The organism is Cupriavidus sp. 2TAF22, assembly GCF_052115045.1.
GTDB lineage: Bacteria > Pseudomonadota > Gammaproteobacteria > Burkholderiales > Burkholderiaceae > Cupriavidus.
The window spans coordinates 55,282-112,952 of sequence record NZ_JBFRFX010000011.1; the positions used below are offsets into that span (position 1 = coordinate 55,282).

Consider the following 57,671-nt stretch of genomic DNA (forward strand, 5'->3'; position numbering starts at 1 on the left):
CATCGAGTTCACCATCGGCTCGATCACGGTGTTCATCGCGCTGATGAACCACCCGGACGCTACCCGCGCGCACTTCGCCACCCTGACCAGGATCTACTCGGGCGGCGCGCCGATCCCGCCGAGCGTGGTGGAGCAGTTCCGCGCCAGGTTCGGCCACTATATCCACAACGGCTACGGCCTGACCGAGACCAATTCGCCCACGCACGTGGTGCCACTCGGGCGCGAGGCGCCGGTCGACCCGGCTTCGGGCACCCTGGCGATCGGCGTGCCGGCCTTCAATGTCGACGCCTTTATCGGCGACGATGCGGGCCAGCCGGTGCCGGTGGGCGAGGTCGGCGAGATCATTTCGCGCGGGCCGATGATCGTGCCGGGCTACTGGAACAAGCCGGAGGAGACGGCACGCGCGATGGCGGGCGGCTATTTCCATACCGGCGACGTCGGCTTCATGGACGCGCAGGGCTGGTTCTACCTGGTCGACCGCAAGAAGGACATGATCGTTGCCGCTGGCTACAAGGTCTGGCCGCGCGAAGTGGAGGACGTCCTCTATACGCATCCGGCGGTGCGCGAGGCGGCGGTGGTCGGCGTGCCGGATGCCTACCGCGGCGAAACCGTCAAGGCCGTGGTCAGCCTGAAGCCGGGGGCCAGCGCTACGCCGGAGGCCTTGCTGGCCTGGTGCAAGGAACGCATGGCGGCGTACAAATACCCGCGCGTGGTGGAGATCATCGACGAGTTGCCGAAGACCGTGACCGGCAAGATCCTGCGGCGCGAGCTGCGCGGATAGGGCCGGTGCGCGCGCCGGGAAGCCTCGCCATTCCCGGCGCGCGCGCGGATTTTTCCGCCGATGGCGCAGCGAATGCGCGTGCGTGCGCGGTCTTCCCGCTCGCCGATTTCGTGTTTTTCCCTTGTTTTCAGGGGTCAATTCGATGCGTGGTGGTGCTTGCGCGCGACACAAGCGCTGGACGCCGGAGCAAAAACCCCCAAAAAACCCGGGGAAAACCCCGCTTTTTGCATCGGCATGTACGAAAACCCCTTGACGTGCGCTTGTTTCCGCTATGATTCAGTCGTTGCCGCGCGCCGATGACGCCCGACCAAGAGCCGGGCGAAATCGGATGCCACATCCCGCGCGGCACGATTTTGTTCAACTCATCTCTATCGATATGGCGACCAAAGCGAACCCGACCGCGAAGACTGCAACCAAGACCGCTGCCAAGAAGGCACCGGCAACCAAGGCACCCGTGAAGGCTGCCGCCAAGAAGGCCGCGCCGGCCAAGAAGGCTACCGCTGCTGCTGCGCCGACCGCGCGCCCGCTGAAGGACACCTTCAACAAGTCGAGCCTGGTCGCTCACCTGGTAGCACAGACCGAGCTGGATGCCAAAGCCGTGAAGACGGTCCTGGCCCATCTGGAAAACACCATCGTCAGCGCGCTGCACAAGAAGGGCGCCGGCGAGTTCACGCTGCCCGGCCTGATGAAGGTCACGGCGCAGCAAGTGCCGGCCAAGAAGAAGCGCTTCGGCAAGGACCCGTTCTCCGGTGAAGAGCGTTGGTTCCCGGCCAAGCCGGCGAGCGTCAAGGTCAAGGTACGCCCGCTGAAGAAGCTGAAGGACGCAGCCGCCGCCTGACCGGTGACTGTTTCGAGCTTGCACAGAGCTTGAATCCAGCTTGAAGAAGGAGCCGCCCGCCGGCTCCTTTTTTGTATCCGCCGCAGTCGTTCCCCAGTATCTTGCCGTCCCCGGCCAGCCGCCAGGCAGGCCGGCACCGCCTTTCCGGGAGATCGTCATGCCCAGCATCCAGTGCCGCCTGTGGCGGCTCGCACTGCGCCTGGTCCGGCGCAAGCACCGTTTTTCCAGCGCGCAGGCGCTGCACGAGGAAATTCGCAGACGCCGCAAGGCCGGTCGCGCCGAGCCTTCTGCCAGGCTGCTGGCCCGCCATGAAGTCAGCTCGGAAGCGATTGCGGGCGTGGATTTCGAGGTCTACACCGTGCGGCCGCGCGGCGCCGGCAGCGGTCGCCGCATCCTCTACCTGCACGGCGGCGGCTACGTGTTCGACATCGTCAGCCAGCACTGGGAGTTCGTCGGCAAGCTGGTCGACGAACTCGGCGCCACCGTGATCGTGCCGATCTACCCCCTGGCGCCGGAGCATACGCACCGTGAGGTCTTTGCGGGCCTGATGCCGCTCTACGAGCGACTCGTGCACGGCCACGATCCCGCCGGCCTTACCGTGATGGGCGACTCCGCCGGCGGCGGCATGGCGCTCGCGCTGGCGCAGCTGGCGCGCGACGCCGGCCTGGCGCTGCCGGGCCGGCTGGTGCTGCTGTCACCGTTTCTCGACGCCGGCGGCAGCAATCCCGGCATCGACGCGATCGAGCCGCTGGACCTGATGCTGTCGCGGCCAGGCGGCATCGAATGCGGCCGCGTCTACGCCGGAGACGATCCCGTCACGCTGGCGCAGGTCAGTCCCATCAACGGCAGCCTGCAGGGTTTGCCGCCGACCACGCTGTTCATCGGCACCCACGACATCCTGTTGCCGGACTGCCGCCTCTTTCGCGAGCTGGCACGGCAGCAGGGTCTGCCGCTGCGCTATTTCGAATACGAGGGCATGTTCCACGTATGGATGCTGCTGCCGATGCCAGAGGCCGACGCGGCCTTCGCGCAGATCCTGGCCGCGGTCGAAGCGGGCGATCCCCGGCATGCGCGCGACACCGTGCGATCGCAGGAGATGGTGTAAGGGCGCGTACGGGGGCCAGGTCGCGGCCGGCCCCCGTACCTTGCCGGTGCAACCGGCGCCAAGCCGATTCGGCGAAGAACGGCGATAATCGCGGGTTGCCGGCCTGGCCGGCCCCAAGGAGCATCCATGTTTTCTCGTCGTTACGGCGCGGTCTGGCTATCCGCGCTGGTCTTGCTCGCGCTTGCCACCTTCGCTGCCGTGCACCGCATCTCGCCTGCCTGGGTTGCCGCACCGGTTGCACTGCTGTTGATCGGGTTGCACGATATCGGCCAGTCGCGCCACTCCATCCTGCGCAACTACCCGATCTGGGGCCACCTGCGTTTCTTCTTCGAATTCATCCGCCCGGAAATCCGCCAGTACTTCATCGAGGACGACACGCACGAAATGCCGTTCTCGCGCCAGCAGCGCAGCCTGGTCTACCAGCGCGCCAAGAACGAGGTGGATAGCCGCCCCTTCGGCACCGAGATCGATGTGCGCGTGGCCGGGCATGAATGGATCAGCCACTCGCTCGCGCCCACCCGCATCCCTTCCGCGGACTTCCGCATCACCGTGGGCGAAGGCCGGGCTCAGCCGTATTCGTTGTCGGTGTTCAACGTTTCGGCCATGAGCTTCGGCGCGCTGTCTGGCAACGCCATCCGCTCGCTCAACCGCGGCGCGAAGATCGGCGGCTTCATCCACGACACCGGCGAAGGTTCGATCTCGCCCTATCACCGCGCCGAGGGCGGCGACCTGATCTGGGAGGTGGCGTCCGGCTACTTCGGCTGCCGCCGCGCCGACGGGGGCTTCGATCCCGACAAGTTCGCCGAGCAGGCCCGCTCGCCGCAGGTCAGGATGATCGAGGTCAAGCTCTCGCAGGGCGCCAAGCCCGGCCATGGCGGCGTGCTGCCGGCGGCCAAGGTGACGCCGGAGATCGCCGCCACGCGCGGCATCGCCATGGGCGAGGACTGCATCTCGCCGGCCACGCACAGCGAATTCTCCACGCCGCTGGGCCTGTTGCAGTTCGTCGACCGCCTGCGCAACCTGTCCGGCGGCAAGCCGACCGGCTTCAAGCTCTGCATCGGCCACCCATGGGAATTCTTCGGCATCGTCAAGGCCATGCTGGAATCCGGCATCCTGCCGGACTTCATCGTGGTGGACGGAGCCGAAGGCGGCACCGGCGCGGCGCCGCTGGAGTTCGTCGATCACATCGGCGTGCCGCTGCAGGAGGGTTTGCTGCTGGTCCACAACACGCTGGTCGGCGTGAACCTGCGCGACAAGATCCGCGTCGGTGCCAGCGGCAAGATCATCACCGCGTTCGACGTGGCCCGCACGCTCGCCACCGGTGCCGACTGGTGCAATTCCGCGCGTGGATTCATGTTCGCGCTGGGCTGCGTGCAGGCCCAGAAATGCCATACCGACCGCTGCCCGGTCGGCGTGGCCACGCAAGACCCGGTGCGTCAGCGCGCCATCGTGGTGCCGGACAAGGCCCAGCGCGTGGCCAATTTCCACCGTCAGACGCTGCACGCGCTGCAGGAACTGCTGCAGGCGGCGGGCCTGCAGCATCCGGGCGACCTCAAGCCGCACCATATCGTGCGCCGTATCTCGCCCAACGAAGTGCGGCTGATGTCCGAGCTGCTGAAGTTCCTCACGCCGGGCGATCTGCTCAACGGCAACTTCCGCTACCAGCTCTACGAGAAGTACTGGCCGCTGGCGCGTTCGGACAGTTTCTCGCTCTGATCCGGCGCCAGGCCACGCCGCTGGCGGCTAGCTGCCGCTCGCCTGCGGCGCCGGCAGCCGCGCGCGGCCGTGCTGCCGGAATGCCGTCGGCGTCTGCCCGACCTGCCGGGCGAAGAAGCGCGCGAAATACGCCGCATCGGAAAAACCCAGCGTGGAGGCGATCTGCTTGATGTCGAGATCGCTGTAGAGCAGGTCACGCTGTGCTTCCACCACCAGGCGCGAGTGAATCAATTGCAGTGCGCTGCGCCCGGCCAGTTGCTGGCAGATGYGGTTGAGCTGGGTAGGCGAGATGCCAAGCGTGGCGGCGTAGCCGGCGAGGTCCTGGTGCTGGCGGAAACGCGCTTCCACCAGTTGCTGGAATTGCTGGAAGTGGCGCGCGGTGCGGCCTGCAGGCTGCGCGCTGGCCTCGCCCGCTACGGAGATCCGGCGGGCGATACCGACCAGCAGCAGCGACAGCAGTGCCGACAGCGCGGCACCGCGCCACAGCGAGACCGTATTCATCTCCGCGCGAAACAGGCCAAGCGCCCCGGCCAGCACGGTGGCGTCGCTCGCATTCTCGCCGGGGCGTGCTTCGGCGGCTTCGAAGCTGGCGTGATAGGGCCGCTCGAACAGCGGCAGCGTGTCCGGCACGCCGGCCAGCAGGGTGTGGAGGTAATGGTCCGTCATGGTGATGACGATACCGTCCACGTCCGGGGTGAAGCGAAAGCCGTGCACGCAGCGCGGCGGCACGGTTACCACGGTGCGGTTCGCGAGCGGATATTCGCGGTCGTCGAGCAGTGCCCGGCCGCCGCCCTGGTGCACGTACAGCACCTGGAAAAAACGCTCGTGGCGGTGCGGCTTGATTTCCCAGTCATTGACGCCGCTGCGCTCGGGGATCGACTCGAAATGCAGCTGTTCCAGGAGCGGCTCGTTCGAGTTGACGCCGTAGAGAGAGTAGGTCGGGACGGTTTTCATGAGGCGGGGGCGGGCACCGGAGCTGCAATTGTCCCGCCCCGGGCAGGGGGCTGTCCATCCGCGCCGCGGATCAGGATCCCCGCCGGGCCTTACTGGTCTGCCCGGGCCCCCGACTTGCGCACGATCTCCGCCCACTTGTTGCCTTCGGCCACCGTATAGCGGGCAAATTCCGCGGGCGACGATCCCACCGGCTCGGCGCCCATGTCGGCGTACTGCCGTTGCACATCCGGCTGGCGCAAGGCCTGCGCCGCGTTCGCCGCCAGTTTTTCCACCACCGGGGCGGGCGTGCCGCGCGGCGCCCACAGGCCATACCACGTGCTGATATTGAAGCCCGGCAGGCCCGATTCGGCCACCGTGGGCACATCCGGCAGCGCGCGTGCGCGCTTGAGCGTGGTGACCGCCACCGCGCGCAGCTTGCCGGCCTTGATAAAGGGCATGGCGGACGGCATCGAATCGAACATCAACTGGATCTGTCCGCCCATCAGGTCGGTCAGCGCGGGCGAGCTGCCCTTGTACGGTACGTGCTGCATGGAGACATGGGCGGCGATCTTGAACGATTCGCCGGCCAGTTGCTGGGCCGAGGCATTGCCGGCTGAGCCGAAGTTGAGGCTGCCGTTGCGTGCCTTGGCATAGGCGATCAGGTCGCGCACGGTCTTGACCGGCGAGTCGTTGTTGACCACCAGCACCAGCGGTACGTCCGCCAGCTGCGTGACGGGCACGAAATCGCGGAAGGCGTCGTAGCGCATCTTGGCGTAGATGCTCGGGTTGATCACGTGCAGGGAGGCGTTGGCAAGCAGCGTATAGCCGTCCGGCGTGGCCTTGGCCACGCCCTCGGCGCCGATCATGCCGCTCGCGCCGGGCTTGTTGTCGACCACCACGGTCTGGCCCAGCGTGTCGCCCATCCTGACGGCGACCACGCGGGCCAGCAGGTCGGTGGGGCCGCCCGGGGGATAGGGCAGGACCATGCGGATCGGACGCTGTGGGTAGTCGTCGGCGGCGCGCGCGGGGGCCGCGCCGAGGGCGGCGACGGCCGTGGCGGCGCCCGCCAGCAGCGCTAGCCGGATCACGGCCCGGCGGGGCGCGTGGGGTTGGGAAGGCTGGGATGGCTCGATGCGGCTCTGCATGTTTCTGTCTCCTTGATTCTTATAGCGACTTTGCCAACGACCTGGCGGGCTTCGAGCGCGTGCAGCGCCTCGGCCAGCCCGGTCATCGGGAATACCTTCGATACGGTCGGGCGTATCTTTCCTGCACCGGCCCAGGCGTACAGCGTCTGCATCACCGCCTGCAAGGCGGGCGCGTGCTGCGCGCGTTCGTTGGCCGGCGTCCAGCCGATATAGCGGCCGACGAAAAAGCCGTGCAGGGTCAGGTTCTTGACCAGCATGAGGTTCAGCGGTGCCTGCGGGATGCGCCCGCTGGCGAAGCCGATGCTGAGCAGCCGCGCATTGGGCGCGGCCGCTCGCAGCGCCTGATCGAACAGATCGCCGCCCACCGGGTCGACCACCACGTCGGCGCCGCGTCCGCCCGTCACGCGCTTGACGGCCGCCGCCAGGTCTTCGGGGGCAAGCGCGTGCGCCGCACCGCGCCGCAGCGCTTCCTCGCGCTTGGCCTCGGTGCTGGCGCAGGCAATCACCTGCGCGCCGAGCTCGCGGGCGATCTCCACCGCCGCCAGGCCGACGCCGGCACCGGCGCCCAGTACCAGCACGGTTTCGCCGGGCTGCAGCGCGCAGCGCCATACCAGGCCGCAGTAGGCGGTGCCGTAGGACAGCGGGACCGGCAGCGCCTGCAGCGCGTCGACTTCATCTGGTATGGGGTAGACCGTGTATTCGGGCAGGCACACCTGTTCGGCAAAACAGCCCCAGTCGGCAATCGCCACCACGCGGTCGCCGGGGCGCAAGCGTGTCACGGCCGTGCCGCAGGCGACCACGCGGCCCACCGCCTCGGTGCCCGGCACGAAGGGCAGCGGCGGCCTGGTCTGGTAGCGCCCGGCCACCATCAGGCCGGTGGCGTGGCTGACGCTGGCATAGTCCACGGCCATCACCACCGCATGCGGGTCGATGGCCTCGGGTGCGGGAATGTCCGCCACGCGCACGTCTTCCGGCGCGCCGAACTGGTCGCAGAGCAGGGCGCGCATCATGCTTCGGTGCCCGTTGCCGGCGCCGCCTGCCGCACCACGCCGGCAGCCAGGTAGCGGTCGAGATGATCCTGGGTCACGCCCCATTCCCGCAGCACGGCCTCGGTGTGCTCGCCGATGCGAGGCGCGGCGCCGGCCAGCCGGCGCAGGCTCCTGGCGGGAATGCCGGCGAACGGCAGCATGCCGAGGCCCGGCTGGTCGATCTGCTGGAAGGTGCCCTGCTGCACTGCCTGCGGATGGTCCAGCACCTGCCGGTGGTCGCGCACCGGCGCGTGGAGGACATCGTGCGCCTGGAACACGCCGAGCCAGTGCGCCGTGCTTTCGCGGGCCAGGCAAGCCGCCACCGCGTCGCGCAGCCAGCCGGCATGGGCCATGCGACTGGCATTGTCGGCAAAGCGCGGGTCCGCCGCCCAGCCGGGCTGGCCGAGCGCCTGGCAGAGCCGGCCGAACTGCGCATTATTGAGGGCGAGCAGGGTGAGGTTGCCGTCGCGGGTGGAGAACACGCCGTTGGGCGCACTGACCGGACCGGCCGCCGCCGTGCCCTGGATGGCGTATTCGAGGATATTGTTGGCCTGCAAGGCACAGCAGGCGTCGAACAGGCTCAGTTCCACATGGGCGCCGGTGCCCGCCGTGCGGAAGCGCCGGCACAGGGCGGCGGCGCAGGCCTGCGCCGCGTAGAGGCCGGTAGCGGCATCGGCCAGCAGCATGCCGATGCGGCGCGGCGTACCGTCGGCAAGGCGGTTGGTGAACATCAGGCCGCTGTCGGCCTGCATGACCGAGTCCGAGGCGGGGTGCTCCGCATAGGGGCCATCGGCGCCGTAGCCGCTGATGGAGACGTAGACCAGCGCAGGATGGCGCGCGGCCAGCGCGGCATAGCCCACGCCCAGGCGCTCGGCCACCCGCGGCCGGAAGTTCTGCACCACCACGTCCGCCTGCAGGGCGAGGTCGAACAGCAAGGCCTTGCCGGCGTCGGTCGCGGCATCGATGCAGACGCCGCGCTTGCCGCCGTTGTAGGCCACCGACAGCGCGCTGTGGTCGCCGCGCACCACGCCGACATGCCGGCCCCAGTCGCCCGCGGGCGGATCGACCTTGATGACCTCGGCGCCCTGTTGCCACAGGATATGCGCGCAGTACGGCCCGGCAATGCCCTGGCTGATGTCGAGCACGCGCAGGCCGGCAAACGGCAGGTCGGCAAGCGCGGCCGAAGGCGGTGCGGAGGAGGGAGCGGTTTGCGTGAGTTGTGTCTGGGCCATCGTTATCGCGCCGGGAATCGTCAGGTGGCTGGGGATGGCTTATGCTAAGGCGTAGCTCCCGCCGTAACAATCCGCCAAACTGTGCCATCCGTGTTGATTCATGATTGACAATACTCTCGGGCAACTCGACCTGAACCTGATCCGGCTGTTTGTCACGCTGGTCGAATCGAAGACCCTCACGGCCGCCGCCGCGCGTGGCGGCATGACCCGCTCCAACGTTTCGCGGCGCCTCAAGGCGCTGGAGCAGCATATGGGCGCGCAACTGATGCGCCGCACTACCCGGCATGTCGAACTGACCGAGGCTGGCCGCCTGCTCTATGGCCACGGCGTGCGCATGCTGGACGAACTGCAGGCCGCGGGCGCCTCCATCGACAGCCTGGGCCAGAGCGTGCGGGGCGACGTGCGCATCCGCCTGCCAACGGGCCTGGGCCATCTCTATCTGGCGCAGGTGCTGCTGGACTTCGCGCGGCAGTTCCCGGCGATCTCGCTGCGGGTGCTGATCAATGACTACATCGGTGACCTGGTTTCCGCGGAAGTGGACGTGGCGCTCAAGATCACCTCGCAGCCCCCGGACGACCATGTGGCCCGCAGGATCTGCGCGGTGGGCTGGTGCCTGTGCGCGTCATCGGAGTTCCTCGCGCGGCACGGTCCGGCAGGCAGCGCCGAAGACCTGGCCCGCTGCGACCTGATCGCGCCCGCCTCCCTGGGCCGGCGCTTCGACCTCAAGCTGAAGATGGCCGGCACGCAGCTGATGCTGCGCGTCGCGCCGCGTATCCAGTCGGGCGACTATCCCTTCCTGGTCGAGACGGTAACGGGCGGGCTCGGCATCGCCTTGCTGCCGCGCTACGCCGTGTGGCGCCAGATCGCGCGCGGCGAGCTGGTCGAAGTGCTGCCGCAGTACGAACCCGAAGGCGTGGGCGACAGCATCTATATGCTGACCGCGCCCAATCGCTTTCCGACGCTGGCCACGCGCACGCTGATGGATTTCATCCGGGCACGGCTGGAGAGCCAGGCCGGCAACTGGGCTGGCGGGAAGGGGGAGACGGAAGAGGGGAGGGAAACGGGAGGAATTGCAATTGCCGGAACCCGGACAGGTTCCGACGAAGAGAGCCGGCGGACCGTGGACGGCCCGCCGGATGGTCCCTTTACTGCGGACCCAGCTTCTTGATCAGCGCGTCGAGCAGCGCGAGTTCCTGCTCGTCCAGGTCCGTCAGCGGCGCGCGCACCGGACCCGCATCATGCCCGACCAGCTTGGCGCCGGCCTTGACGATGCTCACGGCGTAGCCGGCGCGGCGGTTGCGGATATCCAGGTACGGCAGGAAGAACTCGTCGATCAGGCGGTTGGTGGTGGCGTGGTCGTCGGCTGCGACGGCGCGGTAGAAGTCCATCGCCGTCTTGGGGATGAAGTTGAACACCGCCGAGGAGTACACCGGCACGCCCAGCGCCTTGTAGGCGGCAGCATAGACTTCCGCGGTCGGCAGGCCACCCAGGTAGGACAGGCGGTCGCCCAGCTTGCGGCGGATGCGCACCATGTGCTCGATCTCGCCCACGCCGTCCTTGAAGCCGATCAGGTTGGGGCAGCGGTCGGCCAGGCGTTCCAGCATCTCCGCATTGATGCGCGAGTTGCCGCGGTTGTAGACGATCACGCCGATGCTGACCGACTTGCAGACTTCCTCGATATGGTTGGCAATGCCGTCCTGGCAGGCTTCGGTCAGGTAATGCGGCAGCAGCAGGATGCCCTTGGCACCCAGGCGCTGTGCTTCCTTGGCATAGGCGATAGCCATGCGGGTCGGGCCGCCCGCGCCCGCCAGGATGGGTACCTTGCCGGCGCAGGTCTCCACCGCGGTGCGGATCACATTGGAATAGTCGTCCGGGGTCAGCGAGAAGAATTCGCCGGTACCGCCCGCGGCGAACAACGCCGTGGCGCCGTAGGGAGCCAGCCATTCGAGGCGCTCGACATAGGTGTCGGGACGGAAGTTGCCTTGCGCGTCGAAGTCGGTCACGGGGAAGGAAAGCAGGCCTTCCGAGACGATCTGCTTGAGTTCTTGTGGTGTGGTCATGATGGCTGGTCCTGAGCGCCGCAAGGGCAAGGGTTAGGTCAGTTGGCTCCGAGTGCTTCCCGGCGGGTCGCACATCCTTGAGATATGTCATCGTACAACTGAGATTGGATTTGTGCAAGTGGATTTGTCACCTGGGACGTTCATTTGCAAAGATGAGGGCACGGGGACGGCGGCGGTCGCTAGTAGCTTGCGGCTGGGGGCGGGCAGTCGCACGGCAGGCCGGCAGTCCTGTGCAGGGCGGTGAAAGCTGGCTGAAAGCCTTGTGCGGTAAGGCTTCCCGGAAGCGTTCGAGTTCCGGGCCGCGCGCCTCGGCGCGGGCCAGGCCTTCGATCAGGCCTCCGATCCGCTAATCCAGCTTTCCTCGGGTAAACACTGAGCAGCATGGCTGAACCCCGTGCTTATAATTCCGGTCATACGATGACATATCACGAGGCCGGCAGCAGGCCCGAGATGGCCCGCACCGGATGGTTGGGCTTTTCTTCGCGCTGCCGGCCCTGCCGGAGACCCCATGAATCTCAGCAATACCTTAAGCGTGGCCGGAGCGGCCACCCGCCGCAGCAATGTCCGTTACTGGATCCTGCTGATGATCTTCGTGGTGACCACGGTGAACTACGCCGACCGCGCCACGCTTTCCATCACGGGCCCGGCCATGCGCCAGGAGTTCGGCTTCGACGCCATGCAGATGGGCTTTATCTTTTCTGCCTTCAGCTGGGCTTATGTGATGGCGCAGATCCCGGGCGGCTGGCTGCTTGACCGTTTCGGCGCGCGTCGCATCTATGCCTGCAGCATCTTCCTGTGGTCGCTGTTTACCTTGCTGCAGGGCTTCCTCGGCGTCTTCGCCACGGTCGGCGCGGCCGTCACCACGCTGTTCGTGCTGCGTTTTGCCGTGGGCCTGGCTGAGTCGCCCGCCTTCCCGGCCAATGCCAAGGTCGTGGCGAGCTGGTTCCCCACGGCCGAGCGCGGCACGGCGTCGGCCATCTTCAATTCCGCCCAGTACTTTGCCGCGGTGCTGTTCACGCCGCTGATGGCATGGCTCACGCATGCGCTCGGCTGGCACCATGTCTATATGTGGATGGGCGTGCTCGGCATGGTGCTGGCGGGCCTGTGGCTCAAGGTCGTGCGCAGCCCGGCCACGCATCCGTCGGTGAACCGCGCCGAGCTCGACTATATCGCGCAAGGCGGCGGGCTGATCGAGATGAGCGGCGATGCCGGCAAGGCAAAGGCAAAAGAGCCGGCCGGCGCGCGCTGGTTCTATGTGAAGCAGCTGTTGTCCAACCGCATGCTGCTGGGTGTGTACCTGGGCCAGTACTGCATCAACGTGCTGACGTACTTCTTCCTGACCTGGTTCCCGGTCTACCTGGTGCAGGCACGCGGCATGTCGATCCTCAAGGCTGGCTTCGTGGCGTCGCTGCCGGCCATTTGCGGCTTCCTCGGCGGCGTGCTGGGCGGTGTGATCTCGGATATGTTCCTGCGCCGCGGCTACTCGCTGACGGTGGCGCGCAAGGTGCCGATCGTCGCCGGCATGCTGCTCTCGGTCAGCATGGTGGCCTGCAATTATGTGGACAGCGAGTGGCTGGTGGTGGGCTTCATGGCGCTGGCCTTCTTCGGCAAGGGCATCGGCGCGCTGGGCTGGGCGGTGGTGGCGGATACGGCGCCGAAGGAAGTGATCGGCCTGGCCGGCAGCATTTTCAATATGTTCGGCAATATTGCCGGCATCGTCACGCCGATCGTGATCGGCTATATCCTTGGCACCACGGGTTCGTTCAACGGCGCGCTGGTCTTCGTCGGCGCCAATGCGCTGGTGACCGTGATCAGCTACCTGGTGATCGTCAAGGAAATCAAGCGCGTTGAACTCAAGCACCCCTGAGCGGGGCGCGGCAAGTATCTGGCAAGGAAGAAAGTCATGTCGGTCATCGATATCAAAGTAGAACAGCAAGGCGCCGCGCAGGCGAGCGCGCAGGTGCAGGGCACCCCGCTGTACATCCGCATCCACGAGCAGGACAACGTGGCCATTGTCGCCAATGACGGCGGCCTGCCCGAAGGCACGGTGTTCCCGTGCGGGCTGACCCTGCGCGAGCGCGTGCCGCAGGGCCACAAGGTGGCGCTGTCGGACCTCAAGGCCGGCGACGCCGTGGTGCGCTACAACGTGGTGATCGGCTATGCGCTGCGCGACCTGCCCAGGGGCAGCTGGATCAACGAACGCGTGACCGAGATGCCGGTGGCTCCCGAGTTGCACGACCTGCCTATCGGCACCCGCGCCGCGGCGCCGCTGCCGCCGCTCGAAGGCTATACGTTCGAAGGCTTCCGCAATCCGGACGGCTCGGTGGGCACGCGCAATATCCTGGCCATCACCACCACCGTGCAGTGCGTGGCGGGCGTGGTGGAGCATGCCGTGCGCCGCATCAAGGCAGAGCTGCTGCCGAAGTATCCCAACGTGGACGATGTGATCGGCCTGGAGCACACCTATGGCTGCGGCGTCGCCATCGACGCGCCGGACGCCATCGTGCCGATCCGCACGCTGCGCAATATCGCGCTCAACCCCAACTTCGGCGGTACCGCGATGATGGTGAGCCTGGGCTGCGAGAAGCTGCAGCCCGAGCGACTGATGCCGGCCGGCACCATGCCCGTGCAGACCGGCGCCGGCAGCGTGGAGGTTGGCGTGGTATGCCTGCAGGACGATGCGCACGTCGGCTTCGAGAGCATGATCGACTCCATCATGGCCATGGCGCATACCCATCTCGCCAGGCTGGACCAGCGCCGCCGCGAGACCTGCCCGGCGTCCGAGCTGGTGGTGGGCGTGCAATGCGGCGGCAGCGATGCCTTCTCCGGCGTTACCGCCAACCCGGCGGTAGGGTTTGCCACCGACCTGCTGGTGCGGGCCGGCGCGACGGTGATGTTCTCCGAAGTGACCGAGGTGCGCGACGGCATCGACCAGCTCACCGCRCGCGCCGCCACGCCCGAAGTGGCGCAAGCCATGATCCGCGAGATGGACTGGTACGACCGCTACCTGGAAAAAGGCCGTGTCGACCGCAGCGCCAACACCACGCCCGGCAACAAGAAAGGCGGCCTTTCCAATATCGTGGAAAAGGCGATGGGCTCGATCGTCAAGTCAGGCAGCACCGCCATCACCGGTGTGCTGTCGCCCGGCGAGAAGCTCAAGCAAAAGGGTTTGATCTACGCGGCCACGCCCGCCAGCGACTTCATCTGCGGCACGCTGCAGCTGGCCGCGGGCATGAACCTGCACGTATTCACCACGGGCCGCGGCACGCCCTACGGCCTGGCCGAGGTGCCGGTCATCAAGGTCGCCACGCGCAGCGATCTCGCGCGCCGCTGGCACGACCTGATGGACGTCAACGCGGGGCGCATCGCCACCGGCGAGGCCACCATCGAAGACGTGGGCTGGGAACTGTTCCGCCTGATGCTGGACGTGGCAAGTGGACGCAGGAAGACCTGGGCCGAGCACCACAAGCTGCACAATGCGCTGGTGCTGTTCAATCCGGCGCCGGTGACCTGAAGCCGGGCGCGCGGCACATCTTCAAGGGCATCATCCGGGACACCGGTCCCGGATGCCTTTACATTGGCCCGGCGCCCACCTTAAATGAGGATGGTTCTGTTCTCCGCCTGGCCGCACAAGTGCACGACCTGTTGCCAAGAAACGCCGCGCAAGCCCTTACAAAAAGACCCCGCCCGCCTCCAGCGCTTTTCCCCTTCAGTTCGCCATGCCGGAGCCGGAGCAGGGCACGCTTCGCGCACGTTCGCCGGCCACGCGGCTATTTCCTGAATCGGGGAATCACGTCGCGAGGTGCATCATGGCTGACCTGTCCAGTGAACTGGTGGAAGGATTGAGGGCGAAATTGCGGGGCCGGGCACTGCTGCCGGGCGAGGCGGGCTACGACGAGGCCCGCCAGATCTGGAATGCGATGATCGACCGGCGTCCCGCGCTGATCGTCAAGGCCGCGGGCGCGGCCGATGTCATGGCCACCGTGGCGTTCGCGCGCGACCAGGGTGCGCTGCTTTCGATACGCTCCGGCGGCCACAATATCGGCGGCCATGCGGTGTGCGACGGCGGCATCACACTGGACCTCTCCGCCATGAAGTCGGTCAGGATCGACCCCGTCGCGCAACGCGCCTATGTCGAGCCCGGCGCCACCCTCGCTGACTTCGACCACGAAGCGCAGGCCTTCGGCCTGGCCACGCCGCTCGGCATCAATTCGACCACCGGCGTGGCCGGCCTGACCCTCGGCGGTGGCTTCGGCTGGATCAGCCGCAAATTCGGTACCACGGTCGACAACCTCACCGGCGCGCACGTGGTGACGGCCGACGGCAAGATGCTGCGTGCCAGCGCGGGCGAGCATGCCGACCTGTTCTGGGCCATCCGTGGCGGCGGCGGCAACTTCGGCGTGGTGACGATGTTCGAGTTCGCCCTCCACCCGGTCGGGCCCGAGATCTACGGCGGGCTCATCGTCTACCCGCTGGAGCAGGCTGGTACCGTGCTGCAGGCATTGCGCGACCGCTTTGCCGGCATGCCCGACGATCTGACCGTGTGGGCGGTGCTGCGGCAGGCGCCGCCGCTGCCGTTCCTGCCGCCGGAGACGCACGGCAAGCCCATTGTCGCGCTGGCCATCTGCTATGTCGGTCCGGTGGAGAACGGCCCGCAACTGGTCGCGCCGCTGCGGCAGCTCGGCACGCCCTATGGCGAGCATGTGGGGCCCATGCCCTTCGCTTCCTGGCAGCAGGCGTTCGATCCGCTGCTGACGCCGGGCGCGCGCAACTACTGGAAATCGCATAACTTCGCCGGGCTCGACGATGGCCTGATCACGCTGCTCACCGACTATGTCGGCAAGCTGCCATCGCCCCATACCGAGATCTTCATCGGCGCCATGGGCGGGCAGACCAACCGCGTGGCGGCGGATGCCACGGCCTATGCCAACCGCGACGCGAACTTCATCATGAACGTGCACGGCCGCTGGACCGACGCGGCGGACGATGATGCTTGCGTGGCCTGGTCGCGCGAGGTCTTCGCGGCAGCGGCGCCGTATTCGCTTGGCACGGTGTACGTCAACTTCCTCACGCAGGAGGAGGGCGATCGCGTCGGTGCGGCCTACGGGCCGAACTATGCGCGGCTCGCCGAGGTGAAGGGGCGCTACGACCCGACAAATCTGTTCCGGCACAACCAGAACATCAAGCCGTCCTGAGGCGACGGACCGCCATGCCACTCGCTTGTGACGGGGCGTTGTGGAGAAAAATACGCAATTAACGCCCAGGTTTTTTTATCAAACGCCAATCACCTGGCTAGCAGGATCGGCGGGGAGAAGCGGAATGGAGAGCGCGGAGAGGTCCTGGGGGCGGGAGCCCCCTCACTGGGCTGCGTTGCACTGCGCTGCGCTGGGCTGAACCGCACTGCGCCGCACCGAACCGCACCGAACCGCACCTGCCGATTCAAATCAACCGCGCCCCCGGCCACGCCCCGGACATCACGATATTGCGTACCGATTGCCGCACGGTCTGCATGATGTCCCACAGTTCCGGCACGGGCGGCCGGTTGCGTGCCGTGGCCAGCGCCACCTGGCGCGTCACCACGGGATCGACCAGGCGGGCGGAGTGCAGGCGCCCCTGCGCCACACGGTCGGCCACCGCGGCAAACGGCAGCAGCGTGGCGCCGCAGCCGTCTTCCACCAGGCGCATCGATACCGTGTTGGATGCATCGCACTCCAGCGCAAGCTGCAGGGCGGTGCCGGCCCGCGCGGCCAGCGATTCCGCCAGCACGCGCAGGCCGTGCCCGGTGCTCGGCAGGATCAGCGGCACTTCGCCGAGCCGGCGCACGGCAAAGGTCGGGCCGAGGTGGCTCCACGAAGTCGGCGTGACCAGCGTCAGGTCTTCCTCGAGCAGGATGTCGACCTTCAGCGCGCCTTGCTGCTCGGGCAGGTAGAGCAGCGCCACGTCGATCTCCCCGGCGGCGAGCCAGGCCAGCACGGGGCTGGCCAGCCCTTCGACGAAGCGCACCTTGGTGGCGGGAAAGCGCTGCTTGAGCGCGGTGCCGATGCTGGCGAAGGCGGTATTGGCGATGGTGGGCTGCGCGGCGATCACCAGTTGCGTGGGTCCCTGCGCAGATGATGCGCGGATGGCTTCGCGCGCCTCGGCCAGCGTGGATGCGACCTGGCGCGCGTAGACGATCAGCGTCTGCCCGGCTTCGGTCAGTACCACGCCGCGTCCGCTGCGGTGGAACAGGCGGGTGTCCAGCGCGGCTTCCAGGCGCGCGATCTGCCGGCTGACGGTGGACTGGTCGGCCCCCAGCTCCAGCGCCGCCCGCGAGATGCTCTGGGTGTTGGCCACGCAGACGAAGCAGGCCAGGTCTTCCGAGTTCAGCGCGTTGCTTGTCATCGGGGACCCGTGGCCTTTCCCTTCGCGCGCGCCATCAGCCCTTGGCCGGCTTGTCGCCGATGGCGTGGCCGGACATATGCTCGAGCGCGCGCACCAGCCCGGAGTGGTCCCACTTGGCACCGCCGAGCGCGCCACAGACATTGAACAGCTGCTGGCAGGAGGCGGTATTGGGCAGGCTCACGCCCAGCTTGTGCGCGGTGGACAGCGCCAGGTTCAGGTCCTTCTGGTGCAGTTCGATGCGGAAACCCGGGTCGAAGGTGCGCTTGATCATGCGCTCGCCGTGCACTTCGAGGATGCGCGAGCTGGCAAAACCGCCCATCAGTGCCTCGCGCACGCGAGCCGGATCGGCGCCGGCCTTGGCGGCCAGCACCAGGGCTTCGCCCACGGCCTCGATGGTGAGCGCCACGATGACCTGGTTGGCGACCTTGGCTACCTGGCCGTCGCCTACGGCGCCCACCAGCGTGATGTTCTTGCCCATCAGCTTGAGCAAGGGCAGCACGCGGTCGTACACGTCCTGCTTGCCGCCGGCCATGATCGACAGCGTGGCGGCCTTGGCGCCGACTTCGCCGCCGGATACCGGGCCGTCCACGTAGTCGCAGCCCAGCGCCTCGATCTTGCCCGCGAACACGCGCGTCTCGATGGGCGAGATGGAGCTCATGTCGACCACCGTCTTGCCCTTGGAGAGGCCTTGCGCCACGCCGTTCTCGCCGAACAGCACGCRCTCCACGTCGGGCGTGTCGGGCAGCATCAGGAAAATGATCTCGCTCTGGCGTGCCACCTCGGCGGCATCGGCGCAGGCTTGCGCGCCGGCGTCCAGCAGGGCCTTGGGCGCACCGCTGCGCGAATGCACGTAGAGCGTATGGCCGCCGGCGACCAGGTGTTGCGCCATCGGCGTGCCCATCACGCCCAGTCCGATGAATCCGATCTTGCTCATGTCAGTCCTCTCTTCATGTGCGCCGCGCCGGGGCGCGGCGCAGCGTCAGGTTGTTGCCGTGCCTCAGGCGGCGAAGCGGTCGCGCAGCGCCTGCGTGGCATTGCGGAAGATATTCTGGTCCAGGCCCACCGCCACGAAGGCCGCGCCCATGTCGAGATAGCGGCGCGCGTCGGCTTCCACCGGGGTCAGCGTACCCACGGCCTTGCCGGCCTGCCTGGCGGCCTCGAAGATGCGAGCCACCTGCGCCTGCACTTCGGGGTGGTTCGGGTTGCCGAGGTGCCCGCAGGCAGCAGCCAGGTCGGATGGCCCGATGAATATGCCATCCACGCCATCCACCGCGCAGATTGCCTCCACCGCGTCCACGCCTTTCTGGCTCTCGATCTGCACCAGCACGCAGATATTGTCGTTGATCTGGCTGAAGTACTCCGGCACGGTACCGTAGCGGTTGCTGCGCTGGACCATCGACACGCCGCGCACGCCGGCTGGCGGGTAGCGCGTGGCGCTGACCGCGCGCGCGGCCTGCTCGGCGCTTTCCACGAACGGGATCAGGAAATTATAGAAGCCGATATCCAGCAGGCGCTTCATCAGCACCGGGTCGTTCACGGGCGGGCGCACCACCGGCGCGCTCACGCTGCCTTGCAGGGCCATCAGCTGCGGGATGAAGGTCAGCACGTCGTTGGGCGAATGCTCGCCGTCGAGCAGCAGCCAGTCGAAGCCGGCCAGGCCCAGGATCTCGGTGGTGGTGGCGTTGCCCAGCGAGCACCAGCAGCCGATCAGGCGCTTGCGCGCCAGGATGTCGGCGCGGAAGCGGTTGGGCAGGGGGGAGGGCAGCAGCGAGTTTGGCAGCGATGGCATGAGGGCAATGTTTCCTGGATCAGTAGGTGCGATAGGGGGCCGCCGGGCGGGGCGTCAGCCGGTGATGCCGATTTGCCACGGCGCGAATTCGTGGTCGCCCAGGCCGAGCAGCTCGCTCTTGGTGCGCAGCCCCGAGGCCGCGGCGAGAATCTGCGCGAAGATCCGCTCGCCCATCTGCCCGATGGTCGCGGTGCCGTCGAGGATCTCGCCGCAGTTGATGTCCATGTCTTCCTCCAGCCGGCGGTACATCGGCGAATTGGTGGCGAGCTTGAGCGAGGGCACCGGCTTGGCGCCGAACATCGAGCCGCGGCCGGTGGTGAAGCAGATCAGGTTGGCGCCGCTGGCGATCTGGCCGGTAGCGGAAACCGGGTCGAAGCCAGGCGAATCCATGAAGACAAAGCCCTTCTGCGTGATGGGCTCGGCATAGCGGTACACGCCCATCAGCGGCCCGGTGCCGCCTTTCATGGATGAACCCAGCGATTTCTCGAAGATATTGGCCAGCCCGCCGGCCTGGTTGCCCGGGCTCACGCGGCCGTTGATCTGCACGTCGCGGCCGACGGCGTAGACATCCTTCCACCAGCGGATGCGTTCGACCAGTTTCTCGCCCACCTCGCGGCTGGCCGCGCGGCGCGTCAGCGTGTGCTCCACGCCGTAGATCTCCGGCGTCTCGGACAGGATCGCGGTGCCGCCGTGGCGCACCAGGATATCCATGGCCGCGCCCAGTGCCGGGTTGGCGGTGATCGAAGAGAAGCTGTCCGAGCCGCCGCACTGCAGCCCGATGCTCAGATGGCTGGCCGACACGGGCTGGCGCGCCACGCGGTTGGCATCGGGCAGCAGTGACTGCACCGCGGCCACGCCGGCGGCGATGGTCTTGCGGGTGCCGCCGGTGTCCTGCATGGTGAAGGCGTGCAGGCGCGGGCCGGTTTCCAGCCCTTCTGCCTTGAGCAGGGCATTCACCTGGTTGCGCTCGCAGCCCAGTCCCACCACCAGCACCGCGGCCAGGTTGGGGTGGCGCATATAGCCGGCCAGGGTCCGCTGCAGCATGGCCATCGGCTCGCCGCTCATTTCCATGCCGCAGCCGGTGCTGTGGGCAAAGGCCACCACGCCGTCCACATTGGGGTAGCCGGCCAGGCGCTCAGGCGTGAACCACTCGGCGATCTTGTGCACCACGGTGGCGGAGCAGTTGACGGTGGCCACCACGCCGATGAAGTTGCGCGTGGCCACCCGGCCGTCGTCGCGCACGATGCCGTCGAAGGTGGCCTGCTCGGCCTCGGGCAGCATGGCCACGGGAACGAAATCGCGCGCGTGCGCATAGTCGCGGTCGAACTCGCGGAATTCGATATTGTGGCCGGACACCAGGGTGCCCGGCGCGATATCGGCGCCGGCAAAACCGATCGTCGTGTTGTACTTCAGGATCGGCTCGCCCCTGGCGATCGGGCGCGCGGCGATCTTGTAGCCGGCCGGCACCTGGCTGCGGATGGTGAAGGCCTCGCCCGGCACGGGCATGCCGATGCCGAGCTCGGTGCGGGCGATCAGCACATTGTCCTGCGCATGCAGGCGGATCACCGGGGCGGCGGGGGCGTGCGGGGCGGCTTGGCTGGTGGCGGTCACTGCGTCTCCTGTGGGCGTCTTCACTGATTGTCTGCGTGGCCCTTCGTTGCAGCCGTGCCGCGCGCCCCGGGGGCAGGCATGCGGCACGGCCCCGAGGCCATCGGTGCTGCGTTCTTTCCCGCGGTGCGGGGCTACTTGCCCTCTACGACCTGCTTGGCGAAGCTGGCGCGTTCCATTTCCACCACGTCCACGCTGACCTGCACGCCTTCGCCGGACTGGTCGCGGCGAACCTGTTCAGCGATCACCTCGCAGATCGCCTTGGCGAGCGCCTGCCGCACCGCCAGCTCGCGGCCGTCGAGGATGCGCAGCGTCGCGTGCACGAAGGCGCGCTCGCGCGCCTCGGTGCCCTGGCGGAACGAAGTCAGCACGATGCAGCGCGACTTGATGTCCGCCTCGCCGAACTGGCCGGAATCCAGCAGGGCGGCGTTGGCCTGGTCCATCAGCTCTTCCTGGGAGCAGGCCAGCCGGGTGTTTTCGGTGATTTCGATGGTGAGATGCGGCATGGGGCTCCGGATGATGGTTGGCTGGATGGGAGCGCGCTGCGCTCAATGCGCCGCGAGGCGCGACAGCGCGCCGGGCGATTCGCCGCGCGCGGCCTGCACGCGGGCCGCGGCGTCGTCGAGTTGCGCCAGCGTGCCGCTGTCGATGGGAATGAATTCGGCGCGGGCGCGGCGCCAGGCGCGCTCGGGCTCGCCGGGCAGCAAGATGGCGTCGGTGCCGGGCTGCAGCGGCGAGGAGCGGATCCAGTCGACGAAAGCCTGCACCTCATGACCGAAGGTGGTGCTGCTGCCCAGCCGCGCGGGATCGAACACGATGGCCAGCATATTGTTCCAGACCGCATGCTCGTGGGTCAGCGTCTCGGGGCGGATGGTATGCCCGCCGGTGACCGCGGCGCCGAGCAGCTCGCACATCACCGCCAGCACATAGCCCTTGTGTTCGCCGAAGGAGCGCAGCGCGCCCTGCGCTTCGCCAGCGGGCGGGAACATCACGGCAGGATCGTCGGTGGGATGGCCTGCGGCATCCAGCAGGCTGCCCGGTGGCACCTGCACGCCCTTGTTGTTGGCCACGCGCACCTTGCCCAGCGCGATCGCGCTGGTGGCGAAGTCCATCACCAGCGGCTCGGCCCCCGCCACGGGCACGCCGACGGTGAAGGGGTTGGTGCCGTAGCGCGCCTCGTAGCCGCCATGCGGCGCCACGATGGGCTTGGACAACACGTTGACGAAGTGGATCGAGATCATGCCCGCGGCGGCAGCCTGCTCGGCCCAGTGGCCGACCCGGCCAAGGTGGTGCGAGCGGCGCAGCCCCAGCACGCACACGCCGTGCTCGCGCGCGCGGTCGATGGCCAGGGCCATCGCTTCCTCGGTCACCGCCTGGCCCATGCCGCGGTTGCCGTCCAGGCTGAGGATGCCGCCGGCCTCGTGCACCACGCTCACGTGCTGGTTGAGCTGGAGCTGCTCGCCCAGCCACGACAGTACGTACTTGGGGATCATGCCCACGCCGTGCGAATCGTGCCCGGACAGGTTGGCGCCGACCAGATGGTCGGCGGTCAGGCGGGCTTCGCGCGCGTCGGAGCCGGCGGCAAGCCAGAGGTCGGTCACCCACTGGTGCAGGGCGGCGGTCGGGATACGGTGTTCACTCATGGGATCAATGGGATCAGGTAGCGTGAATAAGCGTGCGGGGGGAGGCCGGCGCAGGCAACGGCAGGGCAGGGGTCAGGCAAGTGCGGCCACCATCATAAGCCGCCGGGCCCCGCTTGGGTACCCGGCATTCGGAGCGAGTCATGCACAAACCAGTCCACTGCATCATTCTGGCCGGATGTCGGCGCTCTTGATCAGCTTTGCCCATTTCGCCACTTCGCTCTTCTGGAATGCGCCCAGTTCCGCCGGGCCCGCGCCGGACGGCTCGATGCCCAGCGTGGCGAAGCGCGCGCGCATCTCCGGTTCCTGGATGATCTTGCCGATGTCGGCGCCGAGCCGGTTGACGATGGGCTGCGGCGTGCCGGCCGGGGCGAACACCGCCTGCCAGGACACGATCTCGTAGCCGGCCAGCCTGGGCCCGCCCGCCTCGGCGATGGTCGGTACGTCGGGCAGTTCGCGCGAGCGCTTGCCCGCCGTGGTGGCCAGCGCACGGAACTTGCCAGCCTGGATCATCGGCATGGCGGCCACGCTGTTCTCGAACAGTACGTCGACCTGGCTGCCCAGCAGGGCCTGCACCGCCGGTCCGCTGCCTTTGTATGGCACATGGAGCAGCTTCACGCCCGCCATGGTGGAGAACAGCTCGCCGGCGAGGTGCTGGGAGGTACCGTTGCCTGCCGAACCGAACGAAACGGTGCCCGGCTTGGCCCTGGCCGCGGCGATCACGTCCTGCACGCTCTTCCAGGGACTGCTGGTGTTGACCACCAGCAGGTTGGGCAGCGTGCCGATCAGCGCCACCGGCTTGAAGTCCTTGATCGGGTCATAGGGCATCTTGGGATACAGGCTCACATTGATCGAGTGCGAGCTGATGGTGCCGCCGACCAGCGTATAGCCGTCCGGCGCGGCCTTGGCGACATAGTCCGAGCCGATATTGCCGCCAGCGCCGGCGCGGTTCTCCACCACCACCGGCTGGCCGATCATCTGCGACAGGCGCTGGCCGATCAGGCGGCCCAGCACATCGGTGGTGCCGCCCGCGGCGAAGGGCACCACGTAGTTGACGGGCTTGGTGGGCCAGGCATCCTGCGCATGGGCCGGGCCGGCCATGGCCAGCATGCCGAGGGTGCCGAGCGCACCCAGCGCGCAGCGCCACAAGGTTTGCGCACGGTGCGGGCCGGCCGGGGTTGCCGCGTGGGAACGGGCCGGCCGGAGGGGCCGAAGGTACATGGGCATATCCTGGTCTCCTGACTTCGTTGTCTGGCATCCTCCTTTCCGCTGCCGGCCGCGCACCGCTATGATCAGGCAGGCGGCGCATGGGGCAGGGCGGGATCGCCTTGGCCACAATCTACACGCGCGCGGGATCGTCCAGCCTTGCGTTTTACGCATAGCAGAAATGCGCCTTATGCCAGGCGCGCAAGGCGGGGCGGCCATAACAATCGCTACATTGCCCGCCGCGCTGCTGCCCACTGCTTGCCGCGCCGCAACACCGGCCCCCCGTGCCGCCAGGCCCCGAACCGACTGCAGTGCACCAATTCAAGATCGACATGACCAATACTCCTGCTGCTGCCACCGCGTCCCCTAACCCCGCGCCTGCCCGTACCGGCGGCCGCGTCCTGGTGGATGCCCTGCGCATCCATGGTGCCGAGCGCATCTTCTGCGTGCCGGGCGAGAGCTTCCTCGACGTGCTCGACGCCCTGCATGACCAGCCGGCCATCGACCTGATCGTCTGCAAGCACGAGGGCGCCGCCGCCAACATGGCCGAGGCCGACGGCAAGCTCACCGGCCGTCCGGGCATCTGCTTCGTCACGCGCGGCCCGGGCGCCACCCATGCCAGCATCGGCGTGCATATCGCCGCCCAGGACTCCACGCCCATGCTGCTGTTCGTCGGCCAGATCGCGCGCGGCCACAAGGGGCGCGAGGCATTCCAGGAAGTGGACTACGGCGCCATGTTCGGCTCCATCGCCAAGTGGGTGGTGGAGATCGAGGATCCCGCGCGCATCCCGGAACTGGTGGCGCGCGCGTTTCGCTGCGCCACATCGGGCCGCCCCGGGCCGGTGGTGATCTCGCTGCCCGAGGACGTGCTGGACGGCCTGTGCGAGGTTGCCGACACCGCGCCCTACCAGCCGGCCGTAGCCGCGCCGCGCGCGGCCGATGCCGATGCCCTCGGCGCGCTGCTGGCAGGCGCGCAGCGCCCGCTCGTGATCGCCGGCGGCGCCAACTGGACCGCCCAGGCAGCGGCGGACTTCGCCGCCTTCGTGCAGCGCTGGGACCTGCCGGTGGCATGCGCGTTCCGCCGCCAGGACGTGTTCGACAACCGCGATCCGCACTATGTGGGTCACCTGAGCCTGGGGGTGAATCCCGCGCTGGCCGAGCGCGTGCGCACCGCCGACGTCATCCTCGCCTTCGGCACGCGCCTGGGCGATATCGCCACCGACGGCTACACCCTGCTGGATGTGCCCACGCCGCGTCAGCGCCTGATCCATGTGCATGCCGACAGCGCCGAGCTTGGCCGCGTCTACCAGCCCGAACTGGCCATCCAGGCCGGCATCGGGCCCGGCGCCGCCATGCTGGCCGCGCTGCCGGCACCCGCGAGCGTGGCCTGGGGCGACTGGACCGGCGCCGCGCGCGCCGCGCACATAGCCTTCGTCATGCCGGGCAAGCCGCACCCGGAACTCAGTGGCGTGGACATGACCGCCGTGGTCGATCATCTCAACCAGACCCTGCCGGCCGATGCCGTGCTCAGCAACGGCGCGGGCAACTACACGGTCTGGCTGCACCGCTACTATGCCTACCGCCAGCCGCGCACGGAGCTCGCGCCGACTTGCGGCGCCATGGGCTACGGCCTGCCCGCGGCCATCGCCGCCAAGCTGCGCGACCCGCAGCGCACGGTGGTGTGCTTTGCCGGCGACGGCTGCTTCCTGATGTACCCACAGGAGATCGCCACGGCCGCCGCCTACGGCGCCAACCTGATCGTGGTGCTGGTCAACAACGGCATGTACGGCACCATCCGCATGCACCAGGAAAAACGCTATCCGGGCCGCGTCAGCGGCACCGATATTCCCAGCCCGGATTTCGTGGCGATGGCGCAGTCCTGCGGCGCCTGGGCCGAGCGCGTGACGCGCACGGAAGACTTCGCCGCGGCATTCGAGCGGGCCCGGGCGGCAGGCAAGCCGGCGGTGCTCGAGCTGACGACCGACCCGCGCCAGATCACGCCGGCCATGCGCATCGCGGGTTGAGGACGGCGGCGCTGCCTGGCCGCGAGAGCGCTCCCGGCCAGCGGTCCCCGGACCTGCAAAAGACATAAGACCGAAGACCGAAGACCGAAGATACAAGACGCATCACATAAGACGCATCACATAAGACAGACGACGAGAAACAGGAGACACAGCATGACCGAAGCCACGCTGGACGGCCTGCGCAGCCGGTTCTCCGGCCGCCTGCTGACCGCGCCCGACGACACCGCGCCCTTCCTGACCGACTGGCGCCGCAACTTCACCGGCCGCGCGCTGGCCGTGGCGCAACCGGATACGACGGCAGACGTGGCGGCCATCGTGCGGTGGTGCGCGGCGCTTGGCGTGCCGCTGGTGCCGCAGGGCGGCAATACCGGCATGGTGGGGGGCGCGGTACCCGATGGCGACGGTCGTGCCCTGGTGCTGTCCACCGCCCGGCTGAACCGCATCCGCGACATCGATCCGCTCAACAACACGCTGACCGCCGAGGCCGGCTGCATCCTGGCCAATGTCCAGCAGGCAGCGCAGGAGGCGGACCGCCTGTATCCGCTGTCGCTCGGCGCCGAAGGCAGTTGCACCATCGGCGGCAACCTCGCCAGCAATGCCGGCGGCGTGCAGGTGCTGCGTTACGGCAACACGCGCGAGCTGTGCCTGGGCCTGGAAGTGGTGACGCCCGACGGCGAGATCTGGGACGGCCTGCGCGGCCTGCGCAAGGACAACACCGGCTACGACCTGAAGCAGCTCTTCATCGGCGCGGAAGGCACGCTCGGCGTGATCACCGCCGCCACCCTGAAGCTCTATCCGCGTCCGGCCGCGCGCATGACCGCGCTGGCCGCCGTGAGCGACCCGCACGCGGCGCTGCGCCTGCTTGAACTGGCCCAGCGCCGCCTGGCCGCCACGCTGACCGCCTTCGAACTGATGAGCGGCGCCTGCATGGCGCTGGTGGCGCAGTATTTTCCCGACTGCCGCGCACCGTTCGACCAGGACCATCCGTGGTACGTGCTGCTTGAAAGCAGCGATCCGCACAGCGAGGGGCACGCCACGCAGGCCTTCGGCGAGCTGATGGAAGAAGCGTTCGAAGCCGGCATCGTGGCGGACGCCGCCATCGCCGCCTCGCTGGCGCAGTCCGACGGGCTCTGGCGCATCCGCCACCATTTGCCCGAGGCGCAGTCGATGGATGGGGGCGACAACATCAAGCACGATATCTCGGTGCCCATCTCGGCCATCGCGACGTTCATCGAGCGTACCAGCGCCGAGATCGTGGCGGCCCATCCGGGCGCACGCGTACTGGCCTTCGGCCACCTCGGCGACGGCAACCTGCATTACAACGTCAGTGCGCCGCGCGGCGTGCCGCAGGCGCCATTCGTGCAGGCCAGCGGCGCGGCCATCAGCGCGCTGGTGTATGAGGCTGTGGATCGCGTGCGCGGCTCGCTCTCGGCCGAGCACGGCATCGGCCAGCTCAAGGTCGACAAGAACGCGCACTACAAGTCCGCGGTCGAGATGGCCCTGATGCAGAAGATCAAGCACGCACTGGACCCGCACGGCCTGATGAACCCGGGCCGGCTGCTGCCGCCGCCCGACGCGCAGTACTGAGCAACGAAGAAAGCCCGGCAAGCCCGAAAAAAACAAGATCACCAAGATCGACAGAATCAACTAGGTCAAGAGGAGACATAGATGCAAGATGCGAAGCTCAAGCGCGGCCGCCGCCCGATGCTGCTGGCCCTGGCCGCGCTGGCCGCCACCACCGTCTGCGGCGTGCTGCCCGCGCAGGCCGAGACCTGGCCGTCCAAGCCGATCCGCCTGATCGTGCCGTTCACCGCCGGCGGCAATACCGACATCGTGGCGCGCCTGGTCGCGCGCGACCTGCAAAAGGCGCTCGGACAGCCGGTGGTGGTGGAGAACCGTCCCGGCGCATCGGGCAATATCGGCGCCGACATGGTCGCCAAGTCCGCCCCGGACGGCTATACGCTGCTGATGGGCACGGTCGGTACCAACGCCATCAACGCCAGCTTCTACCGCAAGATGCCCTATGACACGGTCAAGGACTTCGCCGCGGTGGCGATGATCGCCTCGGTGCCGAATATCCTCGTGGTCAATCCCGGCGTGCCCGCCAACAACGTCAAGGAACTCACCCAGTACGTCAAGCAGGCCAACGGCAAGACCACCTTTGCCTCGTCCGGCACCGGCACTTCGATCCACCTGTCGGGCGAGCTGTACAAGGTCATGACCGGTGTCTCGATGGTGCACGTGCCCTACAAAGGCAGCGCCCCTGCGGTGACCGACCTGATGGGCGGCCAGGTGCAGCTGATGTTCGACAACGCGCCGACCTCGCTGCCCTTCGTCAAGGCCGGCAAGCTCAAGGCGCTGGCGGTCACCGGAGCGCACCGCATGAGCGCGCTGCCCAAGGTGCCCACCATGGAGGAAGCCGGGTTGCCGGGCTTTATCACCGGCTCATGGTTTGGCGTGTTCGCGCCGGCCCGCACGCCGCGCGAGATCGTGACCCGCCTGAGCGACATCATCATGGCCGCCTCGGCCCGGCCCGATTTCCGCGAAGCGCTGGTGACCGCCGGCGCCGATCCGGATCCGAAACCCGCGGCCGAGTTCCAGGCCTTCTCGCTGGCGGAGAAGGTCCGCTGGGAGAAAGTCGTCAAGGCCGCCGGCGTGTCGGTGGACGAATAAGCAGGACACCGGCGCGCGGCGCCGGGCGCAGAACTTCATCGAGGAACCCTTCAACATGAGCAATCCAGCCCCAGCCACTTCGCGACACGACGCCACCGCACTGCGGCTCATGGCGCAGGCCATGTTCGTGCGCGCCGGCATGCCGGAAGACCGCGCGGCCGATGTCGCCGCCATCCTGATCGAAGCCGACCTGATGGGGCACGACACCCACGGCCTGCAACTGCTGCCGACCTACCTGGCGGAGATAGAAAGCGGCAGCATGGCCGTCAACGAAGACTACGAGGTGATCTCCGAGCGCGCCGCCGTTGCCACCTGGGACGGCAAGCGCCTGCCCGGGCCCTGGCTGACCCTGCGCGCGATGGAGAGCGCGATGGCGCGCGCGCGCGACTACGGCACCGGGACCGTTACCATCCGCCGCTCGCACCATATCGCCTGCCTGGCCGCCTACCTCGAGCGCGCCACGCAGGCAGGCCTGGTCATGCTGCTGTTCTCGTCGGCGCCGGGCGCCGCCACGGTGGCGCCGTTCGGCGGCACCCGCCCGATATTCTCGCCGAGCCCGCTGGCGGTCGGTTTCCCGACGCCGCAAGGTCCGGTGCTGATCGATGTTTCCACCTCCATCACTACCAACGGCCTCACCGGGCGCCTGTACAAGGAAGGCAAGCGCCTGCCGCATCCCTGGCTGATCGACGAGCACGGCAATGCCAGCGACGACCCGGCGGTGCTGTTTCCCCCGCATGCCGGGTCGATCCTGCCGCTGGGCGGGCTCGATGCCGGGCACAAGGGCTTTGCCCTCTCGCTGATGGTGGAGTCGCTGACCGCCGGCCTGAGCGGCCATGGCCGCGACGACCCGGGCAAGCGCTGGGGCAATACGGTATTCCTGCAGATTCTGGACCCCGCCGCCTTTGCCGGCGAGGAAGCCTTCGCCACGCAAATGGGCTGGGTGGCGCGCGCCTGCACCGACAACCCGCCGCGGCCCGGCGTCGACCGCGTGCGCCTGCCGGGGCAGGGCGCGCTGGAGCGCAAGACGCGCCAGCTGCGCGATGGCGTGGCGCTCAATCCGGCGATCCTGCCGCAACTGGCACCGTGGCTGGAAAAGTACGGGATGGCGGCGCCCGAGGCACTGGCCTGACGCCGGTGTGCTGGCCCCGGGCCGGCGCCTTGCGGTAAGCTCGCGGAAACCAACCTTCGCGCGCCGCCGGTCACCGCCTATCCTATGCAAGCTTTCAGCCTGGATCTGTTCGTCAGACTTCTCTGCGGCCTGCTGTGCGGGGTGTTGATCGGGCTCGACCGCAACCTGCGTGGCAAGGCAGCGGGTGCGCGCACGCTCGGACTGGTCTCCCTTGGCGCGGCTACGGCGGTGTGCCTGGTGACGGTGGCGGGCCATCCTCCCGACGCCATGTCGCGCGTGCTGCAAGGCTTGCTCACGGGGATCGGCTTTCTGGGCGTGGGAGTGATCTCCCGCCACAGTAGTGACGACAAGCCCCAGGGCCTGACCACGGCGGCGGCGATCTGGCTGGCCGCCATCATCGGTGCCGCCTGCGGAGCGGGGTATTTCGCCATCGTGGCGATGGCRCTTGGCCTGGGCCTGGTGCTGCTGCTGGTGGGCGGGCGTTTCGAGCGCACGCTGCACAGGCGGCTGCTGCACGAAGAGGCCGGGTTGCCGCCTACCCCCAAGGTCCATCGCAACGGCGGCGCGCATGCCGACGCGGACGGGCAGAAACGCCAGGCCCCGCCCGGGCTGGACGAGAGCTGAACAGCGCCCGGCGCGGCATTGGCCTCAGCGCGCCTGCGCGCGCAGCGCGGCTTCGATGCCGCGGATGCTCTCTACCAGCAGCGGACGCACCGTTTCCAATAGCATGGCCGCCGGCACGATGGCGGTGGGGCCGCTGCACGACAAGGTCATCGGCGGCAGCGCGGGTCCCGGGCGGAAAGCCGCAGCAATCGAATTGATATCGGGCAGCCACTCGCCAAAGGACGTGGTGCAGCCCAGCCGCTGCACCTCGGTGCGGCTATGCGCGACGATGGCATCGGCGCGCTCGCTGTCGAGTCCGTCCTGCCTGCGGAAGGCGGACAGCGCCTGTTTCTGCTCGGCCGGGGGCAGCGCTTCGAGGTAGGCGCGTCCCGCCGCGGTGGTCAGGCCGGAGATGCGCGTGCCCACCGCGACCCGCAAGGTCAGGTAAGACTCGGACTGGCAGTTCTCGTAGATCAGCATCTGCGCGCGGTCGCGCACGATCAGCGAGGTCACGCCCTGGGACAGGTCGGCCAGTTCCCGCATATACGGCCGCACCACGTCGAGCACGTCCGCGCCTTGCTGCGCCGCGGGCGCCAGGGCCAGCGCGGAGCTGCCCAGCTGGTACTTGGCCTGCTCGGGGTCCAGGCGCAGGTAGCCCAGTTCGGTCAGCGTATGGGTCAGCCGCGATACCGTGGACTTGGGCAAGCCGCAGCGCTGGGCCAGCTCGGCATTGCCAAGTCGCGTCTCGTAGCTGCGGAAACAGGCCAGCACATCGAGGCCACGCGCCAGCGCGGTGACGAAATGCCGGTCTTCCTTTTGCTGGGCGGCATCTTCTGGCAGCGGCGCTTGCATGCGGTATGCCTCGGTTGTCTGTGACGGCGCGTGATCAGCCGGCGCCGGCGAGCATCTCGCGCAGCTTTGCCTTGAGGATCTTGCCGGAGGGCGCGGCCGGCAGGTGGGCCACGATCCTGACCTCCGCCGGCATCTTGTACGGCGACAGGCGTTCGCGCAGGAAGGTACGCAGCGCGGCCTGGTCCAGCGCCATGCCGTCGCGCACCTCGACAAAGGCGATCACTTCCTCGTTGCCTTCCACCGTGCGCCCGACCACGGCCGATTGCAGCACCGCCGGGAACGCGTTGATCGATTGCTCGACTTCTTCCGGATAGACGTTGAAGCCCGAGTGGATGATGATTTCCTTGGACCGCCCCACGATGGAAACGGCACCGTCGGCATCGATGCGCGCCAGGTCGCCGGTATGCAGCCAGCCGTCGGCGTCGATCACCTGCGCGGTGAGGTCGGGGCGGCGATAGTAGCCCTTCATCACGTTCGGGCCGCGCACCAGCAGCTCGCCGCTGCCGTCAGGCAGCGGATCGCCCAGGCGGATTTCCACTTCGGGCACCACGGGGCCCACCGAGCAGTCGCTGCGCGGGGCTTCCACGCGCGTCTGGCATACCGTGGGCGAGGTTTCGGTCATGCCGTAGCCGTTGTGCAGGACGATGCCGAAGCTGCTCTCGAACGCCGACTTGAGCGAAGCCGCCAGCGGCGCGCCGCCGGACTGCGCCATGCGCAGCGCGGGTGCCCGCAGCGGGGTGTCCTGCGCACGGCTCCACTCGATCAGCTTGGCGTACATGGCCGGCACGCCGTGCAGCACGGTGAGTTGCAGGTCGGCGAGCGCATGGGCGAGCTTCTCCGGGCGGAAGCGCGGCTCGTAGAAGACCGTGGCGCCGTTGGACAGCGGCCCGACCAGCAGCACCGACAAGCCGTACACGTGCGAGATCGGCAGCACGCCGTAGATGCGGTCGCCCGGCTGCACGCGCGCCTGCAGGCGGTTGGAGCGGCCAATGAACATCAGGTTGGCATGGGTGAGCATGACGGCCTTGGAGGCCCCGGTGGTGCCGGTGGTGTAGATCAGCGCGGCGACCTGGTCGCGCGCCGCCGCCTCGACCGGCTCGGCCACGGCATTCTGGTTCACGGCGCCGGCCAGCAGAGCGCCCGCGTGCGGCCATTGCAGCGGCTGCGCGCCACGCGCCAGGCCGTGCTCGCGCGCTTCGGGGTGGGCGCTGTCGAGGTATAGCGCGACGCGCGCGCCGGCATGCTCGATGATGTTGTCGATCTCGCGCGGCGAGAGGCGGGCGTTGACCGGCACCGCCCACGCATCGAGCGAGCTGAGCGCGAGAATCAGCACCGCGCAGCCCACGCTGTTTTCCGTCACAAGCACCACGCGGTCGCCGCCGCGCACGCCCAGGTCCGCCAGGGAACGCGCGGTTTCGGCGATAGCCCCGTCCAGTTCGCCGTAGCGCAGGGACCGCTCGGCATCCATCAGCGCGACACGCTCGGGGTGGCTGCGGACCCACGGGGCGATGGTCTGGTGCAGGCGGGTGAACGAGGCGGTGGCTTGGGAAGCGTCGGCGCGCGGGGAAACTGCCGGCGCGGGCGCGCCAGACGTGGGGGTGCTGCTCATTGCGGTCTCCGGTAAGGCTTCCGGCGTGGCCGCCGGATTTGTWCGATGGCGGCATACTCCCACCGATCGCCTCGCCCGTCAACTGCACTGTGGAATGACTGTTCTGCAGTGCAGAACAGTCATGATCAGGACAACGATCGGCCGCCGGCCCTCAGAAGCGGAAGCGCGCCACGCCTGCCGACAGCGCCGCGGCCTGCGCATCCAGGCTTGCGGCCTGCTCTGCCACCGCCTCCACCAGGCCGGCGTTCTGCCGGCTGGTCTGGTCCAGTTGCGCCACCGCTTCGCCCACGCCGCGGATGCCGCGGGCCTGCTCGTCGGCCACCCCGCACAGCCGCTCGGCCAGCGCATGGCTCTGGCCTACCGCCTGCTCGATACCGCCCATCGCGCTGACGACCTGCTGGCTTAGCCGCGCGCCGCGCCCGATCTCCGCGGTGGTCTGGGCGATGGTGTCGCGGATCTCGCGTGCCGATGTGGCGCTGCGCTGGGCCAGTCCGCGCACTTCCTGCGCCACCACCGCGAAGCCGCGTCCGGCGGCGCCCGCGCGGGCCGCTTCGACAGCGGCATTGAGCGCGAGGATATTGGTCTGGAAGGCAATGCTCTCGATCACCGACACCATTTCCGCCACGCTGCGCGAATGCCCGTGCACGGCATCCATGGCCCCGCTCATGTCGTTGACCACGGCCATGCCTGCCTCGGTCGCCTGACGTGCAAGGCGCGCCATTTCGCTGGACTCGGTGGCTTGTTCGCGGGCTTGTCCCACCAGGGTGGTCAGGCGGGCGACGCTGTCGGCGGCGGCGGCCAGCGCGCTGGCCTGCATGGCGGTACGGCGCGACAAGTCCTGGTTGCCGCCGGCAATGCCTTCGCTGGTGGCGGCGATCTCCCGCGCGTGATGCTGGATATCCTCCAGCACGCCGGCCAGCTGGTCGCGCATGCGGGCCAGCAGGCTCATCAGGCTGCGCTCGTCGCCACGGCGCAGCGGCACGGCCTGCTGAAGGTCGCCGGAGGCGATGCGGCTGGCGACCCTGGCGGCATCCGCAGGCTCGCCGCCGAGCTCGGACAGCAGCAGGCGCGCGGCGAACCAGGCCAGCGCGGCGGCGGCGCCCAGGCTGGCCAGCAGCATCGCCGCCATCACGGTCTGCGCGCGCAGCTGGCTGGCGGCCACCGCCGCCACGGTAGCCGCGGCCTGGCTTTCCTGCAGCTTGCGCGCGGCCTCGACCACGGTGCCCAGCTTCTGCAGCTGCTCGCCGAGGAAATGGCCGTCCACCGACACAGCGCTGTCGAACTGCAGCGCGTCGAGCGGCTGCTTGCGCAGCAACGCCACATAGTCGCCCAGCAGCCTGGCGGCGGCGTCGCGTTCCTGTTGCAGCGCCGGCGCCTGCCGTGGCGCGGCGGCGCGGACCACCGTCAAGGCCTGGTCAAGCCCGGAGAGGGCGTGTTCGATATCCCTGGCGGCGTCGTCCCGCTCGCTGCCGCTGGTGGCCAGGGTCAGGGCGAGCTGGGCGCGATCCAGCCGCGCCAGTGCCGCCTGGGCGCGTTCGGCGGAAATGGCGCCCTGCATGTCGCGCTGGTAGAGGGTGTCGGTCATCTGCTTGACCGAGCCGAGGCTGAAGATACCTGTCAGCCCGACCGCTGCGCCGAACACGTAGACCAGGGCGAAGGCCGCGCACATGCGCGCGGCGAGCGGCAGCCGGCCAAGGCAGGCGGGCAAGCGCAGGCCCGCGCGGCGCGGGGCCTTCAGTTGGATGGTTTGCGACACTGTGAGGCTCCGATGGACCTGGCGGTCCGCATGCTGACCCTGGGGCACCGCCTTCCAGCCCGGCCAGGCCGGGGCCGCTGGCGGCGGATTCGTTGTGTGCGCATGCTCGGATACCAATGTGACGGAACCATGACATCCCGACACAGCCACAGGGTAATCCCCATTGTCACAATGGTGACATATCGTTGACATGAAATAGGGCCCGCGTCACTTGCGGGGGCCTCGCCGCGCACCGGCCTGTGCGCTTTCCCCCCATTGCGCACCTCAGGCGCCGCGCCGCCCACCCCAACAGGTCTGTCGATTCCGTTCATGCCCAACGCTTCCTCCCTGGCCGGCGTGCCCCTGCCGCGGCTGCGCCTGCCGCCGCTGCATGCTGTGTTCCAGCCCATCGTGACGTTCGGCAGCGGCGAGATACTTGGCTACGAGGCCTTGGTGCGGGGGCCGTCCGGTACGCCGCTGGCGATGCCCGACGCTTTGTTCCGGCTGGCCCGCAACGAAGCCGATACCGTCGAGCTTGAGCTGCAGGCCGCGCGTGCCGCGCTGTCCGGCTGCGCCGCGCTTGACCTGCAGGGCAAGCTGTTCCTCAACTTCAGCGCCACGGCGCTGCGCTACCTGCTGGCCGACGGCGGTCGCGCCATGGCCGCCCTGGTGGCCGGCAACATCGCCCCGGCGCGCGTCGTGATCGAGGTGACCGAGCACGCCCAGATCGAGCATGCCGAGCGCTTCGGCCGGTCCATGGCCGTGCTGCACGAAATGGGCATGCAATACGCGCTGGACGATTTCGGTACCGGCCACGCCAACCTGGATCGGCTGATCCACCTCGCGCCGCACTACATCAAGCTGGACAAGTCGCTGGTGCGGGACATCGGCACCTGCTCGCGCCGCCTCGAGGTGGTGCGCACCGTGCTGGCGCTGGTGGAGGCGCTGGGCGGCGCCGCGATCGCCGAAGGGATCGAGGACGCCGACGAACTGGCGGTGCTGCGCGACCTCGGCGTGCCCTTCGGGCAGGGCTACTATCTCGGTCGCCCGCAGGCGCAGCCGGTGCGCGAAGTCGCGCCGCAAGCGCGCCTGGCGCTGGTATCGAAGCAGATCGCGGTGTTCCCGCAGGCAGTGCGCTCGGCGCGGCCGGGCATGTCCGCAGGCAAGCTGATGCGGCCCGGCCCGGCGGTGCGTCCCGGCACGACCAACAACGAACTGCTGGCCTTGTTCCATGCGCACCCGGAGCTGCACGCGGCGGCCGTGGTCAGCGATGACGACAAGCCGCTCGCCATCGTCAACCGGCATTACTTCATCGACCGCTTTGCCGGGCCGTTCCACCGCGAGCTCTACGGCAGGAAGGATTGCCTGGCCCTGGCCAACCGCGCGCCGCTGTGCTTCGACAAGGGCGCCGGCATCGACGAGATGGCGCAGGCCCTGTCGGGCGAGGACCAGCGTGCGCTGGCCGACGGCTTCATCATCACCGAGCGGGGACGCTACGCCGGCCTGGGCACCGGCGCAGACCTGATCCGCGCGGTCACCGAGATCCGCATGGAGGCGGCGCGCTATGCCAACCCGCTGACCTTCCTGCCCGGCAACATGCCGCTGAACCGGCATATCGACCGGCTGGTCGAGGCCGGAGCGGAGTTCCACGCGTGCTATATCGACCTGAACCACTTCAAGCCCTACAACGACCAGTACGGCTACTGGAAGGGCGACGAAATGCTCAAGGGCGCCGCCGCCTTCCTGGCGCAGGCCTGCGACCCGGTGCGTGATTTCCTCGGCCATGTGGGCGGCGACGATTTCCTGGTGCTGTACCAGAGCCCGGACTGGGAAGCGCGCACGCGCACCGCGATCGCGCGCTTCGACCTGGCCGCGCGCGAGCTCTACTCCGACGCCGATCGCGAGGCCGGCGGCATCCATGGCGAGGACCGGCTGGGCCAGCGTGCGTTCTTTCCCACCGTGACCATGGCCGCCGGCGCGGTGCGCGTGGGGCCGCGGGGGCCATCCGGCCCGCAGGGCATGCCTGGCTTGTGGCGACTGGACAGCAGCCATATCGGCGCGGCCGCGGCCGCGGCCAAGCGCGCGGCCAAGAAAGCCAGCAGCGGCTTTGTGGTGATCGACTTGCGCGAGCTGGCGCGCGACGGGCGTCTCGGCGCCCCGGCGTCCGGGCAGGCGGCAGCCCCCTACCTGGCTAGCCGCGGTGGCGGGCGCGCCTGGTGACGCCGGCCGCCGTTTCCTCCAGCCGGTATCCCTGCCCATAGACGACCGTGATCACCACGCCATTGCCGGGGTGCAGCGCCAGCGTGCGGCGCAGGCGCGAGACCAGGTTTGCCAGCGCCCGCGACGTGGCCGGCAGCCCGTATCCCCAGATCGCGTGCTCGACCTGTGCGTGCGGTATCACGCGCCCCGCACCGGAGAACAGCAGGGCGGCGAGATCGAATTCCTTGGGTGTGAGCTGCAGCCGCCGGCCGCGGAACGTGACCTGGTGCGACAGGTAATCCAGCGTGTAGGGCCCGATCACGACGGCAGGGCCCGGGGCGGGCGCCGGGTCGCGGGCGGCGGTGCGGCGTCGCAGCGCGTGCAGCCGGGCCACCAGCTCGCGCGCCCGCAGCGGACGGATCATATAGTCGTCGGCGCCCGCCTGCAGGGTGTTGACCACCGAATCCTCGTCGCGCCGGTCGGACAGCACCATCACCGGCAGCTCGCCCCGCCACGCCGCGCGCACCGCGCGCACGGCCTGCACCGCGGGCATGTCGGCCAGTTCGTGGTCGATCAGCAAGACGTCGTAGCCGGAGTGGTCGATGCGCTGGAACAGATCCCGGCTGGCGTGATAGGTATGGCAATACATGCCGGCGCGGGACAGGGAATCCGAGAGGGCCTCGGCCTGGACCGAGCGGTCCGCTAGCAGTGCGATCTTCATTGGGATGGGTCCAACTGGCAACTGGCGTTCGGGCAAAGAGGGGGCTGGCGCGCATCCGCCGCCCGGCCAGACGGGCAGCCATGCACTGGGCCGGGACGGGCTCGGGCCTTCCCCGCAAGGCATGCGGGCAGCATAGTCCGGGGCGAGGCCGATAACGTTCAGAGCAATCCGCAAGCGCGAGCGGAGTATTCCCAAGGCAGGCGGCGACGCATCCGGGGCGGCGCCCGATCTCGCCGAGGCCCGCATGGGATTGCTGCGCCGCATTTACATGATTTGTCCGAATCTGCCGCTTTATGTTATCCACAGAATATGTGGATAAAAGGGGGCGGCCCTTGGCGCTGTGCCAATAGCGGCGGATTTGTATCGGACTGCCTAAATTTTGAGCAATCGGCGCGGCGGCCGGTGGCGGCGCAGACCAGCGTCGGCGCCCCGGCATGCGCAGCAGCAATCCGGAGCCATCACGGCGATGCCGTCCGGCCTGAAGCTGGCGAGCCGCTGGCATGGGGGCCGGCGATCATGCGCGGCTGCCCGTCTCGCGCAGCCGCACGATGCGGCGCCGCTTGCCCTGGATGAAGGCGCCGGGATGGCCGGCGGCGTGGCCGGGCAAGTCCACGACGATGACCTCGCCGCCGCTGCCGGGCAGCGCACGGCCATGCGTCAACGGCATCGGCGCCGCGGGCAATGCCTGTTGCGGCCAGGCTTCGACAAAGCCCAGCCGCTGCCGGAACGGGCTGCGGCCCGCTCAGAACGCCGAGATCGGCCGCCCCGTCAACGGATAGTTGGGATCGTTGTAGCCATGCGTGGAGGCATGCCCCGGCCGTACCAGGTCGTCGACCATCGCCTCTTCCGTGGCCGAGACCGCGACGCCCACTGCGCCGAAGTAGTCCTCGAACTGGGCCAGTGTGCGCGGCCCGGCAATCACCGAGCTGACAATGGGATTGGCCAGGACCCATGCCGTGGCGAACTGCCCGAGCTGGAGGCCGCGCCCGTCGGCATGCTGCTTGAGCTTCTGCGCGATGACGAGCGATTCCTCTCGGAACTCGGTCTCCATCATGCGGCGGTCGGCGCGGCCCGCGCGGGAATCCTGCGGCGGCTGCTGGCCGGGCTGGTATTTGCCGGTGAGCACGCCGCGCGCGATCGGGCTGTAGGGCACCACGCCCAGGCCGAAGTGCTGGCAGGCGGGCAGGATTTCCACTTCCGGCATGCGGTTGAGCAGGTTGTAGTAGGGCTGGCATGCCACCGGACGCGGCACGCCCAGTTGGTCGCACAGGCGCACCAGCTCGGCGATGCGCCAGCCGCGGAAGTTGGAGACGGCCCAGTAGCGGATCTTGCCCGCGCGCACCAGATCGCCCATCGCGCGCACCGGCTCTTCCAGGTTCTCGCCGGGGAAGTCGCGGTGCAGGTAGAGGATGTCGAGGTAGTCGGTAGCCAGGCGGCCCAGGCTTTCTTCGGCCTCGCGCAGGATCCACGTGCGCGAGTAGTGCGAGCGGTTGGGCGCGGCGTGCATCGGGTTGCCGAGCTTGCTGGCCAGTACCCAGTCATGGCGGTCGCCGGCCAGCAGCTTGCCGACCATGCGTTCGGAGCCGCCCTTGCTGTAGACATCCGCCGTATCGATGAAATTCACGCCGTGGGCGCGCGCGCTGTCGACGATGCGGCCGGCTTCGGCTTCATCCGTCTGGTCGGCGAACATCATGGTGCCCAGGCACAGGGCGGATACTTTCAGGTTGCTGGCGCCCAGGCGCCGGTACTCCATCTTGAACTCTGACATTGCGGTCTTCCTTGACGATACGGGGTGCGGCGAGGCGAAAAACGCTACAGCTTAACGCCTGCCGCGAAATCCTGCCGCGCCTATGCCAGAATGGCAGGCATTGTGATCCGTCGCCGCATGGCGACCCCTGACGGTCATGCTCAGCCCTTCCCTGATCGCTGCGATCGTGCTGGTCTTCCATGCACTCGGCATCCTCGCCGCCCTGCACGCGGTGATGACCGTGCGCACGGCACCGGGCGCCATCGCGTGGGCAGGGTCGCTGGTGATGATGCCGTATTTCGCGCTGGTGCCCTACCTGATCCTGGGCAGCAGCAATTTCGCCGGCTACGTCAACGCGCGCCGTTTCAACAACGATCGCCTGCGCGAGGTCACGTTCGACATGGACGCCGGCGAGCGCGCCGCGCGCGATGCCAGCGTGGTGCACGCGCCCGAGCAGGCCTGCCTGCGGGCCTTGCCGCGGCTCACCGGCATGCCTTGCCTGGCCAACAACGCCGTGCGCCTGCTGGTCAACGGGGACGCCACCTTCGCTGCCATCCTGGCCGCCATCGCTGCCGCCAGGCAGGTGGTGATCGTGCAGTTCTTCATCGTCCATGACGATGCGCTGGGCCAGCGCCTGCAGGACCTGCTGTGCGAACGCGCGGGCGCCGGCGTGAAGGTGTATTTCCTCTACGACAGCATCGGCTCGCACGCGCTGCCCGGCGACTACGTGAAGCGATTGCTGGCGGCGGGCGTGGAGGCGCGCGCGTTTGCCACGCGGCGCGGCTTCGTCAACCGCTTCCAGCTCAATTTCCGCAATCACCGCAAGCTGGTGATCGTGGACGGCGCCTGCGCGTTTACGGGCGGCCACAATGTCGGCAACGAATACCTGGGCCTGAAGCCGCCGCTGGCGCCCTGGCGCGACACGCATATCGAGATCCGCGGCAGCGCGGTGCTCGATTTGCAGATGGTCTTCGCCGAGGACTGGTACTGGGCCGCGCGCGAGGTGCCGGTGCTGCTGCCGCCGCCGGCCGCGCCGGCCGGCACCATGACCTGCCAGGTGGTGCCTTCCGGCCCGGCCGACGCGCAGGAGACCTGCTCGCTGTTCTTCGTCGAGGCGATCCAGTCGGCGCGCTGGCGCGTGTGGATCACCAGTCCGTACTTCGTCCCGGACGAAGCCGTGTTCGCCGTGCTCAGGCTGGCGGTGCTGCGCGGCGTGGATGTGCGTATCCTGCTGCCGGCGCGCCCGGATCACCTGGTGGTGTTCGCGGCCTCCACGCTGTACGCCTACCAGGCCATCTGCGCAGGCGTGAAGATCTACCGCTACCAGCCGGGTTTCCTGCACCAGAAGGTGATCCTGATCGACGACGAGGCCGCGGCGGTGGGCAGCGCCAACCTGGACAACCGCTCGTTCCGCCTGAACTTCGAGATCATGGTCATGACCGCGCACCGCGGCTTTGCCGCCAGCGTGGCGGCCATGCTGGAGGAGGATTTCGCACAGGCGCGCCGCATCGGGCGCGAGGAGTACATGGGCGGGACCCACCTGCGGCGCGTGGCGATGCACGTGGCGACCCTGTTCGCGCCGATCCTGTAGCGCCGGCTCCGTGCGCCGCGGCGTGCCGGCCGCGGGCTAGATCTCGTCCTGGGATGCGTGCCTGGACCTGCCTGTGGGCCAGTCGCGGCGCATGATGATGTAGGTGAATGAAGTGGACCAGCCGATCAGGATCAGGCCGACCAGCGGCTCGATACTGGCGATCAGCCGCGTCGCGCCAACCGGGGAGATGTCGCCCAGGCTCTGCGTGGTATAGGTCTCGAGCGAGAAATAGACGTAGGTGATGGGCTGGATCTCCTGCGGCCCGGCCAGGCCGCCGAGGCCCAGCCAGTGGCCGGCGGCCCAGTAGCCCCCGGCGAACACGATGGCTTCCAGGCAATGGGCGAGGATGATGAAGACGATCAGCACGCCCACATTGACGCGCCCGGCCCAGCGGCGCGGGCTCATTTCCGACAGCAGCCGCAACACCTCGTAGTGGATCGCAACCACCGTCACGGTGAGCACGCTGGCGCAGAACAGTGCCAGAAGATCGTCGGTGGTCAATTGCATTGGGCAGTCCTTGTGTTGCCGTGCGGTACGCATAGTGGACCGCGGCCGACGCCGGGATGTTCCGTCCGCCGCGTACCAGCGCGGTCACAAACTGCATGGAATGTAACGGCGGATCACGAGGAATGCCAGCGCGCCCCGTTGCGCGGCGCGGCAGCGGCGGCCATGACGCCGGCGTGGCGAAGCGGCGGCGCGACCATGCCACCGGCGGGCCGGGCACCGGCAACTGCTGCGACGGTGCTTCCGCCGCATCACGGTAGTCGGTGGCAGGTGACACGGCCGTGCGCGTCGAAGCGCGGATGCGAACCGCCGTGGAGCTGGCAAGGCCTGCCGTTCAATGTGAGGTGAGCGGCCCAGGCGACGAAGGCCTTGGGCAGCGCCAGCGCGCCGTTCGACGGCCAGTTCGAGACGCTATGCAGGGCGGACGCGCAGCGGGCTGCCGGTCCCCGCTGACTAGTCGAATTCGACGTAGATCTCGCCGCGCGGGCCGTCGTAGCACAAGCGCGGTACCTTGCCGTGCTCGCGGCTGGTGCGGGCCAGGGCCCGCAGCTCGGCCTGGCGGCCGGGCTCGCGCAGGTTGCGGCGCGCGCCGGTGCTGATCTCGGTGGGCCCGCATTGGGGATTGCCGCAGCCATACAACACCCATTGTCCGTAACTGCCGCGGCGGGTGCGGGTTTCGGCCTGGGTGCCGCAAAGTGGGCAAACATTCTGTCTATGGGTCATGGCCGGGTCCTGCGCGCCGGGGCGCATTGGCTTGACGACATTGGGTAACCAGTCTGCGCAGTTCGGCGCTTCACGGCTTCCCCACTTGAGAGGGGAATAGTTTTTCGGATGTGCTGCAAACGTTGTCACGGAGTGCGCAGCAGCAATGCCACCGGCAGCATCTCCAGGACTTCCGCCAGCGGCAGGCGACCCGCGCGAGCGAGCAGGGGCCGGCTGGTCAGTACGTCCACCCACTGGCTGTCCTGCCCATGCCCGGCCTGCAGCGCGGTGTCGCGCCAATGCTCGCGCGCGACCCGGGGCTGTCCGGGATCGCTCAGGTGCGCGGCCAGCCGGGTGGCCACCACGAGTGCCTGCACCTGCCCATGGCGGCGCGCGAACGCCACGGCGTGCGCCGCCAGCGCGCCGCCGAGCGCGGCCGGGCGATAGTCGCCCGCGGCGAACAGCGCGGCATGCGCGCGGCGCGCCGCCAGCACGCTGCGGATCAGTTGCAGCTTGAGGCGGCCGTCCTGCCAGCTGGCCAGCCAGGCGGGCCAGCCCGCGGCATCGCCCAGGCCGGCGCGCAGCTTGTCGAAATCCACCGGGCGGCGGTTGTCGGGATCGACCAGGCTGAGGTCCCAGTCTTCGGTGCCCTGGTAGCGGTCGGGCACGCCCGGCGCGGTAAGCTGCAGCAGCGTCTGGCTCAGGCTGTTGACGGCGCCCGGCACGGCGATGCGCCGGGCGAAGGCGGCGATCCGCGCCAGCACGCTGCCGCGCCCACCGTCCCGGTCGTGCGCCAGCGTCGCGAGGAAATCCGCGCTGCCCTGCTCATAGGCGCTGTCCGGGCTGGTCCAGGTGCCGTGCCGCTTGGCTTCGCGGATCGACTTGCGCTGCCACTCGCGCACCCGCGCGAGCAGTGCCGCCACGCCGTCGGTGTCGCGGGGATCGAGCGCCGCCGGCCATGCGCCGACCAGCGTCTGGTACAGCATCAGGCGGTCCGCCGCGTCGGGCGCGCACGGCAGGCGTGCCAGCAGTGGCTGGCATTGCTGCTCCCAGTCGCGCACCTCCCGGGCCCATTCACCGGGCAACTCGCTCAGCACCGCCAGGCGCATGCGTGCATCCTCGCCACGCTTGTGGTCGTGCGTGGCGGTGGCCAGCATGGCCTGTGGCCAGGCCTGCGCCCGCTGCGCCATGCGCGCGTGGAAATCCTCGGGCGTGAGGGCCAGGGTTGCCGGGTCGCTGCCCACTTCGTTGCGCGAGAGCAGGCGGCCGTGGCGGTAGAACACGGTGTCTTCCGCCGCCTTGGCTGCCAGCGGCGGCATCAATTGCTGCACGCGCGTGCGCGCCTCGCGCAGCGCCGTGCTGTCGCGGGCAGGATCGGCCAGCCATGACAGCAGGTGCGCCAGCGCGGGCCGGTCGGTGGCGGACAGCACGGCGTGCGCGGCAGCGCCGGCGCGCTCCAGCACGGCCTTGTCCTCGCGCGAGCGCAGGCGTTCGCTGAAGTAGGTGCGATAGACCGGCAGCGGCACCAGCAGGGCGGCCAGCGCGCGGCGCAGGCTGGCCAGCGTGAGATCGCGCGTAGCCGGCTCGCTGCGCGCGCAGGCATGCAGGCGGCGGCTCGCGCCCTCGAATTCGGTGACCAGGTGATGCGACAGCAAATGGGCGCGGGCCGCCTGCACCTGTGCTTCGACGCTGCGCGTCTCGCCGCTCATCCGTTGCCACAGCGCATCGAGCCCGGCGGCGCCGTCGCCGTCGTGCAGCAGTGCGGACACGGCGTCCATGAAGTCATAGCCGGTAGTGCCGTCCACCAGCCAGTCGGCGCGCAACGCTTCGCCGGGCGCGAGGATTTTCTCGACCACAAGCCAGGGGCATTGCACGGCGCGCCCCGGCGGCCGCTCGGGCGCGAGCGCGGTGAGCCGGGCGCGCAGGCGCTGGCAATAGGCGGCCGGGTCGGCCAGCCCGTCCACGTGGTCCACCCGCACACCGTCGATCCAGCCGTCGCGGAACAGCGCGAATACCAGGGCATGGACAGCGTCGAACACCGCCGGCTGTTCCACCCGCATGCCGACCAGGTCGCTCACCTCGAAGAAACGCCGCCAGTTCAGCTCGTCGGCGGCGGTGGCCCACCAGGCCAGCCGATAGTGCTGCTGCTCCAGCAACTCGTGCAGGCGCGCGCGGCCCTCGGGCTGGTGCGCATCGAGCAGGGCAGGCAGCGCCGCGGCCGTGTCCGGCTCGAAGGTGTCCTCCGCCAGCGGCAGCGTCTGGCCTCCGTAGCACAGCAGCGGCTGGCCGGCTTGCTGGTCGAAGCGCACCGTCAGCTCCGCGGCGCACAGCGCATCCCAGTACGGTTTGCCCAGCACCGGCAACAGCACGCGGCCATGCAGGTCGGGGTCGGGCGAATGCCAGTCGATGTCGAAATGATGGGCGTACGCGCTCTGCGCGCCGCGCGCCAGCACGTCGCGCCACCACGGGTTGTGCGCGGGGCTGGCCGCCATATGGTTGGGCACGATGTCGAGCACCAGCCCCAGGCCATGTTCGCGCGCGCACTCGGCGAAGCGGTAGAAGCCATCCTCGCCCCCCAGCTCGGGGTTGATCACGCGGAAATCGGTTACGTCGTAGCCGTGCGTGGAGCCGGGCCGCGCGGCGAACACAGGCGACAGGTAAAGGTGGCTGACGCCAAGCGCTGCGTAGTAGCCGGCCTGCTGCGCGGCATGCTCGAAGGTGAAGCCGGCATGCAGCTGCAGGCGCGCCGTGGCGCGTGGCGGCAGGCAGGGTTGGGGCATTCAGCGTTTCTCCTTGCGGGGCGGCGGCTGGCGGGAAGGCCCGGCGTCGCCGCCCGGGCCACGTAGCGCGGCAACGCGCTGGCGTACCGGCCAGGCATCGAACAGCGTGCGTACGTCGGCGTCCAGCCGCCGCTGCCAGTTGGGATGGCCGGCGATGGTGCCGGGCAGGTTGGGCTGCTCGCGCGCGCCCAGCAGGTCTTCCACCGGCACCAGCCGCAGCGGCGTGGCGGCGCGTCCGAGCCACGCCAGCACGGCGTCGAGCGGGGCGTCGCCCGGCGCGGCTTCGGGCCCGAGCACCAGCCCCGCTTGCGCCAGCGCCCGCCACAGCGCGGTGCGGTCGCGGGCGCGGGCGGCCAGCGCGCTGGCCTCGGTCTCGCCGGCACCGAGCTGGCCCAGCCGGGCGCGCCACGTGATGTCCCGCCCCGACCACCAGCCGGCCACGGTGGGCAGGTCGTGGGTGGTGGTGGTCGCCACCGCTTCGGCAGGCCAGCGTTCGGGCGGCAGGAAATCCGGCACGGCAGGGGCGCCTGCGGCGGGCGTTTCCACGGGCAGCCGCGCCGGCGCGTGGGCCGATGCCTCGGGGCCGGCGCGCTCGAACCACAGCACGTCGATGCCCAGCATGCCGCGCGCGGCCAGGCTCTCGTTGAAGCTGGCCGGTACCGTGCCGAGGTTCTCGGCCACGATGATGGCGCGATGGCGCCACGACTCCAGCGCGACAAGCCGCAGCAGGTCCGAGAACGGAAAGCGAAGGTAGGCGCCGGCGGCGGGCGGCGCGCCGTCCGGCACCAGCCACATGCGCGCCAGCCCCAGCGCGTGGTCGATGCGCAGGCCGCCGACCGGGCCGAGGTTGGCGCGCAGCATCTCGATGAACGCGCCAAAGCCGTGCCGGAGCGCGCGCGGCGAGAATACGGAGATTCCCCAGCCCTGGCCCAGCGGGTTGTACAGATCCGGTGGCGCCCCCGCGCAGACGCCCGCCAGGATCTCGCCCTGGCGGGTCCAGGCGTGGCTGCCGCCGCCATCGGTGCCGACCGCCAGGTCCGCCACCACGCCGATCGCCATGCCGGCGGCGCGCGCGCGGCGCTGGGATGCGGCCAGGCCGTCGGCCGCCAGCCACTGTGCGAAAGCGTGGTAGCCCACCGCATCCGCGTGCGCGCTGGCGAAGGCTTCGAGCGCGACCGATGCCGGCGCGYGCTCGGTGACTGGCCATTGCCGCCAGTCGGCCGCGGCGGCGGCTTCGGCGGGGCTGCCGGCCGTGGCCACGCGCTGCGCCTGCAGCGCCTCGAAGCGCGCGTGCGCCTCCAGCGCGGCGCCCTGGCGCAGGCGGAATGCCGTGAATGCCTGAAGCGCGCGCGCCGGCAGCAACGTGGCGCGATGCTGCCACAGCCACTGCATGACGGCATTGCGCGCGCGCGCCAGCGCCGGCCAGTCGATTTCGGCGCGGGCTTCCAGCGCCGGCATGATGCGGCCCAGCGCAAGCGCGGCGACGGCCCGGTCCACGGCGCCCTGGCCAAAGACGGCAGCGGGATCCGCGTAGAGCGGGTTAAGGAACAGCCGGCTCGAAGGCGAATACGGGCTGTAGCGCTCCGGCAGGGCGGCAAAGCCCGCGTGCAGCGGATTGATGGCGACGGCGTCCGCCCCCGCGCCAGCGGCGGCCTCGCAGCACGCGGCCAGCGTGGTCAGGTCGCCAAGGCCGGCTGGCGCGCCGTGCCGCAGCGAGTACAACTGCACAGACAGGCCCCAGGGCCGCCTGTGGCTGGCCGCGCTGGCGCCAGCGCCCGCGCGCAAGGCATCGGCGACACCGAAGCAGCGGGCCGGCGCCACCGCCAGCGTAAGCTCGGCATCGCCGACCAGCAGTCGGTGATAGCCGATGGCAGCGATGGCCGCTACGTGCATGCCGCCATCGGCATGAGGGCGCGCGGTGCCGTTCACCACGGTGCCGTCCTCCAGTTCGAGCCGGTAGGGAAGCCGCGAAATCGTATGCGCCAGCGGTATCGCCACGGGGTGGCCCTGGTTGGCGGTGAGCAGCGGGGGCAAAGCCCGGGCCGCGTCTTCGGCCGCCAGTTGCGCCCGCGATGCCTCGCATTGCCCGGCGGTGGCGCTGGCCAGCCCCAGGGCGGCCAGGATGGCGCGCAGCACATCGGGCTCGACCTCGCGCGCGCGGCCCTGGGCGTCTTCCCAGTGCACCATCAGGCCGGCACGCCCGGCCAGTGCGTGCAGCGGCTGCAGTGCCGGATCGCGCGGACCGGCGGCGCGCAGGGGTTGCCCGTCAAGGGGATCCGTGTCCATGGCGGGCTGCGCTAGGCGGGTTGGTGCCTGCCGCCGCCCAGGCAGGCGATGGCACAGGCCGGCGGCAACGTACCAGCGGCCAGCGCCTGCAAGGCGTCCTGGCGGCTCTGCGCCAGCAGCCGCGCGGGGATCGCGGGCGGCAGGCCGGGTAGCACGGCCGGCACCGGCGCATCGCCGAGATTGATCCAGACAGTGAGCAGGGCGCCGTCGCCGAGCCGCCAGCTTGCCGCCAGCGCGCGTTCGCCGAGGATGCGCACGCCCGCGCTCATGCAGCCTGCCAGGCGCGGCGCCAGTTCACGGTGGCGCGTGGCTAGCAGGGCGCCGTAATAGTGGCTCCAGGCGTTGTCGCCTTCGAGGCGCGGGCGCGAGGCCTCGAAGGTGGCCGGGTCGTTCGGATCCGGTATGCGCGCCGCGCGGGCCGGGTCGGAGAATGCAGCCACGGCGCCGAACTCGCGCCGGCGGCCCTCGCGAACCGCCTCGGCCAGCGCAGGCGGATGGCTGGTGAAGTACAGGAAGGGCGTGGTGGCGCCAAATTCCTCGCCCATGAAGACCAGCGGCACCTGCGGGCACAGCAACTGCAGCAGCACCGCCGCGCGCAGGGCGTCGGCGCCGGCCAGCGTGGCCAGGCGCTCGCCCATGGCCCGGTTGCCGGTCTGGTCGTGGTTCTGCAGGAACAGCACGAAGGCGGTGGGGGGCAGCGCGGCGCTGGGCTGGCCCCGGTGCACGGGCTTGGCCGGCTGGCTGCGCGTGGGCGAGGCCTCGCCCTGGTAGGAGAAGCCTTCGGCCAGCACGCGCGCGAGGTGTCCCAGCGCCGCCGCGTGCGGCGTGCCCTCGCCCTGCACGGGGCCCTCGCAGGCAGGCATGGCGTAGTCGCCGTAATAGCCGTCGCGCTCGCCGGTCAGCAATACGTGCAGCGCGTGGTGGCCGTCGTCGTTCCATTGCGCGTCGTAGCCGGCGGCGAGCAGGCCGGCGTCGTTGTGGTCGTTCTCCAGCACCAGGTGGATATGCCGGTCGGGATGGCGCGCGCGGATCTCGCCGGCCAGTTCGCGCAGCCAGCCTTCGTCGACGATGGCGTGCACGGCGTCCAGGCGCAGGCCGTCGAAGCGGAAGTCCTCCAGCCAGTACAGGGCGTTCTCGGTAAAGAAGCGGCGCACCTCGGGGCGGCGGAAATCGATGGCCGGGCCCCACGGCGTGCGCATGTCGTCGCGAAAGAATGCGCTGGCGTACTGGTGCAGGCAATTTCCCTCCGGGCCGAAGTGGTTGTAGACCACGTCGAGCAGCACGGCCATGCCCAGGCCGTGTGCGCAGTCCACCAGCGCGCGCAATGCCGCGGGCGTGCCATAGCTGCATTCGGGCGCGAACGGCAGCACGCCGTCATAGCCCCAGTTGCGCCCGCCGGGAAACTCGGCCAGCGGCATCAGCTCCACCGCCGTGAAGCCGAGCGCGGCCAGGCGCGGCAGCTGGCGGGCCGCGCCGGCGTAGCCGCCGCACAAGCCGACATGCATTTCATAGATCACGGCCTCTTGCCAGGGGCGGCCGCGCCAGAAGGGGTGGCACCACGCATGGGCGGCCGGATCGCATACCAGGCTGGCGCCGCCGATATCGGTGGCCTGCGCGCGGCTGGCGGGGTCCGGCACGGTGCTGCCGTCGTCCAGCCGGAACCAGTAGCGGGCGTCGGGACAGCAGGGGGCGATGGCCTCCAGCCAGCCTTCGTCCCCGTCCGGCCCGGGCGCCGCGCACATCGGTACCGGCCCCATGCCGGCGATCTCCAGGCGGATCGGCTGCCCGGCGGCAGTGGCGTCCGGCGCCCACAGCCGGAAGCACATGCGCCCGTCCGCGAGACGATGGGGCCCGAAAGATTGCAGCGGCGCGGGTGTCGCCACCGATGGCACAGCGTTCATGATGCGGCCTCCTTCTCCGGCCGTTGATGCGCGGGTCGCTAGCTCCATTGCGAATCCGCTTCGTCGGCCGRCACCGCCAGCAGCAGTACCACCGCATGAGCGGGCACGCGCACGGGCGTGCCGGCGGATGCCTCGGGCGATTCCGGGCGGCTGCTGTCGAGCAGCAGGCGCCAGTCCTGGCGCGGTTCTGGCATGTGGAAATCGGCGTCCTCGCCGCCGGCATTGAACAGCAGCAAGGTCACCTGGACCTGGCCGCCCGGCGCGGTGGCGGCGCGCCGCAGCGCCAGTGTGCGGCCCTCGCTGCCGGACCATTGCTCCGGGGTGAGCGGCTCGCCGTCGGTGTCGAACCAGGCGATATCGGCCAGGCCGGGTTCGATTTCCCGGCGACCATGGGCGAAGCCGGTCTCGGCAAAGGCATGCAAGCGCCGGCGCGCCGCCAGCAGGCGGCTGACGAAGGCAGTCATGGCGCGCCCGGCCGGGGCGTCGGCGCCCTCCCAGTCGAGCCAGGACAGTTCGCCGTCCTGGCAGTACGCGTTGTTGTTGCCGTGCTGGCTGCGGCACCATTCGTCGCCGGCGGTCAGCATCGGCGTGCCGTGCGAGAGCAGCAGCGTGGACATGAGCGCGCGCGCCACGCGCCCGCGCGTTTCCTGGATGGCGGGATCCCCGGTGGGCCCTTCGGCGCTGCCGTCCGGGCTCCAGTTGGCGCTGGCGTTGTCGTCGGTGCCGTCGCGGTTGTCCTCGCCGTTGGCTTCGTTGTGCTTGGCGCTGTAGCTGACCAGGTCGGCCAGCGTGAAACCGTCGTGCGCGGTGATGAAGTTGACCGAGGCCCAGGGCTTGCGGTGGCGGCGGTCGAAGATGTCGGCCGATCCGGCCAGCCGCGCCGCCAGGTCGCCGCGCTGGCCGGCGTCGCCGCGCCAGAAACGGCGCACGGTGTCGCGGAACTTGTCGTTCCACTCGGCAAAGCCGGGCGGGTGGTTGCCGACCTGATAGCCGCCGGGGCCGAGATCCCAGGGCTCGGAGATCAGCTTGACGCGCGACAGCACCGGGTCCTGCAGGATGGCGTCGAAGAAGCCCGCGCCGGGGTCGAAGCCGGTGCCTTCGCGGCCCAGCGTGCTGCCCAGGTCGAAGCGGAAGCCGTCCACGTGGAAGCACTCCACCCAGTAGCGCAGCGAATCCATCACCATCTGCAGCACGCGCGGGTGCGACAGGTTGAGCGTGTTGCCGCAGCCGGTGTCGTTGATGTAGTGGCGCTCGTCGCCGGGCATGAGGCGGTAGTAGCTGGCATTGTCCAGGCCGCGCCACGAGACGGTGGGGCCCAGCTCGTTGCCTTCGCAGGTGTGGTTGTAGACCACGTCGAGGATGACCTCCAGGCCCGCCGCGTGCAGGCGCCGCACCGCCACCTTCAGCTCGTTGAGCTGGCCGTTGCCGAGATAGGCCGGCTCCGGGGCGAAGTACGCCATCGTGTTGTAGCCCCAGTAGTTGCGCAGCCCACGCTCGAGCAGGAAACGATCCTGCAGGAAGGCATGCACCGGCAGCAGTTCCACGGTGGTGACGCCCAGTTTTTTCAGGTGCTCGACAAAGCGCGGGTCGCACAGCCCGGCAAAGGTGCCGCGGATATGCGGCAGCAGGTCGTGGCGCAGCATCGACAGCCCGCGCGGATGCACTTCGTAGATTACCGTCTGCTCCCACGGCACCGCCGGGAAACGGTCGTCGCCCCAGTGGAAGCTGGCGTCCACCACCACGGCCTTGGGCATGGTGGGCGCGCTATCGCGGCGATCGGGCGTGAGGTCCGCGCGCGCGCTTTGCAGGCGGTAGCCAAACAGCGCGTCCGACCAGCGCACCGGTCCGCTCAGTTGCCGCGCGTAGGGGTCGAGCAGCAGCTTGTGCGGGTTGAAACGGTGCCCGTGCGCCGGTTCGTAGGGGCCGAAGGCCCGGTAGCCATAGACCGTGCCCAGCGCGGCGTGTGGCAGGTAGCCGTGCCAGACCTCGTCCGTGCATTCCGGCAGCGTGTGCCGGGCCAGTTCCTTGCGGCCGTTGTCCGAGAACAGGCACAGGTCGATGCGGGCGGCATTGGCCGAGAACACGGCGAAGTTGATGCCGAGTCCGTCCCAGTGCGCGCCCAGCGGGTACGGCTTGCCTGGCAGCATGCGGGTGGCAGGGGCAAGGGGCAAGGTCAGGCTCCTCGGTTGGCGAAATCTTCGGCGGCGCCGCCTGCCGGATCGTCGGCAAAGCGCAGTACCAGCGTGGCCAGCGGCGGGATGGTGAGGATGAGGGAGGCGGGCTGCCCGTGCGAGGGCGCGTCGGTGGCCAGCACTTCGCCGCCATTGCCGACGTTGCCGCCGCCGTAGATGGCCGCGTCCGTATTCAGGCATTCGAGCCAGCGCCCGGCGAACGGCACGCCCAGGCGGTAGTCGGGGCGCACCAAGGGCGTCATGTTGACCACCGCCAGCGCCACCTCGCGGCCGCCCGGCGCGGCGCGGCGCAGGTAGGCGAACACACTGTTGCGGCTGTCGTCGCCCACCACCCAGCTGAAGCCTTCGGGGCGGTGATCCAGCGCATGCAGGGCCGGCAGCGTGGCGTGCATGCGGTTGAGGTCGCGCACCAGCGCCTGCATGCCGCGGTGCGCGGGCTGCTCAAGCAGCGGCCAGTCCAGCTCCGTGTCGTGGTTCCATTCGCGCCACTGGGCGAACTCGGCGCCCATGTAGAGCAGCTTCTTGCCGGGGTGGGTCCACATGAAGCCGTAGTAGGCGCGCAGGCTGGCGAAACGCTGCCAGTCGTCGCCGGGCGTCTTGCCGATCATCGAGCCCTTGCCGTGCACCACTTCGTCGTGCGAGATCGGCAGCACGAAGGCTTCGGACCACGCGTAGACCATGCCGAAGGTCATGTCCTGGTGGTGCCAGGCGCGGTGCACGGGGTCGTGCGCCAGGTAGCGCAGCGTGTCGTGCATCCAGCCCATGTTCCACTTGAAGGTAAAGCCAAGGCCGCCGCTTTGCACCGGTGCGGTCACGCCGGGCCAGGCGGTGGACTCCTCGGCGATGGTCATGGCGCCCGGGCAGCGCTCGCGCACCACGGTATTGAGTTCGCGCAGGAAGGCCACCGTCTCCAGGTTCTCGCGCCCGCCGAAGCGGTTGGGCAGCCACTGGCCGGCCTCGCGGCTGTAGTCGCGGTAGAGCATGGATGCCACCGCATCCACGCGCAGGCCGTCGACGTGATAGTGCTCCAGCCAGTGCAGCGCGCTGGCCAGCATGAAGCCGCGCACCTCGTTGCGGCCCAGGTTGTAGATCAGTGTGTTCCAGTCCTGGTGGAAGCCCTCGCGCGGATCCTGGTACTCGTACAGCGCGGTGCCGTCGAATCGGGCCAGGCCGTGCGGGTCGGTGGGGAAGTGCGCCGGCACCCAGTCCAGGATCACGCCGATGCCGGCCTCGTGGCAGCGGTCCACGAAGGCGGCGAAGGCCTGCGGCGGGCCCAGCCGCGCGGTGGGCGCGAACAGCGAAAGCGGCTGGTAGCCCCACGAGCCGCCGAACGGATGCTCCATCACCGGCATCAGTTCGATGTGGGTGAAGCCGAGTTCCTGCACATAGGGCACCAGCCGCGCCGCCAGCCGCTCCCAGCCGCGCACGGGGTCGTTGACCTCGCGCAGCCAGGACAGCACGTGCAGCTCGTAGATGGACATCGGCGCGGCATGCGGGTCGGTGCCGGCGCGGCGGCGCATCCAGGCCTGGTCGGTCCACGCGTAGGGCGGCGCGGTGCGGCCCGGCTCGGCGACCACCGAGGCCGTGGCCGGCGGCGCCTCGGTGGCCAGCGCCAGCGGGTCGGCCTTGTCGGGCAGCGCCTCGCCGTGTGCGCCCAGCAGGTCGAACTTGTAGCGGCTGCCGGGCGCGGCGCCCATCCCGGCGGGGATGAACAGCTCCCACACGCCGGCGCCGTGGCGCAGGCGCATGGGATGGCGCGCCGGGTTCCAGCCGTTGAAATCGCCGATCACCGAGACGCGCCGGGCATTGGGCGCCCACACCGCGAAGCGCACGCCCGGGATGCCATCGAGCTCCTGCGCCTGCGCGCCCAGGCAGCTGCTCAGCTCGAAGTGGCGGCCCTCGGCGATCAGGTGCAGGTCCAGGTCGCCCAGCAGGGTGCCGAAGGCGTAGGGATCGGCGCTGAGCTGTTCGCTGCCGTCCGGCCAGCGCATGCCGAGTCGGTAGTCGGCCGCGCCGGCGCGTGCGGCATGCAGGGTCCCGGCGAAGACGCCACCAGGGTGCAGCGGTTCCAGCCCGGCCAGGCGGGTGCCGTCCGGGGCGGCCAGCCAGGCTGCCCGGGCGCCGGGCAGGCAGGCGCGTACGACGGTGCCGCGCGCGCCCGCATGCGGGCCGAGCACGGCAAAGGGATCGGCGTGGCGCGCGGCCAGCAGGGCTTCGATATCGCTCGCGTTTGGCAGCGGCGAGGGCGGCGAGGGTGGCATGGAGGGCGGCACCAGGGCCGGCGCGGGAGTAGGCATGGCGCGTGGCGGGGCGCTGTCAGTCTTGCGCATCGGCATCCCCGGTGACGCCGGTCAGCTTGCGCACCAGCCGCGCCAGCCCGTTGACCGGCAGGTCGATCCAGGCCACGCGGTTGGCGGCCTCGTAGCCAACCTCGTAGGCAGCGCGTTCGAGCAGGAACAGGTCGAGCAGCGCCTGCACCTGCCCGGCTGGCACCCAGGGCTGCTGCGCGCCGGCCGCCACCTGCCGGTAGCCCGCCAGGAAGGCCTCGCTGGCAGTCTGGCGGAAACGGTCCAGCAGCGCCTCGCGGCGCTGGGCCAGGGCCGGCGGCAGCGCGGCATGGGTGCGTTCGTGGCGGTCGGTCCCGACGGTGGCGGCGGCATAGTCGATCGAACGCAGCAGGCCCGCCACGTCCCGCAGCGGCGACGTCTTGCGGCGCCGCCACGCCAGCGGCAGCCCCGGCTCGCCCTCGAAATCGACCAGGTAGGTATCGTTCTGCGCGACCAGCACCTGTCCGAGGTGGAAGTCGCCGTGGATGCGCGTCTGCAGGCTGCCGGGCGCGCCCGCGGCGAGCCGCGCCACCAGCGCCGGCAGGTGCGCCCGGGCCGCAAGCAGCGTGTCGATATCTGCGGCGAAGCGGTCGTTGCGGGCCTGGCGGCCGAGTTCGCCGGCGCGCTGCTCCAGCAGCGTCATGGCACGCTCCAGCTCGGCCAGGGCCTGCCCGGCCCACTGCTGCACCTGCGCCTCGCCGGCGGCTTCCGGCGCGAACGCGGGATCGTCGCAGGGGCGGGCCAGCACCGCATGCAGCTCCGCCAGGCGCTGGCCCAGGGTGCCGGCCAGCGCGGCGTAGCCGCCGAGCGCCTCGCCGAATTCGTCCTCGGGGTCTTCGGACGGCACGGCGTCGTCGATGGCGCGGCCGATATAGTCCAGCGTCCAGCCCCAGGCGTCGCCCTGGTTCAGGATGTAGCCCTGCAGCAGCATCAGCGTATGCGGGGTGCCATCCAGCCCGGTACGTACCACCTCGCCAAGCAGCGGCGCGGAGTTGCGGTAGCCGTTGGCGCTCAGGTGGCGGGTGACCTCGGCCTCGGGGTGGATGCCGCCGGCCAGGCGGCGTACCAGCTTGAGCACGGCGGTATTGTTGTAGGACAGCGAGCTGTTGGACTGCTCGGCCGACATCCACTGCACTTCCTCGGATTCCAGCGGCAGGCCTGCGAGGGCGGGCTCGCCGCGAAAGCGGATCGGGCCGCGCGGGCTGGACAGCTCCCGGCCGGCGCGCAGCGTGCGCACCACTTCGCGGGCAAAGCACTCGACCGCGAAGGCATCGGTGACCAGGCCCACGCGGCTGCCCTTGCGCACGCGGGCCATGGACAGCGAGTGCGCCAGCTGCGAGGCGCCTTCGCCGGCGCCGTCGCGGTCCCACAACAGGCCGACCGGCAACTGGTAGCAGGCGGTATGGCCTTCCAGCGCCAGCTCCATCTCGCACAGGAAGGTTTCCTCGCCGGCCGTGCCCCGCGCGAACGGGATGGCATAGGCAATGCCCACGCTGCGGATGCGCTCGCCCTTGGCGCCGTACCAGCGGCGCCTGCCGATGTAGTGCGGCAGCACTTCGTTAGCCAGCGTGCGGCGCGAGGCTTCGGTGAGTTCCGCCTGGGCGGCGTTCTGCATCACCAGCGTGATCTGGTCGGGCATCTGCTCGGGGGCATCGACGTGCCAGGACGGTGGCTGGGCTTCGTTGCTCAGCACGAACCAGTAGAAGCCGTAGGGCGGCAAGGTCAGCAGGTAGGTGAGCTGGCCGATGGCGGGGAAGGGCGTGGCGCCCAGCATTTCCACCGGCACGCGGCCGGCGAAGGCGGACAGGTCCAGCTCCACCGCCTGCGGCGCGCGCGCCAGGTTGGCCACGCACAGGATGTGCTCGCCTTCGAACTCGCGCAGGTAGGCCAGGATCTTGCGGTTGCCGGGAAACAGGAAGCGCAGCGTGCCGCGCCCGAAGGCGCGGTGCTGGCGGCGCAGGGCCAGCATGCGGCGCATCCAGTTGAGCAGCGAGTGCGGGTCGCGGGCCTGCGCTTCCACGTTGACCGCTTCGTAGCCGTACAGCGGGCCCTGCAGCGGCGGCAGCACCAGGCGCTCGGGGTCGGCGTGGGAGAAGCCGCCGTTGCGGTCGGGCGACCACTGCATGGGCGTGCGCACCCCGTCGCGGTCGCCGAGATGGATGTTGTCGCCCATGCCGATCTCGTCGCCGTAGTAGATCACCGGCGTGCCGGGCATGGAAAACAGCAGGCTGTTCATCAGCTCGATGCGGCGGCGGTCGCGCTCCATCAGCGGCGCCAGCCGGCGGCGGATGCCGAGGTTGATGCGGGCGCGCCGGTCGGAGGCATAGACCTCCCACAGGTAGTCGCGCTCGGAGCTGGTCACCATTTCGAGCGTCAGTTCGTCGTGGTTGCGCAGGAAGATGGCCCACTGGCAATTGGGCGGGATCTCCGGCGTCTGCCGCATGATGTCGGTGATCGGGAAGCGGTCCTCCCGCGCGATCGCCATGTACATGCGCGGCATCAGCGGGAAATGGAATGACATCTGGCATTCGTCGCCGGGCACGGCGGTGCCTTCGTTGCTCAGCTCGCCCGCGCTGTGCATGGGCGGGGCGCCGGCGGCCGGCGCGGCATGGCCCGCGCCCTGGGTGCGGCCTGCCACCGCGGGCGAGATGGGGGCCGTGGAGGCGGCGGGCGCGCCCGGTCCGCCAAAGTATTGCTGGGCGTCTTCCGGCCACATATTGGCTTCCGCCAGCAGCAGGCGCCCCTTGTACTCCGCGTCCAGGTGGGCGCGGATGCGCTTGATGATGGCATGGGTCTCGGGCAGGTTCTCGTTGCTGGTGCCTTCGCGCTCGACAAGGTAGGGCACGGCATCCAGCCGCAGCCCGTCGACGCCGATATCGAGCCAGAAGCGCATCACCGACATCACCTCGCGCAGCACCTGCGGGTTGTCGAAGTTCAGGTCGGGCTGGTGCGAGTAGAAGCGGTGCCAGAAATAGGCGCCGGCCACCGGGTCCCAGCTCCAGTTGGATTTCTCGGTGTCGCAGAAGATGATGCGGGTGCCGGCGTAGGCCTGGTCGGTGTCCGACCACACGTAGTAGTTGCGCGCCGCCGAGCCGGGCTTGGCCAGGCGCGCGCGCTGGAACCACGGGTGCTGGTCCGAGGTGTGGTTGATGACCAGTTCCGTGATCACGCGCAGCCCGCGCGCATGCGCCGCGGCCACGAAGCGGCGCGCTTCGGCCAGCGTGCCGTAGTCGGGGTGGACGTTGCGGTAGTCGGCGATGTCGTAGCCGTCGTCGCGGCGCGGCGACGGATAGAACGGCAGCAGCCAGACCGTATCCACCCCCAGGTTGACGAGGTAGTCGAGCTTGGCGTGCAGGCCGGCGAAATCGCCCACGCCGTCGCCGTTGGCATCGAAGAAGGACTTGATGTGCAACTGGTAGATGACGGCGTCCTTGTACCAGAGCGGATCGGCGTTGAGCAGCGCGGCGCTCCCCGGTTCGGTCAGGCGTTTCATGCTGTCTCCTCGCGCAGCGGCCGCACCCGCCACAGCGCGAACGGCAACGCGTGGGGGTCCAGCCGGATGCGCTGGTGCTTGCCCCGCCAGGTGAAGCGGGGCCCGTGCATCAGGTCTTCGGCGTCGAGCGCGGCGTGGTCGGGCAGGCCCCATTCCCACAGCGGCAGCTCGATGGCCGCCTCGCGCGCGGCGCGCGGGTCCAGGCTGATGGCGGCCAGCAGCACTTCGCCGTCGAAGGCGCCGGGGACGGGCGGCGTGCCCGGCAGCGGCGCGGCGCGCGGCACGAAGCGGGCGAAGTACAGCACCGCGTCGTCGCTGGCGTGGTAGAAGCGCAGGCCAAGGTGGCTCTGCAGCGCCGGGTGGCTGGCGCGGATGGCGTTCAGGCGCGAGATCTCGGCAACGATATTGCCCGGGCGCTGCCAGTCCCACGCGCGCAACTGGTATTTCTCGGAGTCCAGGTACTCTTCCCTGGGCGCGCCGCCGGCCATCACCGGCGTGCCCTCGCACAGCTCGAAGCCGCTGTACATGCCCCACAGCCCGGACAGCAACGTGGCCAGCGCCGCGCGGATCAGGAAGCCRGGCCGGCCGCTGTCGTGCAGGAAATAGGGGTTGATGTCGGGTGTGTTGACGAAGAAATGCGGGCGGAAGTATTCGCGCAGCGGGCCCTGCGTCAGCTCCGTCATGTATTCCACGAGCTCGCGCTTGTGGTTGCGCCAGGTGAAGTAGGTATACGACTGGTTGAAGCCCAGCTTGGCCAGGCGCGCCATCATCTTGGGCCGCGTGAAGGCTTCGGCCAGGAACAGCGCGTCCGGGTACTGCGCGCGCACATCGGCGATCATCCATTCCCAGAACGGCAGCGGCTTGGTGTGCGGGTTGTCCACGCGGAAGATGCGCACGCCCTGGCCCGCCCAGAACAGCACCACGTCGCGCAGCGCGGTCCACAGCGTGGCGTCGGACGGCGGCGTGCCGTAGAAATCGACGTTGACGATGTCCTCGTACTTCTTGGGCGGGTTTTCCGCATAGCGCAGCGAGCCGTCCGGGCGGTGGGCGAACCATTCAGGGTGTTCGCGCAGCCACGGATGGTCGGGCGAGCACTGGATGGCGAAGTCCAGCGCCAGCTCCAGGCCCGCCGCGGCAGCGG

The 57,671-nt window shown here is 69.4% G+C and carries 42 protein-coding genes (2 of these 42 only partly in view); 15 read left to right on the forward strand and 27 right to left on the reverse strand.

Annotated features, from left to right (window positions below; all coding sequences use genetic code 11):
- The 4 genes from AB4Z48_RS15005 to AB4Z48_RS15020 all read left to right on the forward strand — a co-directional run.
- Positions 1–781 carry the 3' end of an AMP-binding protein gene (locus AB4Z48_RS15005; RefSeq protein WP_441615209.1) on the forward strand. The gene continues 902 nt to the left of window position 1, outside the view, so 781 of the gene's 1,683 nt are visible here — the last part of the coding sequence; its start codon lies beyond the left edge, outside the window; it ends in the stop codon at positions 779–781.
- A gap of 376 nt (positions 782–1,157) precedes the next feature.
- A complete protein-coding gene (locus AB4Z48_RS15010; protein ID WP_441615422.1) occupies positions 1,158–1,619 on the forward strand; it encodes an HU family DNA-binding protein in 462 nt (153 codons plus the stop codon).
- A 157-nt stretch (positions 1,620–1,776) separates the two neighbouring features.
- A complete protein-coding gene (locus tag AB4Z48_RS15015; protein ID WP_441615211.1) occupies positions 1,777–2,724 on the forward strand; it encodes an alpha/beta hydrolase in 948 nt (315 codons plus the stop codon).
- A gap of 126 nt (positions 2,725–2,850) precedes the next feature.
- On the forward strand, positions 2,851–4,440 hold the full coding sequence (locus AB4Z48_RS15020; protein ID WP_441615213.1) for an FMN-binding glutamate synthase family protein: 1,590 nt from the start codon (positions 2,851–2,853) through the stop codon (positions 4,438–4,440).
- Between the two features lie 27 nt (positions 4,441–4,467).
- On the opposite strand, the gene AB4Z48_RS15025 is transcribed toward AB4Z48_RS15020, so the two are convergent.
- The 4 genes from AB4Z48_RS15025 to AB4Z48_RS15040 all read right to left on the reverse strand — a co-directional run bounded on the left by AB4Z48_RS15025 (position 4,468) and on the right by AB4Z48_RS15040 (position 8,778).
- Entirely contained in the window at positions 4,468–5,394 is a 927-nt protein-coding gene (locus AB4Z48_RS15025; protein ID WP_441615215.1) for a helix-turn-helix domain-containing protein, read from the reverse strand.
- 89 nt (positions 5,395–5,483) lie between these two features.
- Positions 5,484–6,518, reverse strand: a complete 1,035-nt coding sequence (locus AB4Z48_RS15030) for a tripartite tricarboxylate transporter substrate binding protein (RefSeq protein ID WP_441615217.1) — start codon at positions 6,516–6,518, stop codon at positions 5,484–5,486.
- Positions 6,458–7,525 carry an NADPH:quinone oxidoreductase family protein gene (locus AB4Z48_RS15035; protein ID WP_441615424.1) on the reverse strand — a complete coding sequence of 356 codons (1,068 nt, stop codon included), beginning with the start codon at positions 7,523–7,525 and terminating at the stop codon, positions 6,458–6,460. The genes AB4Z48_RS15030 and AB4Z48_RS15035 overlap by 61 nt, the downstream gene beginning before the upstream one ends.
- Positions 7,525–8,778, reverse strand: a complete 1,254-nt coding sequence (locus AB4Z48_RS15040; protein ID WP_441615219.1) for a CaiB/BaiF CoA transferase family protein — start codon at positions 8,776–8,778, stop codon at positions 7,525–7,527. The genes AB4Z48_RS15035 and AB4Z48_RS15040 overlap by 1 nt, the downstream gene beginning before the upstream one ends.
- A 100-nt stretch (positions 8,779–8,878) precedes the next feature.
- Between AB4Z48_RS15040 and AB4Z48_RS15045 the strand changes: the two genes are divergently transcribed.
- Complete coding sequence (locus tag AB4Z48_RS15045) at positions 8,879–9,946, forward strand: LysR family transcriptional regulator (protein WP_441615221.1); 1,068 nt, start codon at positions 8,879–8,881, stop codon at positions 9,944–9,946.
- Here AB4Z48_RS15045 and kdgD read toward each other — a convergent pair.
- On the reverse strand, positions 9,924–10,838 hold the full coding sequence (kdgD, locus tag AB4Z48_RS15050; protein ID WP_441615223.1) for a 5-dehydro-4-deoxyglucarate dehydratase: 915 nt from the start codon (positions 10,836–10,838) through the stop codon (positions 9,924–9,926). The genes AB4Z48_RS15045 and kdgD overlap by 23 nt on opposite strands.
- Before the next feature lie 508 nt (positions 10,839–11,346).
- Between kdgD and AB4Z48_RS15055 the strand changes: the two genes are divergently transcribed.
- From AB4Z48_RS15055 to AB4Z48_RS15065, 3 genes are all read left to right on the forward strand, one after another.
- Positions 11,347–12,705: an MFS transporter gene (locus AB4Z48_RS15055; protein WP_441615225.1), complete on the forward strand. Its 1,359-nt coding sequence runs from the start codon at positions 11,347–11,349 to the stop codon at positions 12,703–12,705.
- Between the two features lie 93 nt (positions 12,706–12,798).
- Entirely contained in the window at positions 12,799–14,352 is a 1,554-nt protein-coding gene (gene garD, locus AB4Z48_RS15060; RefSeq protein ID WP_441615425.1) for a galactarate dehydratase, read from the forward strand.
- A gap of 295 nt (positions 14,353–14,647) precedes the next feature.
- Entirely contained in the window at positions 14,648–16,033 is a 1,386-nt protein-coding gene (locus tag AB4Z48_RS15065) for an FAD-binding oxidoreductase (RefSeq protein ID WP_441615227.1), read from the forward strand.
- Positions 16,034–16,277: 244 nt separating this feature from the next.
- Here the strand turns inward: AB4Z48_RS15065 and AB4Z48_RS15070 are convergent, their stop codons facing one another.
- The 7 genes from AB4Z48_RS15070 to AB4Z48_RS15100 all read right to left on the reverse strand — a co-directional run bounded on the left by AB4Z48_RS15070 (position 16,278) and on the right by AB4Z48_RS15100 (position 23,366).
- Positions 16,278–17,219: a LysR family transcriptional regulator gene (locus AB4Z48_RS15070; protein WP_441615229.1), complete on the reverse strand. Its 942-nt coding sequence runs from the start codon at positions 17,217–17,219 to the stop codon at positions 16,278–16,280.
- A 34-nt stretch (positions 17,220–17,253) separates the two neighbouring features.
- Positions 17,254–18,153, reverse strand: a complete 900-nt coding sequence (locus AB4Z48_RS15075; RefSeq protein WP_441615231.1) for a 2-hydroxy-3-oxopropionate reductase — start codon at positions 18,151–18,153, stop codon at positions 17,254–17,256.
- 63 nt (positions 18,154–18,216) lie between these two features.
- The gene (gene garL / locus AB4Z48_RS15080) at positions 18,217–19,008 is read right to left on the reverse strand and encodes a 2-dehydro-3-deoxyglucarate aldolase (RefSeq protein WP_441615233.1); all 792 of its coding nucleotides are present in this window, start codon (positions 19,006–19,008) and stop codon (positions 18,217–18,219) included.
- Between the two features lie 54 nt (positions 19,009–19,062).
- Entirely contained in the window at positions 19,063–20,619 is a 1,557-nt protein-coding gene (locus tag AB4Z48_RS15085; protein WP_441615235.1) for a UxaA family hydrolase, read from the reverse strand.
- Positions 20,620–20,750: 131 nt separating this feature from the next.
- Positions 20,751–21,122: a 5-carboxymethyl-2-hydroxymuconate Delta-isomerase gene (locus AB4Z48_RS15090; protein WP_441615237.1), complete on the reverse strand. Its 372-nt coding sequence runs from the start codon at positions 21,120–21,122 to the stop codon at positions 20,751–20,753.
- A gap of 42 nt (positions 21,123–21,164) precedes the next feature.
- The gene (locus tag AB4Z48_RS15095; protein WP_441615239.1) at positions 21,165–22,259 is read right to left on the reverse strand and encodes a malate/lactate/ureidoglycolate dehydrogenase; all 1,095 of its coding nucleotides are present in this window, start codon (positions 22,257–22,259) and stop codon (positions 21,165–21,167) included.
- Positions 22,260–22,421: 162 nt separating this feature from the next.
- Complete coding sequence (locus tag AB4Z48_RS15100; protein WP_441615426.1) at positions 22,422–23,366, reverse strand: Bug family tripartite tricarboxylate transporter substrate binding protein; 945 nt, start codon at positions 23,364–23,366, stop codon at positions 22,422–22,424.
- Positions 23,367–23,794: 428 nt separating this feature from the next.
- Between AB4Z48_RS15100 and AB4Z48_RS15105 the strand changes: the two genes are divergently transcribed.
- From AB4Z48_RS15105 to AB4Z48_RS15125, 5 genes are all read left to right on the forward strand, one after another.
- Positions 23,795–25,486, forward strand: coding sequence for a thiamine pyrophosphate-binding protein (locus tag AB4Z48_RS15105; RefSeq protein WP_441615240.1), 1,692 nt, complete (start codon positions 23,795–23,797; stop codon positions 25,484–25,486).
- 153 nt (positions 25,487–25,639) lie between these two features.
- Entirely contained in the window at positions 25,640–27,073 is a 1,434-nt protein-coding gene (locus AB4Z48_RS15110) for an FAD-binding oxidoreductase (RefSeq protein ID WP_441615242.1), read from the forward strand.
- An 81-nt stretch (positions 27,074–27,154) separates the two neighbouring features.
- Positions 27,155–28,159, forward strand: coding sequence for a Bug family tripartite tricarboxylate transporter substrate binding protein (locus tag AB4Z48_RS15115; RefSeq protein WP_441615243.1), 1,005 nt, complete (start codon positions 27,155–27,157; stop codon positions 28,157–28,159).
- Positions 28,160–28,214: 55 nt separating this feature from the next.
- Positions 28,215–29,288 carry an Ldh family oxidoreductase gene (locus tag AB4Z48_RS15120; RefSeq protein ID WP_441615245.1) on the forward strand — a complete coding sequence of 358 codons (1,074 nt, stop codon included), beginning with the start codon at positions 28,215–28,217 and terminating at the stop codon, positions 29,286–29,288.
- Positions 29,289–29,372: 84 nt separating this feature from the next.
- Positions 29,373–29,912: an MgtC/SapB family protein gene (locus AB4Z48_RS15125; protein ID WP_441615247.1), complete on the forward strand. Its 540-nt coding sequence runs from the start codon at positions 29,373–29,375 to the stop codon at positions 29,910–29,912.
- Positions 29,913–29,936: 24 nt separating this feature from the next.
- On the opposite strand, the gene AB4Z48_RS15130 is transcribed toward AB4Z48_RS15125, so the two are convergent.
- From AB4Z48_RS15130 to AB4Z48_RS15140, 3 genes are all read right to left on the reverse strand, one after another.
- Positions 29,937–30,743, reverse strand: a complete 807-nt coding sequence (locus AB4Z48_RS15130; RefSeq protein WP_441615249.1) for an IclR family transcriptional regulator — start codon at positions 30,741–30,743, stop codon at positions 29,937–29,939.
- A 34-nt stretch (positions 30,744–30,777) separates the two neighbouring features.
- Complete coding sequence (locus AB4Z48_RS15135; RefSeq protein WP_441615251.1) at positions 30,778–32,352, reverse strand: class I adenylate-forming enzyme family protein; 1,575 nt, start codon at positions 32,350–32,352, stop codon at positions 30,778–30,780.
- A 151-nt stretch (positions 32,353–32,503) separates the two neighbouring features.
- Positions 32,504–34,108 carry a methyl-accepting chemotaxis protein gene (locus tag AB4Z48_RS15140; protein ID WP_441615253.1) on the reverse strand — a complete coding sequence of 535 codons (1,605 nt, stop codon included), beginning with the start codon at positions 34,106–34,108 and terminating at the stop codon, positions 32,504–32,506.
- A 309-nt stretch (positions 34,109–34,417) separates the two neighbouring features.
- On the opposite strand from AB4Z48_RS15140, the gene AB4Z48_RS15145 reads away from it, so the two are divergent.
- A complete protein-coding gene (locus tag AB4Z48_RS15145; protein WP_441615254.1) occupies positions 34,418–36,307 on the forward strand; it encodes an EAL domain-containing protein in 1,890 nt (629 codons plus the stop codon).
- Here AB4Z48_RS15145 and AB4Z48_RS15150 read toward each other — a convergent pair.
- The 3 genes from AB4Z48_RS15150 to AB4Z48_RS15160 all read right to left on the reverse strand — a co-directional run bounded on the left by AB4Z48_RS15150 (position 36,279) and on the right by AB4Z48_RS15160 (position 38,775).
- Positions 36,279–37,007 carry a response regulator transcription factor gene (locus AB4Z48_RS15150; protein WP_441615256.1) on the reverse strand — a complete coding sequence of 243 codons (729 nt, stop codon included), beginning with the start codon at positions 37,005–37,007 and terminating at the stop codon, positions 36,279–36,281. The two genes, AB4Z48_RS15145 and AB4Z48_RS15150, sit on opposite strands and share 29 nt — an antisense overlap.
- Positions 37,008–37,521: 514 nt before the next feature.
- Positions 37,522–37,674, reverse strand: coding sequence for a hypothetical protein (locus AB4Z48_RS15155; RefSeq protein WP_441615258.1), 153 nt, complete (start codon positions 37,672–37,674; stop codon positions 37,522–37,524).
- A 75-nt stretch (positions 37,675–37,749) separates the two neighbouring features.
- Positions 37,750–38,775: an aldo/keto reductase gene (locus AB4Z48_RS15160; RefSeq protein ID WP_441615260.1), complete on the reverse strand. Its 1,026-nt coding sequence runs from the start codon at positions 38,773–38,775 to the stop codon at positions 37,750–37,752.
- 136 nt (positions 38,776–38,911) lie between these two features.
- Here AB4Z48_RS15160 and cls point away from each other — a divergent pair, with 136 nt between their 5' ends.
- Complete coding sequence (cls, locus tag AB4Z48_RS15165) at positions 38,912–40,345, forward strand: cardiolipin synthase (RefSeq protein WP_441615262.1); 1,434 nt, start codon at positions 38,912–38,914, stop codon at positions 40,343–40,345.
- Positions 40,346–40,381: 36 nt separating this feature from the next.
- Here the strand turns inward: cls and AB4Z48_RS15170 are convergent, their stop codons facing one another.
- The 9 genes from AB4Z48_RS15170 to AB4Z48_RS15210 all read right to left on the reverse strand — a co-directional run.
- On the reverse strand, positions 40,382–40,852 hold the full coding sequence (locus AB4Z48_RS15170) for an ion channel (RefSeq protein ID WP_441615263.1): 471 nt from the start codon (positions 40,850–40,852) through the stop codon (positions 40,382–40,384).
- Positions 40,853–41,302: 450 nt separating this feature from the next.
- Positions 41,303–41,572: a hypothetical protein gene (locus AB4Z48_RS15175; RefSeq protein ID WP_441615265.1), complete on the reverse strand. Its 270-nt coding sequence runs from the start codon at positions 41,570–41,572 to the stop codon at positions 41,303–41,305.
- Between the two features lie 125 nt (positions 41,573–41,697).
- Positions 41,698–44,331 carry a malto-oligosyltrehalose synthase gene (treY, locus tag AB4Z48_RS15180; RefSeq protein ID WP_441615267.1) on the reverse strand — a complete coding sequence of 878 codons (2,634 nt, stop codon included), beginning with the start codon at positions 44,329–44,331 and terminating at the stop codon, positions 41,698–41,700.
- On the reverse strand, positions 44,332–46,617 hold the full coding sequence (malQ, locus tag AB4Z48_RS15185) for a 4-alpha-glucanotransferase (RefSeq protein ID WP_441615269.1): 2,286 nt from the start codon (positions 46,615–46,617) through the stop codon (positions 44,332–44,334).
- Between the two features lie 11 nt (positions 46,618–46,628).
- A complete protein-coding gene (gene treZ, locus AB4Z48_RS15190) occupies positions 46,629–48,518 on the reverse strand; it encodes a malto-oligosyltrehalose trehalohydrolase (RefSeq protein ID WP_441615271.1) in 1,890 nt (629 codons plus the stop codon).
- A gap of 38 nt (positions 48,519–48,556) precedes the next feature.
- Positions 48,557–50,665, reverse strand: a complete 2,109-nt coding sequence (glgX, locus tag AB4Z48_RS15195) for a glycogen debranching protein GlgX (protein WP_441615428.1) — start codon at positions 50,663–50,665, stop codon at positions 48,557–48,559.
- A gap of 26 nt (positions 50,666–50,691) precedes the next feature.
- Complete coding sequence (gene glgB / locus AB4Z48_RS15200) at positions 50,692–52,971, reverse strand: 1,4-alpha-glucan branching protein GlgB (protein ID WP_441615430.1); 2,280 nt, start codon at positions 52,969–52,971, stop codon at positions 50,692–50,694.
- 55 nt (positions 52,972–53,026) lie between these two features.
- A complete protein-coding gene (locus AB4Z48_RS15205) occupies positions 53,027–56,530 on the reverse strand; it encodes a putative maltokinase (RefSeq protein WP_441615272.1) in 3,504 nt (1,167 codons plus the stop codon).
- On the reverse strand, positions 56,527–57,671 hold the 3' portion of the coding sequence (locus AB4Z48_RS15210; protein WP_441615274.1) for a maltotransferase domain-containing protein. 2,161 nt of this gene lie beyond the right edge of the window; the window shows 1,145 of its 3,306 coding nt (coding positions 2,162–3,306); its start codon lies off the right edge, out of view; the stop codon is at positions 56,527–56,529. Before AB4Z48_RS15210 ends, AB4Z48_RS15205 begins: the two co-directional genes overlap by 4 nt.

Excerpts from the sequence above, each read along its gene's own strand:
- AB4Z48_RS15100 (WP_441615426.1), bottom strand. The coding sequence starts at position 23,366 with ATGCTGGCCATGGCCGGCCCGGCCCATGCGCAGGATGCCTGGCCCACC.
- AB4Z48_RS15175 (WP_441615265.1), bottom strand. The coding sequence starts at position 41,572 with ATGACCCATAGACAGAATGTTTGCCCACTTTGCGGCACCCAGGCCGAA.
- AB4Z48_RS15015 (WP_441615211.1), top strand. The coding sequence starts at position 1,777 with ATGCCCAGCATCCAGTGCCGCCTGTGGCGGCTCGCACTGCGCCTGGTC.
- treY (WP_441615267.1), bottom strand. The coding sequence starts at position 44,331 with ATGCCCCAACCCTGCCTGCCGCCACGCGCCACGGCGCGCCTGCAGCTG.
- AB4Z48_RS15030 (WP_441615217.1), bottom strand. The coding sequence starts at position 6,518 with ATGCAGAGCCGCATCGAGCCATCCCAGCCTTCCCAACCCCACGCGCCC.
- AB4Z48_RS15040 (WP_441615219.1), bottom strand. The coding sequence starts at position 8,778 with ATGGCCCAGACACAACTCACGCAAACCGCTCCCTCCTCCGCACCGCCT.
- AB4Z48_RS15135 (WP_441615251.1), bottom strand. The coding sequence starts at position 32,352 with ATGAGCAGCACCCCCACGTCTGGCGCGCCCGCGCCGGCAGTTTCCCCG.
- AB4Z48_RS15035 (WP_441615424.1), bottom strand. The coding sequence starts at position 7,525 with ATGCGCGCCCTGCTCTGCGACCAGTTCGGCGCGCCGGAAGACGTGCGC.
- cls (WP_441615262.1), top strand. The coding sequence starts at position 38,912 with ATGCTCAGCCCTTCCCTGATCGCTGCGATCGTGCTGGTCTTCCATGCA.
- glgB (WP_441615430.1), bottom strand. The coding sequence starts at position 52,971 with ATGCCACCCTCGCCGCCCTCGCCGCTGCCAAACGCGAGCGATATCGAA.
- garL (WP_441615233.1), bottom strand. The coding sequence starts at position 19,008 with ATGCCATCGCTGCCAAACTCGCTGCTGCCCTCCCCCCTGCCCAACCGC.
- AB4Z48_RS15145 (WP_441615254.1), top strand. The coding sequence starts at position 34,418 with ATGCCCAACGCTTCCTCCCTGGCCGGCGTGCCCCTGCCGCGGCTGCGC.
- AB4Z48_RS15120 (WP_441615245.1), top strand. The coding sequence starts at position 28,215 with ATGAGCAATCCAGCCCCAGCCACTTCGCGACACGACGCCACCGCACTG.
- AB4Z48_RS15155 (WP_441615258.1), bottom strand. The coding sequence starts at position 37,674 with ATGCCGTTGACGCATGGCCGTGCGCTGCCCGGCAGCGGCGGCGAGGTC.
- AB4Z48_RS15105 (WP_441615240.1), top strand. The coding sequence starts at position 23,795 with ATGACCAATACTCCTGCTGCTGCCACCGCGTCCCCTAACCCCGCGCCT.
- AB4Z48_RS15170 (WP_441615263.1), bottom strand. The coding sequence starts at position 40,852 with ATGCAATTGACCACCGACGATCTTCTGGCACTGTTCTGCGCCAGCGTG.
- AB4Z48_RS15160 (WP_441615260.1), bottom strand. The coding sequence starts at position 38,775 with ATGTCAGAGTTCAAGATGGAGTACCGGCGCCTGGGCGCCAGCAACCTG.
- AB4Z48_RS15070 (WP_441615229.1), bottom strand. The coding sequence starts at position 17,219 with ATGACAAGCAACGCGCTGAACTCGGAAGACCTGGCCTGCTTCGTCTGC.
- AB4Z48_RS15095 (WP_441615239.1), bottom strand. The coding sequence starts at position 22,259 with ATGAGTGAACACCGTATCCCGACCGCCGCCCTGCACCAGTGGGTGACC.
- AB4Z48_RS15130 (WP_441615249.1), bottom strand. The coding sequence starts at position 30,743 with ATGCAAGCGCCGCTGCCAGAAGATGCCGCCCAGCAAAAGGAAGACCGG.
- kdgD (WP_441615223.1), bottom strand. The coding sequence starts at position 10,838 with ATGACCACACCACAAGAACTCAAGCAGATCGTCTCGGAAGGCCTGCTT.
- AB4Z48_RS15020 (WP_441615213.1), top strand. The coding sequence starts at position 2,851 with ATGTTTTCTCGTCGTTACGGCGCGGTCTGGCTATCCGCGCTGGTCTTG.
- AB4Z48_RS15055 (WP_441615225.1), top strand. The coding sequence starts at position 11,347 with ATGAATCTCAGCAATACCTTAAGCGTGGCCGGAGCGGCCACCCGCCGC.
- AB4Z48_RS15205 (WP_441615272.1), bottom strand. The coding sequence starts at position 56,530 with ATGAAACGCCTGACCGAACCGGGGAGCGCCGCGCTGCTCAACGCCGAT.
- AB4Z48_RS15090 (WP_441615237.1), bottom strand. The coding sequence starts at position 21,122 with ATGCCGCATCTCACCATCGAAATCACCGAAAACACCCGGCTGGCCTGC.
- AB4Z48_RS15110 (WP_441615242.1), top strand. The coding sequence starts at position 25,640 with ATGACCGAAGCCACGCTGGACGGCCTGCGCAGCCGGTTCTCCGGCCGC.
- treZ (WP_441615271.1), bottom strand. The coding sequence starts at position 48,518 with ATGAACGCTGTGCCATCGGTGGCGACACCCGCGCCGCTGCAATCTTTC.
- AB4Z48_RS15045 (WP_441615221.1), top strand. The coding sequence starts at position 8,879 with ATGATTGACAATACTCTCGGGCAACTCGACCTGAACCTGATCCGGCTG.
- AB4Z48_RS15150 (WP_441615256.1), bottom strand. The coding sequence starts at position 37,007 with ATGAAGATCGCACTGCTAGCGGACCGCTCGGTCCAGGCCGAGGCCCTC.
- AB4Z48_RS15115 (WP_441615243.1), top strand. The coding sequence starts at position 27,155 with ATGCAAGATGCGAAGCTCAAGCGCGGCCGCCGCCCGATGCTGCTGGCC.
- AB4Z48_RS15010 (WP_441615422.1), top strand. The coding sequence starts at position 1,158 with ATGGCGACCAAAGCGAACCCGACCGCGAAGACTGCAACCAAGACCGCT.
- AB4Z48_RS15065 (WP_441615227.1), top strand. The coding sequence starts at position 14,648 with ATGGCTGACCTGTCCAGTGAACTGGTGGAAGGATTGAGGGCGAAATTG.